The 55,693-nt window shown below is 38.5% G+C and carries 44 protein-coding genes and 4 pseudogenes (1 of these 48 only partly in view); 32 read left to right on the top strand and 16 right to left on the bottom strand.

Annotated features, from left to right (window positions below; translation table 11 throughout):
- From AC3WU2_RS23300 to AC3WU2_RS23275, 6 genes and pseudogenes are all read left to right on the top strand, one after another.
- Positions 1–1,051 (top strand): S-layer homology domain-containing protein (locus tag AC3WU2_RS23300; protein WP_492457385.1); only part of this gene is annotated, 1,051 nt, incomplete at its 5' end.
- 702 nt (positions 1,052–1,753) lie between these two features.
- Positions 1,754–2,149 (top strand): annotated as a pseudogene (locus AC3WU2_RS23295) (transposase); the annotation flags it as partial.
- A gap of 892 nt (positions 2,150–3,041) precedes the next feature.
- Entirely contained in the window at positions 3,042–3,650 is a 609-nt protein-coding gene (locus AC3WU2_RS23290; RefSeq protein WP_492457384.1) for a hypothetical protein, read from the top strand.
- 73 nt (positions 3,651–3,723) lie between these two features.
- On the top strand, positions 3,724–4,863 hold the full coding sequence (locus tag AC3WU2_RS23285; RefSeq protein ID WP_492457383.1) for a copper amine oxidase N-terminal domain-containing protein: 1,140 nt from the start codon (positions 3,724–3,726) through the stop codon (positions 4,861–4,863).
- A gap of 892 nt (positions 4,864–5,755) precedes the next feature.
- Positions 5,756–6,283, top strand: coding sequence for a P-loop nucleotide/nucleoside kinase family protein (locus AC3WU2_RS23280; RefSeq protein ID WP_492457382.1), 528 nt, complete (start codon positions 5,756–5,758; stop codon positions 6,281–6,283).
- 140 nt (positions 6,284–6,423) lie between these two features.
- Positions 6,424–8,055, top strand: a complete 1,632-nt coding sequence (locus AC3WU2_RS23275; protein ID WP_492457381.1) for a copper amine oxidase N-terminal domain-containing protein — start codon at positions 6,424–6,426, stop codon at positions 8,053–8,055.
- 397 nt (positions 8,056–8,452) lie between these two features.
- Here the strand turns inward: AC3WU2_RS23275 and AC3WU2_RS23270 are convergent, their stop codons facing one another.
- Positions 8,453–9,670 (bottom strand): IS110 family RNA-guided transposase, encoded by a 1,218-nt coding sequence (locus tag AC3WU2_RS23270; protein WP_492457380.1) that lies wholly within the window; start codon positions 9,668–9,670, stop codon positions 8,453–8,455.
- A 502-nt stretch (positions 9,671–10,172) separates the two neighbouring features.
- Here AC3WU2_RS23270 and AC3WU2_RS23265 point away from each other — a divergent pair.
- The 6 genes from AC3WU2_RS23265 (at position 10,173) to AC3WU2_RS23240 (ending at position 14,486) form a co-directional block, all read left to right on the top strand.
- The gene (locus AC3WU2_RS23265; RefSeq protein ID WP_492457379.1) at positions 10,173–11,030 is read left to right on the top strand and encodes a copper amine oxidase N-terminal domain-containing protein; all 858 of its coding nucleotides are present in this window, start codon (positions 10,173–10,175) and stop codon (positions 11,028–11,030) included.
- A 295-nt stretch (positions 11,031–11,325) separates the two neighbouring features.
- Positions 11,326–11,871 carry a hypothetical protein gene (locus tag AC3WU2_RS23260; protein WP_492457378.1) on the top strand — a complete coding sequence of 182 codons (546 nt, stop codon included), beginning with the start codon at positions 11,326–11,328 and terminating at the stop codon, positions 11,869–11,871.
- 533 nt (positions 11,872–12,404) lie between these two features.
- Positions 12,405–13,007, top strand: coding sequence for a sigma-70 family RNA polymerase sigma factor (locus tag AC3WU2_RS23255; RefSeq protein WP_492457377.1), 603 nt, complete (start codon positions 12,405–12,407; stop codon positions 13,005–13,007).
- A 6-nt stretch (positions 13,008–13,013) separates the two neighbouring features.
- Complete coding sequence (locus AC3WU2_RS23250; RefSeq protein WP_492457376.1) at positions 13,014–13,169, top strand: YvrJ family protein; 156 nt, start codon at positions 13,014–13,016, stop codon at positions 13,167–13,169.
- A gap of 8 nt (positions 13,170–13,177) precedes the next feature.
- Complete coding sequence (locus tag AC3WU2_RS23245; protein ID WP_492457375.1) at positions 13,178–13,420, top strand: helix-turn-helix domain-containing protein; 243 nt, start codon at positions 13,178–13,180, stop codon at positions 13,418–13,420.
- Positions 13,421–13,703: 283 nt separating this feature from the next.
- Positions 13,704–14,486 (top strand): hypothetical protein, encoded by a 783-nt coding sequence (locus tag AC3WU2_RS23240; protein ID WP_492457374.1) that lies wholly within the window; start codon positions 13,704–13,706, stop codon positions 14,484–14,486.
- 61 nt (positions 14,487–14,547) lie between these two features.
- Here AC3WU2_RS23240 and AC3WU2_RS23235 read toward each other — a convergent pair whose 3' ends face one another.
- Positions 14,548–15,444: a copper amine oxidase N-terminal domain-containing protein gene (locus AC3WU2_RS23235; RefSeq protein ID WP_492457373.1), complete on the bottom strand. Its 897-nt coding sequence runs from the start codon at positions 15,442–15,444 to the stop codon at positions 14,548–14,550.
- A 431-nt stretch (positions 15,445–15,875) separates the two neighbouring features.
- Between AC3WU2_RS23235 and AC3WU2_RS23230 the strand changes: the two genes are divergently transcribed.
- The 5 genes and pseudogenes from AC3WU2_RS23230 to AC3WU2_RS23210 all read left to right on the top strand — a co-directional run bounded on the left by AC3WU2_RS23230 (position 15,876) and on the right by AC3WU2_RS23210 (position 19,958).
- Positions 15,876–16,460 carry a hypothetical protein gene (locus tag AC3WU2_RS23230; RefSeq protein ID WP_492457372.1) on the top strand — a complete coding sequence of 195 codons (585 nt, stop codon included), beginning with the start codon at positions 15,876–15,878 and terminating at the stop codon, positions 16,458–16,460.
- 466 nt (positions 16,461–16,926) lie between these two features.
- Positions 16,927–17,169 (top strand): GNAT family N-acetyltransferase, encoded by a 243-nt coding sequence (locus AC3WU2_RS23225; protein WP_492457371.1) that lies wholly within the window; start codon positions 16,927–16,929, stop codon positions 17,167–17,169.
- 68 nt (positions 17,170–17,237) lie between these two features.
- Positions 17,238–17,468 (top strand): annotated as a pseudogene (locus tag AC3WU2_RS23220) (GNAT family N-acetyltransferase); the annotation flags it as partial.
- A 755-nt stretch (positions 17,469–18,223) separates the two neighbouring features.
- Entirely contained in the window at positions 18,224–19,123 is a 900-nt protein-coding gene (locus tag AC3WU2_RS23215) for a copper amine oxidase N-terminal domain-containing protein (protein ID WP_492457370.1), read from the top strand.
- Positions 19,124–19,328: 205 nt separating this feature from the next.
- Positions 19,329–19,958, top strand: a complete 630-nt coding sequence (locus tag AC3WU2_RS23210; RefSeq protein ID WP_492457369.1) for a stalk domain-containing protein — start codon at positions 19,329–19,331, stop codon at positions 19,956–19,958.
- A 918-nt stretch (positions 19,959–20,876) separates the two neighbouring features.
- On the opposite strand, the gene AC3WU2_RS23205 is transcribed toward AC3WU2_RS23210, so the two are convergent.
- Entirely contained in the window at positions 20,877–22,148 is a 1,272-nt protein-coding gene (locus AC3WU2_RS23205; RefSeq protein ID WP_492457368.1) for an IS110 family RNA-guided transposase, read from the bottom strand.
- A 281-nt stretch (positions 22,149–22,429) separates the two neighbouring features.
- Between AC3WU2_RS23205 and AC3WU2_RS23200 the strand changes: the two genes are divergently transcribed.
- The 3 genes from AC3WU2_RS23200 to AC3WU2_RS23190 all read left to right on the top strand — a co-directional run bounded on the left by AC3WU2_RS23200 (position 22,430) and on the right by AC3WU2_RS23190 (position 28,041).
- Positions 22,430–23,044 (top strand): hypothetical protein, encoded by a 615-nt coding sequence (locus AC3WU2_RS23200; RefSeq protein ID WP_492457367.1) that lies wholly within the window; start codon positions 22,430–22,432, stop codon positions 23,042–23,044.
- A 288-nt stretch (positions 23,045–23,332) separates the two neighbouring features.
- Complete coding sequence (locus AC3WU2_RS23195; RefSeq protein ID WP_492457366.1) at positions 23,333–24,022, top strand: ABC transporter ATP-binding protein; 690 nt, start codon at positions 23,333–23,335, stop codon at positions 24,020–24,022.
- A 128-nt stretch (positions 24,023–24,150) separates the two neighbouring features.
- Positions 24,151–28,041, top strand: coding sequence for an FtsX-like permease family protein (locus AC3WU2_RS23190; RefSeq protein ID WP_492457365.1), 3,891 nt, complete (start codon positions 24,151–24,153; stop codon positions 28,039–28,041).
- A 562-nt stretch (positions 28,042–28,603) separates the two neighbouring features.
- Here AC3WU2_RS23190 and AC3WU2_RS23185 read toward each other — a convergent pair.
- Complete coding sequence (locus tag AC3WU2_RS23185; protein WP_492457364.1) at positions 28,604–28,747, bottom strand: hypothetical protein; 144 nt, start codon at positions 28,745–28,747, stop codon at positions 28,604–28,606.
- A gap of 445 nt (positions 28,748–29,192) precedes the next feature.
- Between AC3WU2_RS23185 and AC3WU2_RS23180 the strand changes: the two genes are divergently transcribed.
- The 8 genes and pseudogenes from AC3WU2_RS23180 to AC3WU2_RS23145 all read left to right on the top strand — a co-directional run bounded on the left by AC3WU2_RS23180 (position 29,193) and on the right by AC3WU2_RS23145 (position 36,969).
- Complete coding sequence (locus AC3WU2_RS23180) at positions 29,193–29,927, top strand: stalk domain-containing protein (protein WP_492457363.1); 735 nt, start codon at positions 29,193–29,195, stop codon at positions 29,925–29,927.
- Positions 29,928–30,300: 373 nt separating this feature from the next.
- Complete coding sequence (locus tag AC3WU2_RS23175; protein WP_492457362.1) at positions 30,301–30,891, top strand: hypothetical protein; 591 nt, start codon at positions 30,301–30,303, stop codon at positions 30,889–30,891.
- A gap of 258 nt (positions 30,892–31,149) precedes the next feature.
- Positions 31,150–31,986, top strand: a complete 837-nt coding sequence (locus tag AC3WU2_RS23170) for a copper amine oxidase N-terminal domain-containing protein (protein ID WP_492457361.1) — start codon at positions 31,150–31,152, stop codon at positions 31,984–31,986.
- Between the two features lie 322 nt (positions 31,987–32,308).
- Positions 32,309–33,616 carry an S-layer homology domain-containing protein gene (locus AC3WU2_RS23165; RefSeq protein WP_492457360.1) on the top strand — a complete coding sequence of 436 codons (1,308 nt, stop codon included), beginning with the start codon at positions 32,309–32,311 and terminating at the stop codon, positions 33,614–33,616.
- Between the two features lie 521 nt (positions 33,617–34,137).
- Positions 34,138–34,377, top strand: a pseudogene (locus tag AC3WU2_RS23160) (IS110 family transposase); the annotation flags it as partial.
- A gap of 158 nt (positions 34,378–34,535) precedes the next feature.
- Positions 34,536–35,489: an MBL fold metallo-hydrolase gene (locus AC3WU2_RS23155; RefSeq protein ID WP_492457359.1), complete on the top strand. Its 954-nt coding sequence runs from the start codon at positions 34,536–34,538 to the stop codon at positions 35,487–35,489.
- Positions 35,490–36,378: 889 nt separating this feature from the next.
- Complete coding sequence (locus tag AC3WU2_RS23150; protein WP_492457358.1) at positions 36,379–36,618, top strand: hypothetical protein; 240 nt, start codon at positions 36,379–36,381, stop codon at positions 36,616–36,618.
- A gap of 141 nt (positions 36,619–36,759) precedes the next feature.
- Positions 36,760–36,969 carry a hypothetical protein gene (locus AC3WU2_RS23145; protein WP_492457357.1) on the top strand — a complete coding sequence of 70 codons (210 nt, stop codon included), beginning with the start codon at positions 36,760–36,762 and terminating at the stop codon, positions 36,967–36,969.
- 158 nt (positions 36,970–37,127) lie between these two features.
- On the opposite strand, the gene AC3WU2_RS23140 is transcribed toward AC3WU2_RS23145, so the two are convergent.
- Positions 37,128–37,781, bottom strand: a complete 654-nt coding sequence (locus AC3WU2_RS23140) for a polymorphic toxin type 44 domain-containing protein (protein WP_492457356.1) — start codon at positions 37,779–37,781, stop codon at positions 37,128–37,130.
- Positions 37,782–38,490: 709 nt separating this feature from the next.
- Between AC3WU2_RS23140 and tnpA the strand changes: the two genes are divergently transcribed.
- The 3 genes from tnpA (at position 38,491) to AC3WU2_RS23125 (ending at position 39,811) form a co-directional block, all read left to right on the top strand.
- A complete protein-coding gene (gene tnpA, locus AC3WU2_RS23135; protein WP_492457355.1) occupies positions 38,491–38,964 on the top strand; it encodes an IS200/IS605 family transposase in 474 nt (157 codons plus the stop codon).
- A gap of 130 nt (positions 38,965–39,094) precedes the next feature.
- Positions 39,095–39,484 carry a hypothetical protein gene (locus AC3WU2_RS23130; RefSeq protein ID WP_492457354.1) on the top strand — a complete coding sequence of 130 codons (390 nt, stop codon included), beginning with the start codon at positions 39,095–39,097 and terminating at the stop codon, positions 39,482–39,484.
- Between the two features lie 186 nt (positions 39,485–39,670).
- Positions 39,671–39,811, top strand: a complete 141-nt coding sequence (locus AC3WU2_RS23125; RefSeq protein WP_492457353.1) for a hypothetical protein — start codon at positions 39,671–39,673, stop codon at positions 39,809–39,811.
- A 246-nt stretch (positions 39,812–40,057) separates the two neighbouring features.
- Here the strand turns inward: AC3WU2_RS23125 and AC3WU2_RS23120 are convergent, their stop codons facing one another.
- Complete coding sequence (locus AC3WU2_RS23120) at positions 40,058–40,816, bottom strand: stalk domain-containing protein (protein ID WP_492457352.1); 759 nt, start codon at positions 40,814–40,816, stop codon at positions 40,058–40,060.
- 184 nt (positions 40,817–41,000) lie between these two features.
- Between AC3WU2_RS23120 and AC3WU2_RS23115 the strand changes: the two genes are divergently transcribed.
- Positions 41,001–42,293 carry a S1 family peptidase gene (locus AC3WU2_RS23115; RefSeq protein WP_492457351.1) on the top strand — a complete coding sequence of 431 codons (1,293 nt, stop codon included), beginning with the start codon at positions 41,001–41,003 and terminating at the stop codon, positions 42,291–42,293.
- A gap of 595 nt (positions 42,294–42,888) precedes the next feature.
- Here AC3WU2_RS23115 and AC3WU2_RS23110 read toward each other — a convergent pair.
- From AC3WU2_RS23110 to AC3WU2_RS23065, 10 genes and pseudogenes are all read right to left on the bottom strand, one after another.
- Positions 42,889–43,128: a helix-turn-helix domain-containing protein gene (locus AC3WU2_RS23110; protein WP_492457350.1), complete on the bottom strand. Its 240-nt coding sequence runs from the start codon at positions 43,126–43,128 to the stop codon at positions 42,889–42,891.
- Between the two features lie 255 nt (positions 43,129–43,383).
- Complete coding sequence (locus AC3WU2_RS23105) at positions 43,384–43,911, bottom strand: alpha/beta hydrolase family protein (RefSeq protein ID WP_492457349.1); 528 nt, start codon at positions 43,909–43,911, stop codon at positions 43,384–43,386.
- A gap of 439 nt (positions 43,912–44,350) precedes the next feature.
- Positions 44,351–44,782 (bottom strand): hypothetical protein, encoded by a 432-nt coding sequence (locus tag AC3WU2_RS23100; RefSeq protein WP_492457348.1) that lies wholly within the window; start codon positions 44,780–44,782, stop codon positions 44,351–44,353.
- Positions 44,783–44,804: 22 nt separating this feature from the next.
- Positions 44,805–49,397, bottom strand: coding sequence for an RHS repeat domain-containing protein (locus AC3WU2_RS23095; protein ID WP_492457347.1), 4,593 nt, complete (start codon positions 49,395–49,397; stop codon positions 44,805–44,807).
- Between the two features lie 2,307 nt (positions 49,398–51,704).
- On the bottom strand, positions 51,705–51,950 hold the full coding sequence (locus AC3WU2_RS23090; RefSeq protein WP_492457346.1) for a hypothetical protein: 246 nt from the start codon (positions 51,948–51,950) through the stop codon (positions 51,705–51,707).
- A gap of 113 nt (positions 51,951–52,063) precedes the next feature.
- Entirely contained in the window at positions 52,064–52,621 is a 558-nt protein-coding gene (locus tag AC3WU2_RS23085) for a protein kinase domain-containing protein (protein ID WP_492457388.1), read from the bottom strand.
- Positions 52,561–52,908 carry a hypothetical protein gene (locus AC3WU2_RS23080; protein ID WP_492457345.1) on the bottom strand — a complete coding sequence of 116 codons (348 nt, stop codon included), beginning with the start codon at positions 52,906–52,908 and terminating at the stop codon, positions 52,561–52,563. The genes AC3WU2_RS23085 and AC3WU2_RS23080 overlap by 61 nt, the downstream gene beginning before the upstream one ends.
- A gap of 625 nt (positions 52,909–53,533) precedes the next feature.
- Positions 53,534–53,752, bottom strand: a pseudogene (locus tag AC3WU2_RS23075) (YolD-like family protein); the annotation flags it as partial.
- A gap of 106 nt (positions 53,753–53,858) precedes the next feature.
- Positions 53,859–55,118, bottom strand: a complete 1,260-nt coding sequence (locus AC3WU2_RS23070; protein ID WP_492457344.1) for a DNA polymerase IV — start codon at positions 55,116–55,118, stop codon at positions 53,859–53,861.
- Between the two features lie 438 nt (positions 55,119–55,556).
- Positions 55,557–55,693: the 3' end of a hypothetical protein gene (locus AC3WU2_RS23065; RefSeq protein WP_492457343.1), read on the bottom strand. Its footprint extends 781 nt past the window's final position; only the last 137 of its 918 coding nucleotides appear in the window; its start codon lies off the right edge, out of view — the gene reads right to left on this strand; the stop codon is at positions 55,557–55,559.

Below are 55,693 nucleotides of genomic sequence, written 5' to 3'. Positions count from 1 at the left end.
AGATGGTGGATATCATCCAAAAGACAATGTTACTCGTGCTGAATTTGCAACTATGCTTTATCGTGCAACAAGTCAAGACAAGAAAACGAACTCATCAATTTATTTTCCGGATATGTCATCTAATTGGGCAATGAATGAGGTCAACACGCTTGTTGATCTGGGATTTATTAATCCAGCAGATTATAAGAAAGGATTTGAACCTAATACTCAAATGACTAGGGCGGAAATGGTTAAGTGGATGACAAGTGGTCTTACTCACGCAAATACTGATTTTTCCACCGCCTTGAAAGATACTGCAAATACAGTCATTCCAGTCACGGAATTTTACAAAGGCGGAATACCTGCTGACCAAATTCCATACGTAGCAGTCGCATATGGAACTGGTCTCATGACTGGTATGCCGGATGGTTCTTTTAAACCAGCCGACAAAACGACTCGCGCCGAAGTAGCAACACTTCTTATTCGATATATTAATGTGGAGAAATCGAATCCTGCTGAATACTCAGATTTGACTGAAATGAGAGAGGTCGGAGCAAGAGGAACAAATATTTTCTCGATTGCGAACTACTCAGAGGATCCCAAAAGACCTTTTAACCATATTATTGACCAACCTATCACGATGAAAAATAATAGTGGTACAATTACAATACACAAAATGATTGTAGTTAAAGTGAAAGATATCAATCACATGTCGCTTTATGGGAGAATGTTTTTTGATAAAGATCAGAGAGTTCTAAACAATTATTACTACATATTCACTGATTTCACAATTGCATCTAGAAAAGAAAAAATTGATATATTGCAGTTTAAAGGCAGCACTATGATACCTAATCTTTTATACTCTAAACCAGTAGATTCTAAAATTATTAAGAAGTACGGAGTAAAAAGCTGGACACCACAAGAAAAATATCCTAAAGAATGGGTTAATCCAAAAGGAGAACGTCTGGTTGGCTATTTCACAATGCAAGTAGGTTCGGACAATGATTTCTACAAGATTGTTGATTTCCAAATCGATGGTCGTCTAGCTGCTATCTTTAGAAACAAGGGGTGAGAAGCCAATTATGAAGAAGTTCAGACCTTATTTCTCAGCCTTTTTAGTTGTAACAATACTTTTCTTAAGGACGGCCACACGTATGTGCCGCTGCGGTTATCGTTGAAAGCATACGTTACATATAATGTTGCGGACAAGCGTGTGATTATCCGACGTCTGCTGGCCAGAAAGCGTACAAAAAGCTAATGAGTGGCGATCTGACAGAGGCGCGTACAATTGCGATCAGTCTATCCCTGTAAAAGATAATGGAATGGGAAAGCACCCTACGATTAGCTAATTGTGGGGTGCTATTTGTTATGGTCCAGCCATTTCAGTTGTTAAAAGTAACGTAGAACGGGCAATTCGTTGGAGTCATTATGCTAATTTGTAGTAGTGAATTACTATGAAGTAACTTAAATCAAGATGGAGGAGGGTGACTAGGGAAAAGAACCTTCAATATTTTTTAAAAAAACAATGGCTAGTTAAAGTTCTAAACAATTAGAACTTCAACTAGCCAATTACTTTATGGCGTTACAAGCTCATGGTGATGCCCCTTTAGCTCGATTCTATAATGACCAAACGTTTTTTTTCTTTCATCAGAGTTTAGATCGCCAGAGCGTTGATAGCCAAATGTAAAGATGCCGTTATCATTAATTTGCCAATCATAGACCTTACCTAATGTGTCAAAGCCATAATAAAATCCAGGCTTACCTAAATAATCAGAAAACTATAAAAGGTCTCGGGAAGATTTTTACCGCAGCTATATTAGCTGGAACAGGGGATTTAAGGCAGTATGCGCATGGACGTCAGGTACTGCGGAAAGCTGGCTTGAATTTGGCAGAAAGTACGTCCGGAAAGTGAAAAGGGCGCATTGTTCTTTCGAAACGAGGGGACTCTTCCTTGCGAAATTATCTCTATCTTGCAACCGTTCAGCTCGTTTGGAATAATCCAGTTTTCCGCCAATTGCATGAGCACAATTTGCAAGAAAAGAAGATGAAGAAGCAGCAATCCATATTTAAGCTATTAGGAAAACTAGCACGAATTCTAGTTGGTATTGTTCAACGCGGAGAAATGTTCACGCCAGAGAAAACCGTTCTGACCTGGGCGGAAGCAGCTTAAGTTAATAGCATCACGTATATTGACTCGTTCGTAGGATTTCACAAAGAAAGCACGGAGGACCGAGTTCGTGTCCCAAAAGGGCTCAGACCCATCCGATAAACGCTATCGGTCTCCACGCCTTGGGCAGGTATAACGAAGGAATGTAAGGGCATTGACCCGTTGAGTTGTGGGAGGGTGAACCTCCAGGGATCTTGTTGAGTATGCGTGCAGTAGAAACAGCCTGGGGAATATTTGCTTGATAGTTCCTCTGTTCCCGCATGTCCAGCCCATCACCTCAACCGGCATCCTCTACGTTTCTTCCTGAGATTGATCCGATCTAAGGTTATGAAATCCTGCGAATGAGTGAGTATATGTGAGATAAACCCTTAAAACCGAGGGACGGGACACGATAGTCCGATGCTCCTTCTCTCTTCTCCGAACTGTTTGTGAACTGAAGTTAAATATGGTATATTTTGAGAAATAAATTGTGTTAAGTTAGTGGAGTGCAGATAATCGCATTGAGGTCATCGCGAATTGGAGGCTCTATTATGAAAAGAATAATAATTGGCGGAATGCTAATGTTTTCAGGTACCTCTATATCTTTTGCAATACAGGTCTCAAATCCTTTCGGAGCAAAAGTTGTACAAGGTGTATTTATCGATTCCCCATTCATCGTAGGTATTCTATTATGTTTAATCGGTTTAGTTGTTTGGTTTCCGAGCTCCTGAAAAATGATTACGCTAACGGGACACGTCCATGACAACAGGCTGCCGAGAATATCGGCAGCTTGTTGAGCTAAAGGGCAGATTAGTGCAACTTTCCATTATTTGGTGTCGTTTAAGAAGTGAAACAGACGGGACAACGGCTATAGAGTGAAGAGTGAGAAAACTTTTAGGAGTGAACAAATGTGAGGATGTATTCTAAAGGCATTAGAATATTGATTGGTGTGGTTTTTATCGTTTGTGTAGTGGGAGGTGTAATGGTATTCCAAAGCACATATGCTAAAAGTACGACTAATCAAAGCCACACAAATTCTCCTAACTATCCTGAAAATGAACATGGACAGACATATGGTTCTGCTGAAGAAGCCACCTCCGTTGAAATGCTACCTGATTTAATCCATGCAGGAAGTGTGAATGGCATTAAAGGGTATTTGCTGAAAAAAGATTATCTCGGTGAACCTGGCGATGTCCCACTGTATGATGTTGATGGGAAAACCATAGTTGGTTCTTTTCATATTGGCGCTAAGAATATGAACTATCCTAAAAATATAAACGGACAGACATACGGTTCTAGCGCAGATACTACTTCTCCAGAAACGGAACCTGAATTAATCAGTGCTATAGGTGTGGATGGCACTGCAGGATATGTGCTGAAAAAAGACTTAGACGGTGAGCTACCAAAATCACCCGAGGAAGCCATTGCGATACAGAAAAGGAGATCACCAGGTGGTCGTGATATTCCGCTGTATGACGTCGATGGTGAAACCATAATTGGTGTGTTTCATGTTGGAGGAAAGTAATAAAAAAGTATATTAAGTGTTCCGCTAACGGAAAACTATAGTTCAACCATCAGGTCTGCCTATCGAAGGGGCTGTGGTTAGCTCTGTCAAAACGCATCCAAGGGGAACATGGGACTATGCCGATGTCCAAGGAAGTAACGCCACGCTTACCCTTGGTAGCAGCGGCAAATCCAACAGCGTATCGATCCTTGATGAGCCAGCCATTTTCCCAGGCACATTGCCCAATTTAGCAGCTTACCGCGGTATCTACAAGTTCAACCTGACCATTCAAAACACTTCGGGAAGCACACAGACCGTGAATCTTTCAGCATTTTTGCTGACTATTTCTTTTTATTCTTTATTAACGGAGGTATTTATGAAAAAGTTAATACCACTAGTAATTTCTATGCTTTTCATAGTTCTTTCATTCAAGCCAATGGAAGCAAATGCCGGGATATACGAAACTGGTAATATACTATTGAAATTTAATAATTCTTACTTGCTTTACTCTAACCAAGAAATGCCAGTCATTAAGAATGACAAAGTATTCATACCTATTCGAATGATTGGTGATTTAATGGGTAAGAAGGTACAATGGAATAGTAATGAGAAGTCAATCACAATTCAGGAGAGTGGTAAATCAATTAGATTAAAATTAGATAGTACAGAAGTCATTATTAATGAGAACCAAAAAACTAGTATTGAAACGCCACCGCTATTAGTAAATAAGACAGTTCTTGTTCCACTTCGATTTATTTCCGAGTTCCTTAAGATCTCAATTAGTTATGATAAACTTAATAATCTAGTAGAGCTAAAGAACGATACTATGCTTCAGGATGAAAGCCTATCTTTACTCGATGAAATGGAAAATTATGATAATATATTTGATGGAAAAATAATTCCAAAATCACTGAAGTATATTGAAAATAACAAAAAAAAGGGTAATTTTCGAAATATAATAGAACTCGAACTATTAAATGATTCAACTGCAACAATTAAAGAAAATCAGTTGGATAGAAACATTGTTTATTATATCAAGCCTAAGTTCTCAACTTTTGAAGTCTCAAGGAATTATATCCCTGGATATGGGCCCCCGGGAATTAATCGAGTAGATATTAAACCTGGTGAAGTTTTTAAACATAAAATAGTACTACTAGATAGGATTTCTGGCGACGAATATGGAGAATATAAATATATTCTATTCAATTATTTCAAAACAACAAATGGTGGTTAATTTCTTTCTTAATTGAGCCCTTCCTAGATTCGTCGATATAATCATAATAAGCGCACTTTACGGGCCATCCGCAATGTGCGCTTATATTTATTGTTTCTTTATCAGTTCGATCGATTAGGTGAACCTAGGTGGAAGGGATCTGAACTTACTGACTAAGCTATTCCAGCTAATAGCTTGGTCAATATTTAATTATTAATGCCAGATTCCAGGAGTGGATACTTTAAAAAAGTAGATCATGATTAAATCTAAAGATCTTCCCGTGAGGTACTCCACGGTCTAAAAAAGCTTGTGCATGGATCTCTCCCTTGGAGACATCCAAACCAATGACTGGATTCATTACATCACTCCTGTAGTATTTTCACCGGCAACCCCTAACTTTCTTGTCTTCTACACTATCGCATGTGATACGGGATCAACGTCCCAACCAGCCTAACCATGGTTGAACAAGTAGGGGGGATGAACAGAATAGATCTCGGGATCCAAGTCACACGGGCAGAAACGTTCGATCCCCGGCTACCGCTATCATCTTACGACCACACAAAAATGAGGTCCACCAGAAAGATCTGGTGACCTTGCTAGATGGAACAGGCTTTCTATGGCTGGTCGAACGATATCGGCATTGAAGTCGAAGTCGATGGCGTGAAAAAAAGGTACGGCAAAGAGTAGCTAGTGGTGTGGGGAATCGAAGCGGAGGAGATCCTCGGACCCGGTTGGATGACTCGAGCGCGGAGCTGAAGCGGTTCAATGTCGATCCATCAGATTGAAGGAGCAGTTAGCCGCGGCAGCTGCTCCTTATTTCATTAAGCTAAAGGGCAGTTTAGATCAATGATTCCCCCTTAATTATGTGGTAAGATTATCCATAAAGAAATGTGCGTTAGAAAGGGGGATTAGAATGCAATCGGTTTATATATTGTCAGGACCAGCAGGAGTTGGGAAGTCAACAACATCAAAGGCATTGGTTCGCACCTTAAAAAACAGTGCATATATTTCAGGGGATTATGTAAGCCATATGCATGTTAACGGTCGCCAGAAACCTTGGGAGAGTGAACAGGAGTTATCCCTTATTTGGAATAATATCTTGAGTTTAACCCAAAATTTCATTTCCAATGGAATCGACGTAGTAATAGACTACGTTACTTTCCCAAGTGAAGCTTATTGGTTGAAAGATAGGCTAAAGGAGTTATCCGTAAATGTTGTTTATACTGTATTGTGGGTAGACCCTGAAACCCTATTAAGAAGAGACCAACTTAGAAAACCAGAGCATCAAATGGGAGAACGGTGTCTTATTTTAATTGATGAGTTCAAGGAATCAGGATTAGATGCTAAACATCTTCTAGATACAAGACACAATAGTGTTGATGCCATTGAACTAGTTGTTAAAAATATAATGAACAATAAACAATACAGGTTAGTGGATTAAGCTAACGGGACACGATAGACCTTGAAGATCGGAAAGTAGAAATTATATTAGTTAATGTTGACCAACTGGATGATATCGAAAAACGAATGAATGCATTAATTTAATTTTTTTTTAAACCACCTTAAAGGAGAAATGTACAGATGATTAAAAACCTAAAAACCAAGTTTTCCTGCGAGATGCGCTTCAAATTACGATGGTCTTCATTTCTGCCGGCAACGCTTCTGGCCACGGCTGCAGCATTTGTCATCGCGCTACCCGTAAGCGCGGACAAATCCGAAGCCCCCGCTACATCTGTAAAAAACGACATTAACATCACGATTAACGGAAAAGCGGCAAAGACGAAAACGCCTCCTTTCCTAGACCAAGGTGCGGTTTATCTGCCTGTCCGGGATATCGGGGAACTGCTTGGAACCTTGGTGTCCTGGAACACACAGGCCAAAACGTTGACGATGAGGTATCCAGAACTCACGGTTAAAATTCCCTTCGGCTCGACCAGCGCAGCCGTAAATGGGCAGCCAGTCGCTCTGTCCACGCCCCTCCGAATGGTTGATGGGCGTGTGTATGTACCGCTGCGCTTTTTCTCGGAGGCTGTTGGAGCGGAAGTTAAATGGGAGGCGGCCACACATAATGTACGCATGACGAAGCCGAACGATTACCTCAAGCTGAACCCGTTGGCGATATGGTTGAATCGTACGACCCATGACCTGTATATGGCCAAAGACGAACAGTCCGATGTACTTTCCATGGGCAAGCTGGATGCGCAGCTGGAGGGTACGGTTTTTGTTCAGGGCCCTAGCAGGCAAGGTAAGAATACGGTGCTGACATTAGTGGACAGATATGCAAGTCCCCATCCCCATTATGAAGTCTACACTCTTCTGATCCGCGATAACCGGATTGTCGAGCATAAGTATGCGTCTTATGACCAGCGGTATGAGCCAAATACGTCGTATTATCAGGTCTATGATCCAAACGGCTGGATTGAATATACGGTGCTGACGGACGGCAAGATCGTGTTGGTATATAACGATGAAGGGAAAGTCGTCTCAACTTATGATCTGCCGGAGCTGACCCAGCAGGACGACGTGTTCGGCGTCCAGGCTGTAGGTACCGATTTTCTGGTAGTCCGACCCAACCGTAGCGGCCTGCTGACACTTATCGACCTGAAAGACAACTCTACTGTAGTCCTGGCCGATAAGCTCCTGACCGGAAAAGATTTGGCATATGCCCATGACAACCAGACGCCATATCCTGGGGATTCGTTGAGCTTTGGCGAGGACGTGGGGCACGGCATTTTGGATTTCGCTTATCTCAGTCCGTTCCAAAACAACAACGGCCAATCAGAACGACTGTCCTACGAACGACCGTCTTATGAAGAAGAACGAAAGGCGCTTCCCAAGGAGCGCAGCTTTCAGGAGTTGGCATCCTCATGCTCTACCGATACGGTCGTGTCTGTAGATATTCAGGATGGGGATCTCATGTATAAACCGCTGATCGGAACAAATAAGCAGGATCAGGAAGGGATCCGCACGGTTTGCCGCATCCTCAAGAAAATCACCGCAGAAGGCGTTGAAGTTACGCTGCCCCGGACATTTCCGGAAACGTTCTTCCATGGAATGTCAGTAAATTTTTCTACCGGCGATTCGGTCAGCATTTACAGAGCATCCGGGGATAAGCTGGCCATGGGTTCCGAGCTTGGAGGAAAAAACATATTTCTTGACGATGCCCAAACCATCAAGGAGTTTGAGCGCCTGAAAGTGCTGCCTAAGCAATGAATGATCTGGAAATATGTTGGAGCCCTACAGTACTCCGAATAAACGATCGCCTAAACAAGCCGAGATTTGTCCGGCTTGTTTTTTTGTGGTCGATTTAGAGGAAATTATTGCAAAACCTGCATCTAAAAATAGGACATCCGAGTAATTCGGATTATGATATTGCCATTCCTGCTCATCGATAACGGACTTCTCTAGGTGGCTTAGGCCAAATTGTGGTGTGCCAGGATGGCAGGCGGCTACAAGAACCGTGGCTTCTTGTGATCGGCTGCTTTTTCTAAACTCCCATGAAAATTAAATCTGCAGTTGCAGAAAAGGGCAGCAGTAAAGAAGACGCAGCACATTCATTTTTTAAAATAAGTACGCGCTTTAATTTATGTGGTATTCGAAAGTAGATGAATTAAGAAACTTCAGAGATTGCTACTGAATAACCTAAGCTTTCGAGCCGTCGCACTGCATATCGAACAATAGATTGTTGCTTCTGTTTATCAAAATAATCTTCGCCTAAATCCACATACATTTCTTTACGCGTTAATAGATAGTAGGCTATTCTCAACATCGCATGGGCAACCGAGATCGCTGCTCTTTTTCTACCTTTTCGTGCTGCCGTTCGTCTGTACATAGCTCCAAGATAGTTTTTTGAAGCGGCAACAGAGTGAGCAGCTTCAACTAAGGCCGACTTCACATATTTGTTTCCATTCTTAGCTTTGGTTGATTTCCTTTTTCCAGCACTCTCGTTGTGGCCGGGTACAAGTCCTGCCCAAGAACATAAATGAGCTGCACTTGGAAACTGTTTTTTCACATCTAGCCCAATCTCTGCTAGGATTTGTTCCGCCATTCGTGTAGCTACACCTGGAATTGAATCTAACCGTTTAATATCGTCATCGAAAGGGGTTACTCTTTGAATTACTTCATGATCCAGCAGCCCGAGTTGTTCATTTAAAAAATCAATGTGGGTTAATATGGTCTTTATCATAAGACGTTGATGAGGATTTACATAGCCATGGAGAGCGAGTTCAAGATCATCTTTTTTTCGTTTCATCGTACGTCTAGCGAAGTTCGCTAGTTTTTCAGGATCATCTTCACCATCTGCGATGGCATTAAGCATATCACGAGCTGAAACCCCCATAATATCCGAGACAACAGAGCCGAGTTTTATGTTTGCTCCTTCTAAAACCTTTTGAATACGATTGTGTTGTCTAGCCCGTTCTTCAATGATACTGCGACGATACCGAACAAGTTCACGCAGTTCCCTTTGATTACGATCTGGAACGAAACTTGGTTTGAGTAATCCGTGACGAAGAAGTTTCGCAATCCATTCGGCATCCTTGACATCCGTTTTACGACCAGGGACTGCTTTCATGTGTTGAGCATTTACTACTAAGAATTCAATGCCTTCAGCTTCTAATAAATTAACAATGGGTTTCCAGAATACGCCTGTGCTTTCCATGGCAACATGTGTGCACTCATTCTGCTTAATCCAATCGATTAATTGTAATAGAAACATCGTTTTCGTAGAAAATGTTTGAATCTCCTTTCCCTTAGATGTTAGGATACAAGCGGTAATATTATCTTTATGAACATCCATACCGCAGGCCCGTTCAATAACCACTTCCATAGAAAAACACCCTTTCTACGGCGTTAATTCAAAAGAGAGGCTGGTGCAGCAACCAGAGTAGGATTAATCTCCCATGAGTGCTTCCCGAAAGGGAGCGACAATCTGTGATGCACCGTGGTCGTTGGAGTCAGACTAACGGATGGGCTCATAGGCACCATAGTTCATCGACCTTCCTCTCCAGCCGTAGTAGCAGTATTGACGGATCCTACCATTTCATCATCTGTGGTGCGGCGCGTGCGCTGCATGTGTGGCTAACGGGCAGGTTAGCGCAACAAAATCATCAATATTTGCGTATTAGTAGTCGATGTGGAAAAATGTGGAATGAGATTTTTTTGGGATTTTATGCGCGGAGTATAGAGAAATGGAGCAGTTAGGAAGCTTATCATTTTATCATTATGGACAGTTGTCTTGATGAGTGGTCTCGTAATTAACGGCAAGGAAGTATCAGCATGCGATTTTAATCGCACGTTGCAAAACTTTATATACGAGGAGAATTCACACAATGAAAAAAATTATTCTTAGCACTGCACTTGCTCTAAGCCTCATTGCTGCATCGGTGCCTGTTCATGCGGCAGAGAGTCATCCGATTATTATGGATGGCGTTGCGATCACATCCGATGTACAGCCTGAGATGAAGAACGGTCGTACAATGGTGCCTTTGCGTGTGATCAGCGAAAATCTGGGGGCTGTGGTCGATTGGTCGGGCTCGGAAGTGACGATTACGAGAGATGGCATGAAAATAACTTTGAAAATGAACAGCAGTACCGCAGTGAAAGACGGTAAGACGTTGCAGTTGGATGCGCAGCCGTACATCCAAAATAATCGTACCCTCGTTCCGCTTCGCTTTCTAGCAGAAGCGTTCGGCTGTACGGTCAATTACAGCAACGGTAGGGTTATGGTCGATACCGCGCCCTTGATCATCAATGGCGTGAAAGTGACAACTCTGCAGTATGAATACCACATGATAATAGGCGGCTACAGGCAGCAGTTCAGTGGCAAGCGTTATAACGAAGAGATTTATGCGCTCTTTGAGTCGAATAAAGGTGCTAAGGTGGATGCTCCGACGAATTATGGGTGGTATGACAATTGGAATACTCTGGGGTGGTATGCGAAGACCGGGCAATATGATTTTCTGGATGCGGCGGGAAATAGTGTCCAACGATTTGATACTTATGTTTTGAATGATCCATCTGGGCTCAACGGATTCAAGGAAGAACAATTGGCAGGTTATCCGAAAGTGCTGGTTTTTGACGCTGTGGAGGGGCAATGGTACATGTTCAGCAAGACTGCGCTGGAATCCATTGCTAAATTGATGAATACAGCTGAACAAAACGGTTTGATGAAGGTTACGGAAGTGTAACTGGTACGGACTGGGGAAGCTTGCATTCGCTCCGGTCATTGAACTAACGGGCAGTTTAGTTGAATGAGAAATTTCAAAAAGGAAATAAAAAAGAATATTTAATGTAGATATAGGAGGGAATTTCCATTATAATGCCGAATAAATAATTAGTGTTGAAGTGTGGATAGATCGTATAAACAGGTCGTTCGCTTAACCCTGATTTCTATGCATTATTATTCAATAACATTCACTTGACGGTTAGATATTGTGACATCACAGTATGTAGATGTGCCAGACTGATAGCACAGGGTTTGAAATGAAAAAAAATAAAAACCTGTTCGCATTAATCCTGACGGCTGTTTTTTCATTATTTATTGTTAATAGTGTATCTGCCGAGGGTACAAATTCTCTAAAAGTGTATGATGATGCCGAGAATAAAGGCGTTTATGATATCAATTCAACGTTAGTTAACAACACTACAAATACATTAAAAGTGTATGTTGATACTGAGCACAATGGAATTGTTGATTTTGATGCAACGTTAGTTAACAACACTGCTTATATGAATGTTACTGATTTAATGAATACGTTGGATGTTGATCTTTATAGTATGACCATAGAGACAAATTATACAAAAACAAAAGTAACATTCGATAACTTGACGAGTTATTCTTTTGAGGAAGGTACGAAGAATTTTGGTATTGGGGATGTTATAAAAACAATGAATAAACCGTCAATTGCATCACATTTAGGGTTACAAATTCCTGTGCGTGATGTGTTCAAAAGTCTGGGATATAGCGTAACTTACGAACCACTACAGAATTACGTAAGAGTTAAAAACAGTGATACAAACAAATCTTGATAGTTAAATCAGCAGGTGTAGTTTAAAGGGAAAAACCATAATAGAGGCTTAGCAATTGCTAAGCCTCTATTATTTGTCACTGGGCTGCAAAAGATTGAGTCATTGAACTTTGCTCAACTAACGGGCAGGTTACTTGAAAGGATTTGTTAACTCTTTCGCGAATAAAGCAAGTATAATGCTTTACAGTTAACGAATTCAATAGATAACTGAATACTTAGATAGATAATTTAAATCTGACAGACTTAACAAGACCGCCCATAGCAAAAACTATGGGCGGTCTTGTTAATGTAGCTAGTATTGGTGGATTTATATTTATCCTTTGCAATCACAAAAATAGTATCGAAAAACGTCGGTAAATTTTCTAAATTCATGGTATAATTAAACAAATAGCGAACGTATGGTCTCTTTGGGCGAAAACGAGAGATCATTTTTTATCTCTATATATACGAATATTTGTTCTTATTAGGTTGTTTATATGTTTATTTTTTACACTTTAAAAAGTATGGGATTACTTTATTTTAGGAGTGAGGATAATGGGTTTAACTGCAGCACAAAATGAATGTTTTTGTAGATATAAAGCAAGTCATAAAACATTGTTTTTAGATCGAGTGATTATAGATTTTTTTCAAGAGGAAGAGAACGTACTTTTATTGCTCAAAGCCATTGATGGAGATATTGATGCGCAATTGTTGATTGATGATAGATTCAGAAGACATTTTTTTAGAATTCGTTTTGTTAAATATCTTTCTACAACCATTAAGTTTTGTTCCATAGATCAATTTCGTAATCATAGAAAATATGAGCAAAGGAATCTACTCGTTTTTGATCAACCGGCTTACGATGAGTCCGATAACACGAATTATGGAGAATTACTTCAATATAAACACACACAACTACCCGATGAAAAAAACTTCACTAGCCCGCTGCAGTTTCAGGATTCCATCTCTAATGAACGTCTGGCCAAAGCTTTCGCCACATTAACTGCTAAACAACAGTTTGTAACAACTTTAGTCTACGCCATGAGATATCATGACAACGAAATATCAAAAATATGCGGAGTATCTCCTCAAGCGATTCGAAAGATTCGGGTAACTGCACTAGATAAACTTCGCAAAGGTATGACGGAGAGGAGGTGATGAGTTATGAGTATGGAAAGTGCACAACAACCGATATCGGGTTTAATTACAGCAATTACATGGTATCTATTAACAAGATTCGAAAAGAAACTTGTTCAACTAACCGAATGTATCTCGCATTTGACCGAAGTGATTATTAATTATCATAAAGAGAATAAATGAGGGAGTCTATGATTAATGATTTATTCGATTTAGTACAACTCGCACAAAACGGTGATCAAGAGTCATTAAAGGTGATCATTCAATCTTTTGCACCGGCTATTCGAAGTCAACGTCGGAATATCAACGCTGATTGTCAGGATGATCTAGAACAAATACTTGTGGAAATCATTATCAATAAGATTCTTACATATGACTTATCTGAAAGTCCAGATTTTACAACCTTCTGTAAGGGGATTTCTAAAGAAACATAACTACACAATTCGAATAGACAAAGGGAACACAGCTTTATTTATTGGGTTGTGCTCTCTTTTTTTTGTTTTTATACTCTTTTGTCTTCACGACATATTTTTATTTGTATTTTTTAAAATAACAGGTTGTTTTTTGAACTACATCTACCACTTTTATAGTATACGAAACAGGAGTTGAAAAAGTTCGATAGAGGTAGGGGAAACTCAATCGAACCACCCCGCAGATTCTGAATTGTATACAAAATATATATAGCGTGCAATGGCCGCCAAAAAGGAGATTAATATTATGAGTCAAACTGAATATGCTAAATTACTACGATGGTATACCCCAAAAGGAATTAATGGTGTAAGAACAAATGTAACGATTCCCACGAATATTGATTCTACACTTCGTACTACTATTGGTGGTGGGAAAGCTAATGGATTTGTTAACTTCTATCTCTCAGTGGATGGTATGTATCCTGACGGGACAAAAGAACATGTTGAGTGTGGAGTATCAACAAAGTGGGAACGACATGGTAACGATTGGCATTGGTTTTATACTTGGGAAAATACAGATAAAGGTGGAGATGATACTTGGTCATACACTCCAGGTCAGACCGTCCCAATTGAAGTAAGTCTCAATTCCACAAAGACTTCAATGGATTTCAAAGCAGGCGGGGTGATACGGAAATCATTTCTTGCACCAAAAGATAAGAAGTATTCTAAATTGGATAATGTACGGCTTGTTGTGGCTGCTTGTGACCAAGACTTTGTAAAGTATGCAGATTCTAGTCATACAAAAACTGTTCCAGATCTACCAGCGAGTGGCGTGTTACCACCATGGAGTACTTACCACAATCAAGTTGTCTGCAGTAACTTCCAGTATCAAGATACAAGTAACAACTGGGTGACTTGTACAAAATCTAACTCTACTCCACCTACCCCATGGAATCCAAATGATAATAACCCATCTTCGGAGGAAGTGCATTGGCCTGTAGGAAACTGGCCTCATGTGGGAACGCCAATGGGCTATGTCGTTGATGTAAGTACACCGGGTCAATTAATTGCATCTCTTAAGAAACAATAAGGACAAAAAACCAACAAGCCCATTAGGGCCTGTTGGTTTTTTGTTTTGTTTGGGAAAGGTGTTACATATTATTAGGCACTTTTTGAATAATATCGGAGTAAATCTTTATTGGACTCGTAAAGCTTCCTTTTGTAACCATATCCTCAATATAAGATGTTGTTGTTACTTGATCTACTTTATAGAAATGTACATAGTTATTTGGATAAGGTGCTAACGATGGATCGGTATTTTCTACAACGGTACCTGCTACATGAGTAGTACCGCCCTTATCATCGGTGACAAACTGTCCAACCAGAGCTGCTTTTCCGTCTTTGATTTCAACGACTGAAGTAGTATGACCATCGTTGAAAAGATAAGTTGTTGCTATTCCTTCAGGGAAGTAGTAACTATGATTTTTGTAAGTACTAAAAGGAAGTGTTTTAAAATTTGATGTCACAGGTAGCGATATTGCTGCTTTTCGTGCAACTTGAAGGTCATCTTGCTCGAGACGACTTACATCGAAGGTATAGTCGCTTGATGCTATGAAAACGATTTTCCGTATTGTTTCATATTGCACATGATAACCCAGGCATTCTGAAACGAAACGAATTGGAACGAGCACACGGCCATCTTTGTTTTTAGCAGGGGCGTCCATTTTTATAAGCTTTTCATTTTTATAAGCTGTTGAGCTGTTCACCTCAATTTTTAAGTAATCCCCGTTTTTGTTCTGTATGGTCGTAATATGGGTATTAGGATTCCAAGCATAAGATAAGCCTAAGGATGCAAGCGTCCGAATAGGTACAAATAGTCTATTATCTTCTTGTATCGGGTGAACATCCATTTGAATAAAATCTCCATTCACATTCACCTCAACCTGACTAAGATTGCTCTTAGGAGTTGGAGCTGCACCCGCTTCAGATGTCATTGGATGACTTAATAATCCCAATCCTAAGGCTAATACCGACAATACTTTCTTCATATCAAAAGATCCTCCTACAATTTTGAGTTAAATGCGGTGGTTTACATTTAATGGTTAGACGCGCGTTGTAAACATTAAGTTGCGCCGCTGCAATAACCTTTACCTATAGGTGATGCCATTGCTGGGGGAATACTTTTAGGGTATGGTATTTATAAAACCTATCAATGGTTGACTAAGCCGAAAGCAAGCCTAAGTTCTGGCATTCCAAAGCGTCTTTTGAAAGATGATGAGACCGTAGATCTCGATAAGTTTAGTCAGCGCGTAAATGGACAGGAACGTCGTGATCCTAAGTCAAAATGGAGTATTGAAAAAGATAAACTTAAGGGCAAATCCCATGGAGGTAGTAAGTAGAAATTAAAAGATCCTAAAGGAACCAGAAAAAAATCATTACAGAAACAGGGAAAATTCTTCGGGATTAAGGAGGATAAATCTTGATAGATCATTTATTGGATCATGAAACAAAAAGACTTGAGAAGATTTTCAATATTATTGAGTCCGACGATGATGATGATGATGAGACTAAGGGGAATTTAATATGGGGTGTTTTAGACCGATATTCAAGATCACTTAATGAAGAAGAGTCAATAACACTTTTATCTAATAAACATCTTAATGTTAAGGATGAGCCCAAATATATAATTTTTTTCAATGAAGTCTTAAACCTAAATAATAATCAAATTATCTTTGTAAGATTCTTTATGCTGCTAAGGGAATATAGAAATTTGGATTATTTAAGAGAAAAAGTTGATGCTTCAGAATTTAAACATCTATTAATTTTAAAAAATATGATTAAAACGAAATTTATTAAAACAAGTAACAAGCAATTATTAAATTTCTTTTTTAAACTTATGATCAGAGAAAAAATAAATTTTGATTTTTTCATCCCGGAATTCAACGCTGCAATCATAGGGAATGGAGAATTGTCCCTCCCAATTTACACTACAAGATCAGAGGATATATTTAAGTTAAACCAGATTGCAGAAGAATGCAGCTTATTTATTCGGGACATAGATTAATCGCCAAAAGATCAATCACTTGACTTGGAAATACTGGTGAGTCGGAGAGTAAAGATTATATTATTAATCAATCTTTGACTTGTGGGCATTCTCTTTGATAACTGGATTACATTTATTATCAAACCGTAGTACAGGGCAATAGGAGCGTCAAGAGACGTCGTTCCTATTGCCCCTTTTCCATGATTCGTAATAATCAGATTATTACGAATCACTATTAATTTTCTCCGCTGTCAAATATTCAGCTGGAGAGCTGTTGTCGATTAAGAAATCATATGAGAATTGTCGGGTGACAAAAACATAGTAACATTAGAAGACGCTAATTATGCGGTTTTATATTTATGATATCAAGTTCTTGTCAAAACACAATGACAAGAACTTTGTTTCATTCCCGATATGATCTCATCGACAGCAGGCAAGTTGAAAAGATGCTACTTTCGTTAAACCGGATATTTTGGGGAGGCAAAGTATGGAGCCTAGATTTCAAACAAACCGCTTAACTCTTAGATTATTTGAACCCTCGGATGCTTTATTAGTTAAAGCCTTAGCAGGAAGCGAAGACGTTGCACGGACAACCCTCTCTATTCCTCATCCATATCCTGATGGTGCGGCTGAGGCATGGATTGAACGTACTCGAAACGCATCTAAAAACGGGGATATTTATTCTTTCGCGATGGTCAAAAAGGAAGACGAGATGCTTATTGGGGCGTAAGTTTACGTGTTTCAAAAAGTGAAAACCAAGCTGAACTAGCCTACTGGGTAGGTCGTCCTTATTGGGGGCAAGGTTATGCCACAGAAGCAGCGCAAAAGATAGTTAAATTTGGTTTTGAAGGGTTGGGCTTAAATCACATTTTTGCTGCTGCCATGACGAAGAATCCAGCGTCTTACAAGGTTATGCAAAAAATTGGGATGAAGCCAGAAGACAATTTGCCTAAAGAAATCTTAAAGTCCGGAATTTACGAAGATTTAGTTCATTACGGTATGGTTAAATCAGAAATTAATAATGATTAAGCTAACTGGGAACGAGAGTTGAGGAGCTTCATGAAGACAGCTCCTTTTTGCTTTGTTGAAGTAACGGGCAGGATACTTTAATGATTCAGCGAATAAATGGAAGAAAGTATAAACAAACATTTGCCTTTGGATTTAATAGCAACTAGAAGATTTGACTAGAGTTGAGGAGCTTGCTTGGAGGCAGCTCCTTTTTTGCTTGTTAAAGTATCGGACAGGACAGTGCAACAAAAATTTCCAGTTTGCGTCTATGAGTTTAGTTGAAATTAGTTGGAGGTGTTTAAAGTTAAGCGATTATCCTCAATGTTAATAATATTACTATTGATAAACACTGGTTGTGATGAGAAGACAGATTTAGAGGTAAGCTCCAATATCGAGCTTAAGGGTAAGATTGACATTGAGGAAGAGACGATTTTAACTTCATGGTTCGTTTTGGTTATGGAGAATTCACTAAAAATGAGATTAATACCTTCCAGGATACAGTTACTAAAGATTTGATGTTGATTATTTTAATGCTCCTTCAGATAACGTTTATGTATCTACGAACCCGAGAGGCTTTTAAGGTGCATCGCGCCGGGTTCGACGGACTTAAAGATTGATTAATGCTTTTTATTGCTTATAGAAGCAGTTAACATCTTACCAGAGTGTTCAAATTTGAATATCGGTTGCATGGGTATTGTGTGACAAATACTCAAGACTGGTTCAATTCATGAAAACAATTCACGAACGGACTTTAGAAAGATGGGGGCAGTGAAGAAATGAAAAAACGGATGAAATTATTGGTAGTGACCTCTTTGTTAGGTGGCCTGTTGGCTGTAGAATCTTCGGCTTATGCGAGTACGACAGTATCGAACCAAATATTTATCAACGGAATGATGGAAGACAACGCTATTACCATACAGGGAAGGACGTATGTGCAGCTGAGAGCACTCGATGATCCGGAATGGCTTACTTATACCTATGATGCCAAGTCGCGAACGGTCTCTGCTCGGAGCAAGGATAACAACAGAATCGTGGAACTGAAAGTGGGAGAGAAAATGGCTACTGTCGACGGTAAGAAGACGGCCATTGATGCCACAGTTGTAATCAAGGACGGCCGCACGTATGTGCCGCTGCGGTTTATAAGCGAATCGTTGAAAGCATACGTTACATATAATGTTGCGGACAAGCGTGTGATTATCCGGACGCCTGCTGGCCAGAAAGCATACAAAAAGCTAATGAGTGGCGATCTGACAGAGGCGCGTACAATTGCGATCAGTCTATCCCGGGTTTACGCCAAAGATGCATTAACTCCTCAGGGAGAAGGCTTCACGACAGATTATACGTTTCCCGAAGGCCAGGCGATGCGTTTCATGGTTGATTACAAGTCATTAACTAACTATGTGGAGATTAACGAAGATGGTTTAGCGGAAGTGAAATGGCAGAAAGACACATTTAATTATCCCCAAATAACTGAGAAGGGGACGAAACCGGACGTCCTCGGCAATCAAGTATACTTCGCCGACAGTTTGATGAACGACCTGCTCATATACGGCAAGATTGACTCTAGCGGTAAGGGGATGGAGCTGGGTCGGATTGACCGCACTCAGCAATCGCAATACAAAAACGTCGTTATCATACCTATCGAAGGGGAGGTAAGAACGGACGATAAGAAGTAGGACGATCTGCATCTGCAACGGAGGATGGAGATATGAGGTCAATAGCTAGTAGCGATATACTTGATGATGAAAACCAACAATTCATTAAGTTGAAGAAAGAAGTTATTGAAAAGTATAATAAATTTTCAGAAAACATGGGAACTCTCGTACCCATGTTTTCTGATTTTTCCTTTATACAATATTAGTTGTGAAAGGGATTGGAAAAATGAAAAATAAGAGAAGTTTTATTTTAGGCTTTATGAGCGCATTAGTTTTAACTTTATCAACTGTCGCTTATGCTTCAGGCAAAATTGAAGTTGATTTATTCTCAACAAAATTCATTGTAAATGGAAAAACAGAAACTCCACGTGCTGATTATGCAGTTTTGAATTATAAAGGACGCATCTATGTACCTATCCGATTTGTTACAGAAACATTAGGAGGTACAATCCATTATGATTCTAACAAACAATCGATATTCCTTAATTCAGAAGCTTCTTCAACTCCTACAGGACCAACTGTCGAGTCTTATAATTTCAGAATTAAGAATAATATTAAAATCGGAATGAATCAACAAGAATTGACAAGTTTAATAAATGAACCTTCCCATAAAAGCGAAGAAAATAAGATATGGAGATACGACCTAATAAAAGAAGATGGATATACTTATACAGGAAATACTGGCGATCTTAAAGCATTGCAAGAAGGATATATCGACATACAACTCTTTATCTATTGGAATGATGAAGATCAAATCGATCATTATGAAGTTTGGTACGCCAAAAAGTTTTCATTAGGAAGAGAAATTTATCAATATATAGTAAACGACAAAGGCATAATGGAGAAAAAAGCTTAATTGAAGCTGGTCTTTATATGAAAAACTAATGGCTCCTTGATCGGAAGGGATGAGTAGCCGCAATTTGTCAGACGACAAGAACATATAGACATTGAAAGCCGTATTAGAGGTGTTACAACTTTTTTCCTATTCATAAGTCAAATAGGAGAGACCCAATTGTGCTCTGGACAATAAATTCGGAATTGAGGGTGTTTATGAGATTGCTACAGAGAAAATTGATCGTGCTGGCGAGAGTTTTGACAGCCGCCGCCGTTATAACAATTACTTTCATGAATATAGATTACCAGCTCGGCAGCCCAAACAACACCTTATGGTTCTCTTAACCGTTGGATTGATGAGAATGGCTACAAACATAGTATAGGTTGGGTAGTGGAGTTGATGGACGAAAGATTTAATCCGACTTCACCTGAAAGTGAGCTAGAGATTTATACGCCAATCGAAGAGAAATAGTCGACGAAAGAGGAGTGACCCTGCAAACCATCGTTTGTTGGTCTTTCTACGTTCTGGCATGAATCAATATCTTTATTTATTCAGCTCCCTCGGTACGATATATTTTTCTCACGAATTCTCGCTTATTCGCAGGATTTCACCCTTTCTTGAAGCACAGAAAGATAGGAAAAGGGACCTCGTAATAGACCTGAGCAACATGAAGGCGCAAGGAAATACAGGGTAAGATTAACCACCCAAATTATTCCATATACTGCACGCATTCTCCACGCCGCCCCTGGAGGTTTTCACTCCCATGTCTCAACGGGTCTATGCCCTCTCATTCCTTCGTTACGCCTGTCCAAGGGGTGGAGGCCGGTCTTGCTAACGGTACGGGTCGGTGCCCTTTGGTTGAATATATCCGGTACTCCGTGCTTTCTTTGAAATCCCGCGAATAAGTCAAAACTAGTGCAACGAAACGGTAGGTTTAAGTTAAGCAGCTAGTTGCATAGGCAATATTTTATGAGGGTTGTAGGCTTCACCTCGGCGAGCCATTCCAACCAGTATTCGAGCCAGCTTACCACACAGTTTCATTATGGATCTCATTTTCTTCATCTTCTTCACCTGCACGTTGTTAATATGCATGGCTTTAAATTCTGAATTGTTCGCAACCAAACTCATGGTCATCATGAAGATGAAACGTCGGAGACGGGATCGTCCACGTTTGCTGATCTTCATCTGTCCGGTCCATTTGCCTGAGCTTGCTTCTGCAAGGTTGAGGCCAGCATGCCGCAGTAAGGCATTCCCGTGAACAAAGCCACTCAAATCTCCCGCCTCGCCTAGAATACCGGCTAGTGAAATGGCACTAATCCCTTTAACAGCAAGCATGGATTTCGCAAAAGGAATGCGCTCTAAAACAGAAATGATCTCATTTTCTACCGTTTTTAGCTGCATGCAGGCAAGATCGTACTCATCGAGTAACTGCTTCAAATGAAGCTTGTAGGCATGGGTGGCTTGTTTAGAACCAACAGAGTTGCAAGCAAGAGAGATAAGAACTCGAGCTTTTCGCTCACCAGAATGCCTTTTCATAAGGGACTTCCAACCTCGAACGACGTCAATGGGCAGTAATTTTCTTAGTTCATCGGGCGTAGGAAAAAGACGAAGTGTGGCCAATGCACCGGTACACATGATGTTCTTGAATACTTGTCGCAGCTCAGGAAAAACAACGTCGACCCACCGGTGGATTTGATTCTTGGCACTAACGAGTCTCGTCACGACAGAGTCACGATTTGAGAGATAGACACGTAATTCTTCAAAGGCTTCGGGAGTGTTGCGAATGAACGAGTAGTAGCCGTTTTTGACCATGTCTGCAATAACCAGGGCATCCTTTTTATCGCTCTTAGATGGTGTATTGTCGCGGTTTTCTTTGTTTTTCTTTACGAGGTGTGGATTGACGAGAACGACTTCAAATTGGCAATCCGAGAGCCACCTGGATAGGTTAAACCAGTAGTGACCGGTAGGTTCCATTCCAACAATGGCTGCCGTTAGACCATGCGCGGCTTGCAGGGACTGGATCCAGCGAAGAAGGTTGTGAAAACCATCTTCATCATTCGAGAAGGATAGGGGATTACCGACCACGATCCCTCGAAAGTTAACAGCACGCGCGACGTGTGTTTGTTGAGCAATGTCGATTCCGACGACCAAATGCTGGGCGGTAATTTTTTCAATGAGTTGATTTTGTTTGTCCTGCGATTTAAACTTCATAGTAGAGCGTCCTCCTGGATGATGGGATTTAAAGGGCTATGACCCGTTGCGTACTCCCATCGTACCGAGGCGCTCGTTTTTTTGCAAAGCTGATAATTAACGCTCTACAGGAATGCTAACGGGACACTATAGCTTAAGAAATAACTAGAATGCGGCTGCCGGCCGTCGGCTGCCGCGTTGCGCTAACAGGCAGAATAGTTCCAATATATGGTACACTTGATGACGAAACAGAAGTTCCAATGTTGCCCTGCCCTTAGACATTATGGAAAGGAGAATTAAGTATGAATATGAAATCTAGATACGCTTTGCTTTTTGCCGTATTTGTTGCAAGTGTGTCAATTATTATTTTTCAGTATTCATCGAAACAAGAAAAACCTTTTCACAATACAGCAGTAAATGGGAAAATTGTTCAATCTAAAAGTTTCATTGTAAGTTCCGTATCTGCTAGCTTGAACACCTTTGCAAAAGGAACTGTATTTGTCAGCGGAGACAAAGGCCGTGTGAACCATGTACAGATTGTGGCTTCGATTGAAATTGACCCTAATGACTGGGGTGGTGTTGCTTTCTATATCCCTGAAAAATGGTATGTTTCCAACATCATAAGCAGTTATCCCGAAAATAAAACACATTCCAAGCCTGTAGACTATGTATCGACGTGGACTAATGTGGACACGGAAACCGATTGGAAATCGTGGATTGAAATTGGAAGAAATCGTAGTTATAGACCAACGGGAGGCGGTGTAGGAACGGTAATAATTGATTTAGTTCCTGATAGTAATGACAAACTCAAATTAGAAAAATTTGAGTTTGGTGTTGAAGTCGGTTCGGCTGTAAAGGGTGGTGTAAAGTTTATGGGCACGGATTCGATTAGGGTACCAATATCTATCGATAACTAATACAAGGAACAACAGATGCCGAACTAGCGGCACTCGTTCCCGATCCATGTTATACAACTCTTGCAGCGAAAACAGACTCTCATGTCGAATATATGGCATAGGGAGTTCACCTCGTCTCATTTGGTTTCGTTTAGTCGCTTAACCTATTCGAGATTTGGGGAGGTACTCCTTTTTCTATGCCTGAAGAACCTTGTCACTGTAAGGCTTTAGAATTATGAAATTGATTCAAAGAGGTAATTATTTCAATAAAAGTATAAAATGAGATTACGTGAATATTGGAGGGTAATTATGTTGAATGAAATCATCGAGTTAATCGATGTGAGTAAAATATACAGAAATGAAAATGTCGAAACTAAGGCGTTAAGTGAAATTCATGTGACATTTCAACCAAATCATTTCACAGCGATTACAGGAATATCGGGGTCTGGTAAATCAACATTGTTAAGTTTGATAGGTACATTGGACAAACCTACTTCGGGACAAATTCTGTTTAATCATACCGATGTGTCTAGCATCAAAGGAAATGCTCTTGCAGATTTTAGATTTAATAATATTGGGTTTATTTTTCAAAACTACAATCTCATACCGTCATTAACTGCATATGAAAATGTAATCACCCCCTTTTTTGGTCGAAAAACAGATGTGCGATATAAAAATAGAGCGAAAGATTTATTAGTAGAGTTGGGGTTAGATAAAAAGATGCAATCATTACCATTTCAACTATCAGGTGGGGAGCAACAAAGAGTTGCCATTGCTCGTGCGCTAGTTAATCAACCCAAGTGGTTATTGGCAGATGAGCCTACTGGGAATTTAGATTCAACGAATGGGGAAAATTTTTACGATATCTTATGTGAATTGAGAGATAAATTGGGAATAGGCATTATTATCGTAACGCATGACATGAATCTTGCTGAAAAAGCGCAGACGATCATCACCATCAAAGAAGGGCAGATCGTAGGGAATGGGCTGGGAGTATGATAAGATTATTGTGGTCATTTTGGTGGCATCACAAGACTCGATTGTTAAGTATGCTTATTGGCGTTATCATTGTCAGTTCAGGTTTTAGCTTTTTATTTAGTATCTCTGAATCGAATAAAGAGACTGTCATGGATACACTGCAAGACAAGTGGCAGATGTCTTATCATATCCTTGTTAGACCAGTCGGAACCCACATCACTGACGTTGAAAATAGCTTGGTAGAACCCAATTTCGCTAGTGGCATAACGGGTGGTATTACTTTAAATCAACTGGATAAGATTAAAAATATTCCTGGAATCAGTGTTGCCGCTCCACTTGCTGTTGTTGGACATAGCTTGGTCTCTATTAAACTCAATGAAAAGGCGGAATTCACACAGGATGGTATTTATAGAATAACACTTGATGTTCAATCTGATAATGGTGTGCAAAAACAGACGACAATAGGATATCAGATGTATATGACCGTTGGCTCTTGGTTTGGAGATAACATCTACAGTCAATATGGAATCTATAACTCGTACCCAAGCCAAACTATGGGTGAGCAGAGATTGAATGACTATGCACTCATTGTAGGCATCGACCCAGTGGAGGAAAATAAGCTTGTTGGATTAAAGGATGCGGTTATTCCACTTCCAGATGGAAATGATTTTTATTTTGATTCTTCAGAGAAAAGCAAATTGTTACAGCCGGATCAAGAATTTCCTAGTAGCACACAATTCATTACTCTACCCATATTAATTAGCAATCAATTTTTAGCCAATAAAACTTTTTCTATTCAATATGAACATCTTCGTCTTCCATTTAAGACATTAGAACAAGCGAATACAACTATGGAAAAGGTCAAAAACAATGGGGCTAAAAAATATCTAGATCGTGTTGGTGCTGATTTCGAGAAAACGTATGCTTATCACTCAGAATTGATTGCGCCAGAGCTTATATCTAATTTAACATACGGATTGGATCTCCCTTTAATGTTATCTCAAAAGGCGACCGCGTTATCATTTCAGACGACACTTAGCCCAATTGGTGATCACTGGCCTTATGCGTACACAGTGAATAGTTTTATACCTACACCAGCTATAAAAGATCAATTTCCAGAGTATTATCGTCCCTATGAACAACATCTGCGTGCAAATTCTCCGAATATCCCAGCATATTTTGCGCTAGTTCCTCATTATATTGGGATGTATGATCCAACCAAACTGAATGTTTCCAAGGATATTAATAGTTTATATCCTGTGGATACATATAACTCTACTACAGCAAAATCGGTTTTAGATCAAGAAGGAAGACTTATCAATCCGCAATTATCTATTTCGTCTATCCATAATCCATTAGGGTTAATTACAGATCCCCCCACCATGTTAACAACGCTTGAAGCTGCTTCAATCATTAATGGAGATCAACCGATTTCCGTGATTAGGGTAAAGGTGGATGGTGTTAAAGAATTCACCGATGATAACAAAAAGAAAGTAGAACGTATTGCAGCTATGATCCGTGAGCAAACAGGTCTGGAAACGGATATTACCTTTGCTTCTTCACCACAACCCGTCCTTATTCATGTGCCTGAGAGTGGGACACAAACCACGTTGGGTTGGATTGAGCAACAATGGATTAAGCTTGGTGCGAATTTCTCTTTAGTGCGTGAGGTGAATATTGGTTTTTCGAATACGATATTTCTGATCATCATTGTGGCTGCGATCTACGTTGTGACTATGAATTTTATTTCTTTGTTAGCCCGAATGAAACAATTCGCATTATTACTTTCGATCGGTTGGCGGGTGACGAGTGTTGTTCGATTACTGGTTGTAGAATCGTTCATCTTTGGTTGTCTATCGGCACTCATCATTTGGTCCACGGGAGCTTATATGATCTTTGTTCAACATGCGGAGATCTTTCCAAGACGGTTTGTCATATTAGGGCTATGTGGGTTTATCATTTATCTCCTGGGTGTTATTCCTTCTGTTATTCAAGTAAGAACCATAAATCCTCTTTCGATACTAAACGCAGGAGAGTATAAATCGAAGATCAAGCACAGCTTTTCCGTAGGGACCTTATTTGCCTATGCTTTTTCAAATTTCAGTGGGAAAATAAAGCGGAATATCTTATCCATCATTTCAATGACAGTGCCTACGGTATTATTGCTATTTTATGTTTTTGTAACGATTCGTCTGCGGGGGACGTTCTATACTACGTGGTTAGGGCAGTATGCAGTAGCACAAATCGGGCCCATGCATTTTGTTGCCATTGGGGTATGTTTCATCATATCTGTGCTTACGATTTATGAAACTGCGAGACAAAATGTCTATGAGCGGAGGGATGAAATCTTGTTGCTAAAAGCAATCGGTTGGAGAAATAGATCCCTTCATTCAATTCTGTTAATGGAGGGGCTCATCACAAGTACATTTGCAAGTGTCTTAGCATTTATATTAGGGGTTATCCTTATTATGATTTTATATCGTCAGTTCCCTGGAAGTGACTTGTGGTATCTATGGTTGGTGAGTATGCTACCTCTATTATCTGGGGTTCTAGGAACTTTCATTCCTTCTAGAATGGCTACGGCAACACGTCTTCACAGAGGTTTAAATGAAGCCAGAAATCATTCAAGGGCTTATAATGTTCTCTTCAAAACAGGGCTCATCATGTTTACGTTGATTATTATTGTGACAACAGGTGTTTCGTTTATGAATGTTTTTTCTTCTCAATCGCTATCGACTGTAACAACAGTTGCTAAAGTTGAAGATATGAAGGAAAATCATGCTTCGATTACTTCTGAACCTAATGGGAGTTTTGCTTCCTATGATTTATTGCTAAAAATGGATTCCAATGAAAAGTTCAAGATGCAATCCGTCATTAAAGTAACAAATCGTTCTAAAGATCAATGGGATAAAATTGTGTTTTATATGATTCCGAATGTATTTACATCGCAGGATAATCCCAAAGTCTATAGAAGTGATGCCACATTTCATATGAATGAGATTTTAATAGATGGAAAAATTGCATCTTACACGTTAGATGGAGATACACTTTCAATCCTCTTACCACAAGACCTAGCCCCATCTGGACAAGTTGAAGTGAAAATGAATTACAACTTTTCGCTTCCACAACATGGGATTCGATTCACGAAGACAGATTCAAGTTATGATCTCGCGCAATGCTACCCTATAATTGCAACATATAGGAATGGTTGGAACAAACAGCCTTACATTCCTCTAAGTGAATCCTACCATACGGATTTTAGTGATTTTTCTTTAAAATATGAACTTCCTAATGGTTATACCATCATCACATCCTCAGACCTCGATCCGGTAAAACCTGCAGCTGAAGGTGTGGTTGATGCTAATAATATCAAAGAATTAATGGTTGTAATCTCAAAGAAACTGGACTTTGTAGTAACCAAGGTAGGCGATATCGAAATACGAGTTTGGGGAAAAAAAGAAGATCAAGCTGTGATGAATCAAGCCTTGTTAGATGCAGCTGATGCACTTCAATTTTATATTAACCATATTGGAGAATATCCTCATAAGCAACTAGATGTCATTTTGGGTGATGAATTATCTATGGAGTATCCAGGTTTGATAACCATAGCTTCGGAAACTAATATAAAGCATGATATAGCTCACGAAATTGCTCATCAATGGTTTTATGGTGTTGTAAGTAATGATCCCTTTCATGATGGATGGCTAGACGAGGGAATGGCGGAATTAAGTACCTCATTATACTTAAATGACTACACATTTTCACAAATGAATTTTAATTCTAAGGGGAGGTACTCGAATCTACCTTTATCTGAACTTGATCCAGCAGATGTTGTCTCATCTTTCTATGCTCAACCTGTCATGAGATTCAAAAAATTATTCGAGGATACGGGTATTGAGGGCACTGATTTTCTTCAAGCTTATTATTTGAAATTTAGATACAGAGAAGTGAATACCGCTGAGTTTGTAGGCTTTGTAAAAGATTACTTCAAGATGTCAGATGATTCATTTTTTTCTGGATGGATTAAGATTAAGCCATGATGGATTGGGTTTGCAAAGATAATTATGTAGATGATTGTGCGCCACGAATGCACCGAGGACGGGAAGTACCGCGTCTATGTTAGGAATAAATCTTTGGATGCTGCGGATTTTGAGCTTAAGCTCAGTAAGGCGATAAAGGGGCCTATTGTGTAGATGACACGAGGCGGAAATGAAATGGTGGAGTTTTAGCTCCTATATCCAACAAGTGATTGTGCTAACGGGACACGATAGCTCAATAAAAGACATTTAAGGTAGCTGACTTCTTGAGATCGGCTGCCTTTTCTCAAACTAACTGGCAGAATTAATGGAGAAACTTACATATGTTTTTCGTAGGGTTTCATATGCTAAGTTTGAATCGAATGCAGAAGGAAGTAAGGTGAAAGATTATGAATAGTAGGTTCCTTGAAGTATTAATATCTATAGTGCTTGGCTTTTTTTCTGGGATATTACTGAGTGGTAATGGGATACATATTGAAGAAAGTGGTATTCATATTTTACTCGGATGCATCTTCTGGATAAACGTCTTCTCATATTTAAGAATTAAATAATTGAAATTGTTAACCTAACTGGTGACAATAGCCTCCCATTTGATGCCAGAAACTTGTACTTCGTTATTCTGGGTACCTGCAGCAAATGCAATACTGTTTTGACTTGAGCTAGTAAAAAGACACATAGCAACCAATCCTAGAGCGATCGCTTTTTTCATTAATACATCACCTTTTCATTAATCTATTAATTTTATAGTACCGTGTGCTGTTATCTGTGTCCATTTGGAAATGATTTATTTATTTAGGCACGATAAAGGATGATAGCCATTAGCAGCAGCCTCTTTAGCACTGCTAAATGTTTCTTGTGTTGTTACTGCGGATTTGCAGACTGAGCGATCATAATAGTACTTTTCTCCGTTCACTGTAATGCCTGTTATAGCATGCTTTTTAATAATCCGTCTCCCCCAATGCAAAGTTGTTATAATACTTCGTCCCTACCGGTATCCCTTGAACAAAAGCCAGCACCCCAACGTAATCAACGGTGTTGTTCCACTCCTCTTGATCAATGATTGTATTTGATTTATGAGAAATTTTGCATTATTTGCCTTTATTTGAAAAGTATATAATAATATTATTAAAATTAGATTAGGAGGAATATATGTTTTGAAAAAGACACTGATATTACTGTCTGTTTTGGCATTACTTGTAATTCCAACTATAGCTTCATCTAGTAATCAAATACTTACGAATATATCCCCTATAAGCGTTGAAGTTAATAACAGCTTAACTGGATTCACTTTACTGAACTACAATAACACTGCGTATGTACCTCTTAGAAAGTTTTCCGATGCGTTAGGTGCTGATGTCGTTTATGACGAATCAAAGAAAATGATCAATATTAATAAAAATGATAGCTTTGATGAGAGAAAATCTACTCTTAGTTCAAGTACGACCGATCAAAACTTTAGTTTAACTATTTATTCAAACAGTAAAACATTTAATCAAAATAATGAGAATATGAATATCTGGGCAACATTCGAATATACTGGGGACAATGAGGTTGCAATTTATCGTGGGAATCCGGTTCTAGTATTCTCTATAGAAGGAGAAGATGGAACAATACATGAAGATATTATAGAGTTAAGTTCAAAAAAGGAGTTGTTAAACAAGAGTGACCAAATACTCTCTCTGTTTCCAAAACAAACTATTATCTCATTTAATCAAATAAATGGATCATACCCTAACGAAGAAGAATTAATTAAACATAATAAAAAGCCATGGATTCTTAAACCTGGGAAATATAACATCGGTGTTCGAGCATCGTTTAATATGATAGAAGGTGGAAAAAAGATACATAAAGAGCTAAGTTCAAAGATTGGTATTATTGTGGAACAATAAAGATTCTCACTGCTTAATAATATTATATATTCATTTATTTTCGGGCAGTGTTTGAATAATATCCAAATATGCTTTCATCGTACTCTTGATAAAATCAACATAAAGCGTCAATCATTTCTCAATACAGTGAAACAAGACAGGAAAGAATGGGGTATGGCCTGAGAAATGGACGGTCAGATTGGATTTGTTTTTTCATAATTAGATCTCCCTATAAAAACCACCGGTTCTGGTGGTTTTTCCTATCTCCGGATCAAACAATTAGTGTATGAGTATTATTGCAATTTAAAAGTCAATCATATATGGTGATATATGTAAAAAAGACAGTAGGCATCCTAAATATTAATTAAGGACAGAAAAAAGGAGATGAATTATTATGAAGAAAAAAATTGTACTATGTTTTTGTTTAACGTTAGCCATCATTTCAAGTATGTATACAAATGTTTGGGCAGTTGCGGAACAGTTCATTCTAAACAAATTTAATGTACTAATTACAGTGGATGGAAAAGTGAGGACAACGAAACTCCCAATACTAAACTATCAAGGAACAACATACGTACCACTTAAAGAACTTGGTGGGCTTCTGCAAAGAGATATTCACTGGGATGATAAAAATAAGGCAATCAATATCTCTAATTTTTTCTATATAGTCACACCTGATAATTATAATGGAGTAAATGCCGAGTTATGTGATCTCATTAACAAACACGTACATGCTATCAACAAAGGTGACGACAAGGCTTATTGGAATCTTTTCACAGAAGATGGGAAATCAAAATTTCCTACTTTCCCACGATATCAAGTAATTATTGCAGACAATATGGAATTCATTCAAGATAGTAAGGATGTTTTTCAAGCAACAGTTCATTTTGGCGTAATTGAAAACAACAAACTCCTTGCATCTGATTCGACATACTATTTTAAAAAGGTAAACGATACATGGAAGATTTCTGCTTTCAGTTTTTGATAAAAAAGAAACCCTACAATGGTAAGGTGGCTTGGCCCCTCCTTTGGTTGGATTTTCACCAACTAGGTCATGCGTTTTTTGTACAGGTTGTTTTTTGGGTTACTCGAACCACTTTATTAGTATGAACATGAGATAAAGCCTAGAAGCAAGGGGACTCTCTAGGTTACAGTGAATGGAGTAAATTCTATTCATAAGTCAAATAGGGGAGACCTATTTGTGCTCTGGACAATAAATTCGGAAATGAGGGTGTCTATGAGAATGCTACAGAGAAAATTGATCGTGAGAGCTTTGACAGCCGCCGCCGTTATAGCAATTACTTTCATGAATATAGATTACCAGCACGGCAGCCCAAACAACAACGTCGCTCTCGCTGCCTCCAAAGTGAATAGAGGTATAACCGTATTATGGAATGGCAAACCGTTGAAACTTGAGTCCGCTCCCGTTTTGCGGAAAGGCATTGTATTTTTGCCAATGAGGGAACTGTTTAGTGTCATGGGTGCAGAAATAATTTTTAATAAAGGACACATTGATGTTCATCAGGCAGATCACTATCTCGGACTGGATGTTGACAGCCTTAAGGCAAATGTGGATGGATCGAACGAAACTTTGCATGCGGCGCCATTTTATTCTGGTGGCAGAACCTATATCTCTCTCGACCTGCTATCTCAATCTTTCGGCGCTAAAGAAAAGTGGGATCCAAAATCACAGCAAGCGGATATTCGCTGGAAAGGTCCAGATATCCTGTCATTCCAGCCGGGGGTCGCCATTAATTTCCCGAAAGGCTCCGATGCCGATGAAGAAGAGGTGATCCGGCTGGTGAAGAAAGCAATGCAAGCCATTGCAGGCAAAGACAAGTCGGTTCTGCGCTCGACAATGGATGAGAATGCCGATTACCTGGATTTTCTCATCGAATCAAAGATTCAATACCGCTTCACTCAGCTGGTGCACATCGAACCTTACGACGATTCGACGGGCCGGAAAAACATCACTATAGGATTTCACACCCTGAATGCAGGAATCATTAAACACGGGAACTACATCTTTACTTCGCTCAAGAACAAACAGGGAAAATGGTATATCGCAAATATTGACTGAATGTTTGCACCGTAAAATCGGTATTGCACGGAGAACCCCTCGGCAGCTGCTCCTTGTTTTATTATAAGCTATTGGGTACTCCAATCGGATCATTGTAATTGGTTTTATTAGGGCCTGTTCTCTGAATCAGGCAAGACCATACACGAAAAGTTATTTATTCCGTCCGCAGTAACAACGCAAGAAACATTTAGCAGAAAGAGGCTGCTGCTGATGGCTCTACCATCCTTTATCGTGCCTAAATAAATAAACCTTTTCCAAATGGACACAGATAACAGCACACGGTTCTATAAAATTAATAGATTAATGAAAAGGTGATAAAATAATGAAAAAAGCGATCACTCTAGGATTAGTTGCTATGTGTCTTTTTACTAGCACATTTCAATACAATAAGGTGTTTGCTTCTGGCTCACAGAAAAATGAAGTGCAAGTTTCTAATGTAACAGAGAAAAATTTAGACACGCTTGATACAGTAGAGACAACTGTGAATAATGCATACGTAAAGTTTAAGGACATTGCTGGAAGCTGGGCCGAATCTACAATTAATCAGGCGGTATCGTTGGGGTTAGTGAAGGGGTACTTAGATGGTGGATATCATCCAAAAGACAATGTTACTCGTGCTGAATTTGCAACTATGCTTTATCGTGCAACAAGTCAAGACAAGAAAACGAACTCATCAATTTATTTTCCGGATATGTCATCTAATTGGGCAATGAATGAGGTCAACACGCTTGTTGATCTGGGATTTATTAATCCAGCAGATTATAAGAAAGGATTTGAACCTAATACTCAAATGACTAGGGCGGAAATGGTTAAGTGGATGACAAGTGGTCTTACTCACGCAAATACTGATTTTTCCACCGCCTTGAAAGATACTGCAAATACAGTCATTCCAGTCACGGAATTTTACAAAGGCGGAATACCTGCTGCACAAATTCCATACGTAGCAGTCGCATATGGAACTGGTCTCATGACTGGTATGCCGGATGGTTCTTTTAAACCAGCCGACAAAACGACTCGCGCCGAAGTAGCAACACTTCTTATTCGATATATTAATGTGGAGAAATCGAATCCTGCTGAATACTCAGATTTGACTGAAATGAGAGAGGTCGGAGCAAGAGGAACAAATATTTTCTCGATTGCGAACTACTCAGAGGATCCCAAAAGACCTTTTAACCGTATTATTGACCAACCTATCACGATGAAAAATAATAGTGGTACAATTACAATACACAAAATGATTGTAGTTAAAGTGAAAGATATCAATCACATGTCGCTTTATGGGAGAATGTTTTTTGATAAAAATCAGAAAGTACTGAACAATTATTACTACATATTTACTGACTTCACAATTGCATCTAGTAAAGATAAAATTGAAATTTTGCAATTCAAAGGCAGCACTATGATACCAAATCTTTTATACTCTGATCCGGTTGAGTCGAAAATTATCGATAAATACGGGTTAAAAACTTGGACTCCTCAAGTGAAATATCCAAAAGAATGGGTTAATCCAAAAGGAGAACGTCTGGTTGGCTATTTCACAATGCAAGTAGATTCGGACAATGATTTCTACAAGATTGTTGAATTCCAAATCGATGGTCGTCTAGCTGCTATCTTTAGAAACAAGGGGTGAGAAGCCTATTATGAAGAAGTTCAGACCTTATTTCTCAGCCTTTTTAGTTGTAACAATACTTTTCTTATCTGTGCCAAACGTATATGCCCAATAGTACCAGATATGGAAATTACTTTCATGAATATAGATTACCAGCACGGCAGCCCAAACAACAACGTCGCTCTCGCTGCCGCCAAAGTGAATAAAGGTATAACCGTATTATGGAATGGCAAACCGTTGAAACTTGAGTCCGCTCCCTTTTTGCGGAAAGGCATTGTATTTCTGCCAATAAGGGGTTTAGTGTCATGGGTGCAGAAATAATTTTTAATAAAGGACACATTGATGTTCATCAGGCAGATCACTATCTCGGACTGGATGTTGACAGCCTTAAATTTGTTAAAGTACCACAGATTCCCAGATTATTCAATTATGCCCGTTAACTTAATCCCCGCCTGTATGCTCTATTTTAATGACAAAGTGGTTCTGACTCATGATGGCTCTGCTACATCGAAATAATCATGAGATAAATAAAATTCCGCGCATTGTTAGAGGAGATTCCCATGGCCGTCCAGCTCCGTTCCATTAAAGGCCTTGGTCCGATCTTTGTCGCGGCCATCTTAGCAGGTGCAGGTGACCTTAGACAGTATGAACATGGACGTCAGTTACTGCGCAAAGCCGGTCTAAATCTCGCAGAAAGTACATCGGGGAAAAGGAAAGGACAGATCATCATCTCCAAACGAGGAGACTCCAGCCTAAGGAAATATCTATACTTAGCGACCATTCAACGGAGCCGACCAAAATGTTCGGCTGTCGTCGTTGTGCTAACGGGCAGGTTAGCGTGGTCGCTTGTCGAATATATTGTTATGGAGAACGATAGTGGAGGAGCTTGCAGTGTTGCAGTGAAGCACGGTCAGACTAGTGTATAGGAAGGGGGAGAGAAATGAATTTTGAAAAAGTGGTTCACAATACTAAGCACTTTGATGTGCTGCAGATTACTCCAGGGGTATACGCTGCAATAGCAAACGAAGGTTCTGGCGCAGTGGCAAATGCTGGCTTTATAGACTTAGGAGAATCAATTCTTGTTTTTGACTCGTTTAACACTCAACAGGCTGCATTGGAGCTTCGAAACGTCATCGGGGAACTAATTGGGAAGCCTGTATCTCATCTAATAAACAGTCACTGGCACGGAGATCATATTCGTGGCAACCAAGTGTTTCAAGATGTATCCATTGTGGCAACAGAGCTGACAAAAATCATAATGCATGAGAAGCATCCTGCAAGAATTACGGAACAGCGTTCTGGACTTGAGGGATTAGGTAACTACATCCAAAAACTTAAAGAACAAAGCGAGTCAACTGTTGATGAAGAGCAGAAGTTACAGCTGGCAGTACAAATATCCTTTCTAAAAGAAATTCAAATATCTCTACCTACTCTGGAATTAATTTTACCCAATGAAATATTTGAATCGGAATGGCATATGAAAGGAACAAGTCGAAAAGTGGAATGTCATACTCTTGGAGGCGGCCATTCCGCTTCTGATTCCTTTTTGTATGTTCCTGATGCGAGAGTTTGTTATATAGGGGACTTGGTTGCCATCAATAATCATATGTTGATTGTTGACGGAGACATACGGAAGTGGATATCCATTCTTGATAAACTAAATAGTTGGGAAATTGAATACGTCGTACCTGGTCATGGACTAGTGGGCGGAAAGGAATGGATTGCAAAATCCTTAAATTACTTGGGCCATTTACTAGAGACAGCCGAAACACTTAGAGCAAAATCATTTACGATAGACCAAATTGGTGAAGTTGATGTACCTGATAGGTATATAAATTGGTCTGCTCGTGAGGTTTACGTGAGAAATTTAAAACATTTGGTCAGTCGAGGATAATGTATTGGAAACCTCATGTCCTTGACTGAATTAAACTAACGGGACACTATAGCTTAATTAATACGTGGCTGCCGGCATGGATTGGCAGCCGCGTTGCGCTTCGCCGATCAACACCAACACTTGGTCAATCCGCTCAGAAAGCAAATTAATAAAATTAATAACAATAAATAAATCATCCATTCTTGAGCTTAAAATAGCAATGTCATAGCTGCTATTTATAGCGAAGACACCAATGTCACAGACTCGCTTTCTTGAACAGAACGATTGTATTTGCTGGTAAGGCAGGCTCCAGGGAACCTCCTATGTAATACGATTTCCTCCGCATCAAAATGTATGTTCCTTGTTGATAAAAGGTTTTAATGTTTCAACCAATAACGCAATATAATACTCGCCCTTTCCCCCGAATTGATATTCTTCATTGAAATAAACATGGAGCTGCTATCACGTGGTGTTCAATACGAAGTGCGGTAAATAGCATAGTAGATAGTATAATCGTTACTCATTTAACATCTCGTTGGAGAAGTAGCTTCATTCATCTGATTTAATCGTAACAACGGCTATTTTTAACAAGAACACCAGTTTATTTTGGCTTGACCAAAGAAGTCACTAAGTTTGTTGTTGACGACAGAGTAAAGGGTAGACTGCAAGGTTGATTCATGCAGAGAGTGCGATAACCAACTGTATGAATTGATTGGCCGCTACTACAAGGTTGTATGTTAAATCTGTTCACAAATCGGGTCACAGTTCATTCATCTAGAGAAGGTCATTTTATTTGGTGTGCGAAAATTTATGGCCCAGGTAAAGCCAAAATTCATCTCTCGTGCTCTAATTATGTAAGAGGGAAGTACTGGGTGTTATTCTTCTTATTAGTGGAGCAATGATAATCAATATGGGAAACGAACAAAATAAACAACCCAATATAGCCAAAATTAGAGATGTAACGCAAGAAGAGCTTGAATATCACAAAAAGAGAGTAGAAGTAATCGGGACTAAATACGGGAATTTTAGATATACTGCTAATGAAAATAATTTACCAACTGAAGGTATTGTTTATGATATAGACCACGTTGATAAAAATACAAAGATGATTATTCTTGATAATAAGAAATTCATCAAGGAAGTAAAGTGACCTTCTAAGCGTTAATTCCAAGATACGGACTATATTATACTAATCGTAATAGAATAAAATACTAAACTCTGGAAGCACCAGACACCTGATTAGCAGGCGTTGGTGCTTTTTTGCGTTCAGCCAATACGAGGAGGAAAAATCATGATGTTTAGAAAAACCAAAAAATTCATTGAGACCATCCAGCCAGTATTCGAATTTTCCATCAACCGTGCAAACGAACTAAAACGCCTTATTGATTGCGAGAATCAGCTGATGGTGTCCGGTGCTTTATTTGGAAGTAAAGGAGATCACTTTTGCGGTTTTTACAGACTCATATCGGACGCTAAATTTCGGTGGGTATACTCTAGCTAGGGTTTGGGGAAAGTACCGGATCTTTAAGGATGAGAATGAGATTGCTACGACTCTGACTTCAAAGGACACTTTAGCAACGGCTAAGAAATACGTTTTAATGCTAGCAGGATAGCTTCTAAGCATAATAAAAGCCAGCTTTTTAGCTGGCTTTATACGTTCTATTTTATTTCGCCGTTTTTAATTTTATCAGAGACTTTCTTTGCTTGGTCTCTAATTTCTGCTTTTTCACCTTCGCTAAGAGAATCAATTAGAGATTGAACTTCTGGAGTAACCTTAAACGTATTTGGATTCGGCAAATTTTTGTTAGTCCAATAATCTAAACCTCTTTGAATTGCTGCTTGATCTTTTGGATCATCAAAGAAAGAAGCGTACCATTTGATTGAAGATGTACCAGCGTAAATCTGAACTGCTCCAGCTGCGGATTTTAATAATAATTCACCAAAACCAGCTGCTCTACCAACATATGCATAGTGGACATTACCAAAATCTTCACCTGTAGTCACAATCCCATGAAAATAATACTTTGCAGAGTATCCATACGTTTTCTTATAATCCCAAACGCCACCTGGTTTCACGCGTTCAGCAAATTCAAATCCTGTACCAATTGGATATGTACCTTGTTGTGAATCGTTATACGCATAATAAGCCATCCAAGCTGCATTATCTCTAGTTAAACGCGAAAACTCAGTCGTCATATTGTCAATAGGCTCACTCATTGGTGTGATTTTCTCTGTAGCAAATGCCTGTGAGGAGAAAGTTAACAGCAGGAGCAGAGTCACCATTACAGAGTAAAATTTCTTTTTTTTCATCATTATAGTATTACCTCCTAGAATTTGGTACGAAAAGAATATAACATGCAATTGGATAAATTGCCATATATTTAGATAAAATGTTAATATAAAGATTACATAAAGGAGGTATTTGATGAATAGATATCAATATATTTCGACAACGTTTTGGTTATTCAGTCTGATTTTTTTCGGTTTAACTATTAATCAGCCGCCCTCTTTTGACAGACTTGAAGAGTTAATAAATATTAATGTAGTATATGTGTCTATGTTAATCTCAATCATTTCATTTATTCTTTGCATATTCGAGTTTTCTGAATGTAAAAGCAAACTAGTTGTTATTAAGGTAATAGTAGAAATGGTAGTAAATATAATCTTGATTCTTACTCTTATGTATGTTGCTTTTATAGGGGCATTGCTTGTCTAAATTAGCTACTTTAGTACGTTATGCAGGTTACATTTGCGCTGCATTTCCCTTTATCTTTGCTGGAATGTCGTTTTACGCTTGTTTCTCGCGAATGTTAAATCTGATAGATCCAAAATTCCATTTGGGAGCATATCGTACATTCCGGAAGCTAGAGTACGATTTGATTTAGGCTTTAGCCAGTTGAGCTCACGAAGCGTGCGAAACAAAAAACCACCTGCTATGCGGGTGGAGGGATCAAGGGTTTGACCAACAAGACCATTCCGATAATATTGAGATGTTCAGGCTCAATGAAAGGAATGGTCTTAGATGGCAAACAAGAACTATAGTTTAGCGCACACAAAGTGGATGTGTAAATACCACATTGTGTTCACCCCGAAGTATAGACGTAAGGAAATATATAAATCAAGTGAGAAAAGACTGATCGAAATTTTCAAACGTTTATGTAAGTATAAGGGAGTGGAAATCATAGAAGGTCATATGATGCCAGATCATGTACACATGCTGGAAGCGATACCACCCAAAATTTCAGTATCAACATTTATGGGCTATCTTAAGGGAAAAAGTGCGCTAATGATCTTTGAGAAACATGCGAATTTAAAGTATAAATATGGGAACAGGAAATTTTGGGCAGAAGGATACTATGTGAGTACGGTGGGCTTAAATGAAGCAACGGTAGCTAAGTACATTCGAGAACAAGAAGCACATGACCAAGCAATAGATAAACTGAGTGTAAAAGAGTATGAAGATCCATTCAGCGACAACAGAAATAAAAAGAAGTAACCCAGTTTAACTGGTAAGTGAAAGTGACAAATAACACTGAGCCTGAACAGAATTGAGGTCAGGCTAGCGTCTTTAGGCGCAGTTTGGCAACAGGGGGTTATACCCCAAGTGCAAACCACCCGTTGGACGGGTGGTTCTGATTTTACCTTATCTGAATGCGGAGCAGTTTTCATTTGCTAATCTCCATGAACGAATGATACTTACTTATGGTGCTAAAACATCTGAAGAGCTTCGGGATATCAAAGAGGTAATTAGAGAATCGCAAGGAGATTTACTACAAGAAGTATCGAAATTAAACGAGCGTTTAGCTGAATCAGATGAAAGGCTGGCCGAGGCAGATACAGAGCTTAAAAAGACGTACAGCATTATTGAAAAATTTGTGCATCAAGTAAAGTTTACAGAGGATGGCTATAACAATGCGATAGATATTCTGTTTAGGCTAAGATCTCTACACGCTCATTACTCATCAATTGCATTGTTTAAAAATGACTCAGATTTAGAGTTTGCGCAAAGAGAGTGATCGAGAAGGTGGAGATAATTCGGATGCACAAAATTCACAACATTAAACAAAATGTCCGTTTTGTAGAAAGATTGAATGGGAACAAATGTTTTGATATAATAGGTTTACTAAACGAAAATTTAGTCCCCGCTTAATATCGGATCGATAACAACAACTATGTAGAATCAGGAGTTGATTACTTTTCTTATGAAGAAAATCTTACTTTCTAATAAGGAATTCCCACAGCAATATGGTGAAATAAAAAATCTGAGTGGAAAACCTCTCCACTATGCCCACAGCCAGTGGCAGACAGGCCAGCGCCCGGAGGAGGAAGCCGGGTTTTTCTAAATGATCGGCAGAGAAGGAGTGAGTGACGTTAGAGCCTTGCATGGAGAAATTGAAGAAATTGAGTAATATGCAAGACGGGCTGGCGCCTGTACGATGACACAGGAAGGACGCACTGAGATTTTGAGGCCATTCAATAGAAAAAGCTGGCACAACTACTCTCACCAGCTGTTTGTTATTTCTTAATGTGTTCAAATCTTCCGGTTAATTATTGCCTCTTGTTTAGAAAGTATAAACAATTAATGATAACTATTTAATAGTTATTTTAATTTCCGATGATAGAATGGGGTCATTAATTGGACCGTTTTTAGAATCAACACTGAATTGACTCGATACTCTTATTTTATATGTGCCTTTTGGTAGCATTGAAGGTCTTGGTGTATTATCTAAATAATAATATGGATCTTCTACTTTATTTTTATTCATTAAATAAAGTTCTGAGAGTTTAGATGGATAAAGATACAAAAAATCACTATTAGGTCTTAACGTTCCTACAACTTTTTTTAATGTTACTATCTCCGATTCTGTATATGCTTCTTCATCAGTAATAGAATATGCCAACTCTTGACCACCAGATATAATGTCGATATCTTTATCTCCCCTGTAAATCAAAGTACTCCATACTTTTAATGGCTCACCATATGAATATGTGGTTTTTTCTGTTGATAAACGAAGTTCAAAATCTTGTTGTACTGTGGATGTATTTTCTTCAGATTTGGAATAATAACTAAGATTATTATCAATATAAAGATTCTTTGATTTAGGATCGTAACTTGCATTAGCGTTCATGTAGTTTCCAATAAACCTCAATGGGACATATACACGATTATTATAATTTAGTATAGAGGGAATACCTTGCTCAGAAGAAATAAGCTTGTTGTTTATAACAATATTAGATTTAAAAAGGACAGCTCTAATTAAAGAATCCATTGCTTGAATATTATTAGAATTAAATGAAATAACAGATATAACAAAAATAACTAAAAAAATATAAAATTTCCTTTTCAATCTAGCAACTCCTTTTTTTCTATAAATTGTATCTCAATTTAATATAAAACACAATCATTTATCTCTAAAATATTCTTTAAAATCCAAATATTTACTTTATTTGATTTTATATGATACTATCAATAATGTAAATATTTACCTGATAAAGGTATTTATACATTATTTTAGAATGGAGATGAAATAAGTGTTATCAAAAAAGAAGTTTTTAACATTGTCACTTATTTGTTCACTGGCTTTATCCTCATTTAGTATTGTAGCAAGTGCTGAATCAACAGAATCAAGTAACTCATCTTATTCTGTTTATGACATGAAAAAAGAGGAGGATTTTAGAAAAGCATATGGTTTCCCATTAAGCACTGAAAAAAAATTACTTAACTCGAATAATGAAAGCTATCAAAAATTTGGTGTTCGTTTAACTGACGAAGAGTTTGAAACATTGAAGGAGAGAGATAAAACAATTCTTGATGCAAGGAAGAAACAAAAAGAAATAATGGAATTGTATGGAGCTTCTATTGGTGGAATCTATTATGATCACTTGAAAGATAATGGCGTTCTACGAATTGGTATTGTAAACAATACTGATTTTGAAAATACGAAAAACGGTATAGTTAACATTTTATCTCCTGAGGATACGATTGAATTCTATCCAGTTGAGCGTTCGAAATTTGCTTTAGAGCAACTTCAGCTTGAAATTTCTAATTATTTAATTTCTTCTCCACTTAACTACGAATTTTCGTCTAGTGATTTATCTTTACCAGGAAACAAAGTAATAATCACTTTGAAGAATATTACACCAAAGCAATCTGACGATATTAACCAAAAATATGGTCAGTATATTACACTTGAGGAAACAGAATCTGGATTAACTGCAGCTGAGACTGAGGGAGGAGCTGGAATCACTAATAACAGCGACTACGGAGGTTGTTCAAATGGGTTTTCTGCTTATTCAGGATCATCATATTACCTTATTACTGCTGGTCACTGTGGAGATGTCGGTGACACTTTCAACGAAGGTAATACATACCTAGGCCAAGTTACACAAAACCTTTTCGTCGCAGGCCCGACTGCTACAGATGCACTGAAAATTTCAACATCCGATTCCAAAATCTCATATAATATTCAAGGAGTTAATGCAACTATTACGGGATATGAAACTTCTGATCTTGAAGTGATTGGGGAAACAATTTGTAAAAAAGGTACTGTCACTGGTTTAACTTGCGGACAACTACAATCAACAACAAAACTGTATAGTTTATTAGATTATCCCGATATTCTAATGACAGGCGGAAGACAATTTAATGGTTACTCAAAAGCCGGTGATAGTGGCGGAACTATTTTCAGTTATTGGGATCAAGGTCTTGGAAGGGCTCTTGTCAGTGGTATCCTATCAGGAAGAGATCAAGCGGGTACGTATATAATTTATGCACCGGCTTCGAAAATATTATCAAATCTTGGAGTTCAGTTATATGAATGGTGATATATGCTAATTTTAAAACAATACCTATTTTTGTAATTAACCACCGTATGTGAGACAGGGATCAAAACACCTTGGAAGTATGATGCCAGTCGTCGAAACTCAATCGGCGACTGGTTATTTTGTTTTGACTAGGTCAGTAACATAGATTAGGTAGAAATCATCCATATTTGCATCCGAAACGTTGGTAGCACTGACAACCTGTGGGCTATGAAGCCATCGCATCAAGAAAAGAATGAGCTTTTTGGAATGATCCAACGGCTAAGTGGGCTATGAATGATACAATAGCTTAGGATTGTAGATTAAGTTATTAAAATCAAAATATTACGATTTCATTAAAATCAAAGTTATTAAATCTATTAAGAGAAGAAACAATGTGATTGTGACACAACAAGCCACCATACGAATATAGATATATCAATAGATAAGACTGATTTAGTGACATATGTACAAAATAACAGTTGTAAATATGAAATTACATCATCGTTAAGCTATGGCACCAATGACTAGAAGTAGAGCGTTAACTGATGGAACACCTTCAGATTTAAGTCCCGAATATATTATATGGACAACGTGCTTTTTTTTTCGCTAGGTAGGTCTAATTAATAGATAAGACTGATTTAGTGACATATGTACAAAATACAACTTTTGTGCAGTAGTACGTTAAAGTGATAAATATAAAGCCTTGCATCCACTTCTTAATAATTCGATCTTTGTCATGAATGTTAAGCTGTTTTGTAATTTTAGGATAGCTCCAACCTTCTTCAAGACGTAACCTTAATGCCTCTAGTTTTAATGACTCCGGATAATATTTAAACTTCTGTCCTTTTACTGCCATAAAAATGCACCCCCTAGAATTTCATCGGATAAACCAGGGGTTTATTCCAATGTCTATTCTAAGGGGTGCACTTCACATGATAACATAAGGTCTTTTTTGAGTGTCTACTTAGGGGATAATACAATCTTGACCAATTATTCACACGTGGTCTTTTTTTGAAATTTATTTTCCAGTAAATGGTTCACCTCTCGCCAACAATGTAAGTTCATCGTACAAATGTGTTCTTTGTCAACTAGAACTATGAGGCCCTTTTATTCATTTTACATGTAGTTTCAACAATAAAAACTTGCAGATGATACTTAGAGAATTAATCAACACATCGTTAGAAAACTCATGACCTTCATTTTCTATTCTATAATAGATATGCTTCTTTCTATTAAGCCGTAACCATTCCACAAGCTGATCCGATTCTTCAACTGATACTCGAGTGTCTTGAACTCCGTGAAAAAGCTGTATTGCACAATCAATATTATGTATATGCGAAATAGGAGACCTCTCTTTTAAAAATTCTAAGTCTTCAATAGGATCACCCAGCCAATGTTTAATAATTGGCTTCCAGTGAAATGGAACATTCCTTGCGAATTTAATTAAGTCACTTGGTGCATTAATTACTGACGCGCATGCCCATTTAATAGGTAACCTTGTAATAGCACTTAGAGCGACAAAGCCACCGTAACTATGCCCAAATACCCCTATATTGATATTTTTATTACCTAAGGTAATGGTTTTTACAAGCAAATCAATATCTGCAATGTCCTTTCCTCCCCAGTCTCGATAAATCAAGCTTTGAACGCCAAAGGGGAAATGGCTTCGAAATGAACAATTTGGGGTTTTTGTCCTAACTAAATTCCAAACATCAACTGAACATAACATTTCAATCAAGTTTATAGAATCAGATCGTTGACTTCGAGCCAACTGGACGTGGCGGACGTTCTACTTACAAGTTTTATCCAAAATTCTGTTCACCGAACAATGAGTCCTACCAGCCGAAACAGTGGATGTCAGTTTGGATCTACTCATTTCCACAACCAAATTGATGTAAATCCCATCAGGATTATATGTCGCCATGTATTCTTTCTATTTGCTTTTCTGCTTAGTTGCGTCCCGTATCCAACAGCGCCCTCTTTATCGATCGATACATGTTCTTGTCCCTCTACTGACATAAAATGAGACCAACCAAGTTTAAAGTTTTGGTTGGTCTCAAATAATAATTTGTAATAACTCAAGGATGCTCTCTTGTTTCTGAATATTGATCAACAATTAAATCGGCTTTATCTTCAGCTTCTTCTTCAAGAAATGGTTTATCATTAATCCACTGTTGGTAGTGGATCAATTCATGTGCAAAAGAAACAAGATAAGAAGCTAAAGCGTTGTCTCTACCACGTTGTGAATCTAATTCTTCAAAATCTCCAGTCGCAATTCGAATATAAGGCTCATCACTTTTATTAAATGGTGCAAAAAATGATGCTGAAACTTTTTCTTTTGATTTAGTTATTATATAGCAATTATTTTTCAAATAAACTACAACTCTAATAGGAAACTCCATATTACCCCTAATCCAACTTGCAAACTCTAAGCATGCTCTTCTTACTTCTGGATTTACACCTGGCAGACTTCGTACCCTTAAACCAGTTCTATTTTTCTTATTATCCACGACGATCGTAACCCCCTATGACTTAATATTTACTATGTCCTTTTCTTGAAGGAGTGTGTTTCTTCATCGGTCTATTCGTGTTTTTATTAGGATTAGACTTCCAATTTTTGCTACTCTTTTTCCCTTCGTTGACCTCCCTGCCCTGTTTTTTTCTATTCGCTCTACCGATTGGTTCATTATCAGAACTTTGATTGTTTTTAACGTATTGATAAGCAGCTTTAATTCCGTATCCAACAGCTATACCAGCAGCTACTGCTGCTGTAACACCAAGAGCTACTTCACCTACCCCAGGTATAAAAAAGACAGCTGCAGCCCATGCAAAATTTCCATCTGGATCCACATTATTTACAGGGTCATTATTTCCATAAACATATAAGTTCGCATTTAATGGTTCAACTGCATCTTGGCTGAGAAACCGTCCATCTACGGGATCATAATAGCGGTTAATCAGATAGTACAAACCAACTTCATTATCGAAATAATAACCACTATAAGTAAATGGATTATAAAGCGTACCTGTTTTGCTTATTAAGTTACCCCACGGATCATATGAATAGGTAGCCACAATGCTACCGCTTGAATCCGTAAGACCTACTACATTCCCGTGTGCATCATAATTATAATAATAAGTATTTCCATTTTGGGACTGACTAACACGTCTTCCTAATGAGTCATAAGAATAAGTGATGGTCGAATTTGTCAAAACATTAGTTTCAGCAATAAGTGCACCTATTGTGTCATCATATTGATATTGATACTGACTTTGAATAGCCCCTGCATTATTTTGAGCAATTTTTTGTATTCTTTGTCCTTTCGCATTATAGAAGAAGCTAACTGTACTACCATCCAAATTTGTTATTTTTGTAACCTTTCCATCAGTATTCCATTCATAATGAGTGCTACCATTATCGGTTAGCTCTCCTTTTGTATTATAAACGTAATTTTCGCTTCCGTCGGATCCACTTCGACTTGTTAACTGATTCAAATTATTATAGATATAGCTTGTAGATCCGCTTGGGGATGTTTTTGTTAGCCGATTTCCTACAGCATCATACGTATAACTGGTGGTTCCCGTACTATCTGTATATTCTTTCAACCTCTCTGCTTCGTCATATGAATAACTAACTGTCACATTATTCTTATCCGTAACAGATGTTATTCGCCCATTATCATCTAAACTATAAGAATAATCGAATATTGTAGTAGAACCTTTTGTAACTTGAAGGCCTGTTAATCGATTTGCCTTATCATAGGACATTGATTGTAGAATACCATCTGCTCCGGTTCGTTGAATAGAAGTTATTCTTCCATTCAAATCATAACCATAATCCTCAATCACATTCGATGTTGCACTATCTTTTACTTGTTTTAATTGATTCGATGCATCATACGTAAATTGAAGACCTCTTCCCCACTGAACTTGTGGAGACCATGCCGTGAGGTTTTGATTATTATCGTATTGATAGTTTATTTGTTGCGCTGATTGCACTGTTTGTGACTGAATATCATTTGTTGCTGTATGGTTGTAATCAGTATTATTTGTAACTCCATCAACAGTATCTATTACGTTTTGAATATTACCATTGGCATCATAAGAAGGAGTGTACACAAGCTCAGGAGTAGCAGTTGGCGAGACTTTCTCATCCATATTCTTCATTTCATCAACCCAATTATACTGATAATCGGTCACGTGGCCATTTGGTTCAGTTACTTTTGTTAAGTTATCTGCCGAGTCATATTCCATAATAGTTGAATGATTTGCGTCGTCGACCAAAGAGACTTGGTTAATTCCATTTGTATCATACCCATAATATGTTTTGTGGTTATTCGCATCTGTCGTAGAAGTGCGGTTTCCATAAGCATCATAGGTATACGTTGTTTTCTGCAATGATGGATTTGTTATTGTCAACAAATCGCCCACATTATTATAGTCATAAGTAGTTAGATGATTTAAGGCGTCTGTATAACTTGTAATATTGCTAAAGTCATCATAGGTAGACATTTCTTTATGGTTTTCAGCATCTGTTGTACTTGTCACATTTCCATTACTATCATACGTATTCACTGTAGTATTGTTTGATGGGTCTATAATTTGCAATGGATTATAATTTCCATCCATAGTAAATGTTGTCGATCTCAATAGAGGATCGGTTATTTTGGTTACAACATAATTGGAATTGGAACTATAGGTTGTTTTATTCCCATTGCGATCTGTTGCAGTCGAAAGATAGTTAGTTAAATCATAATTATAAGTTGTACCAGGTCTTGTGGAAAGGTCGGCATTTACACCATCACCAGAAGGTTCCTGAACTTTTTGTAATACATCCGCATTGTAAGTGAAATCGGTTTTTCGACCTTTAGGGTCGATTATAGTAACCAAATGATGATTAGTGTCGTAAATAAATTGAGTTCGACGATAATTATTAGCATCTACATAGACATCCACAGTAGATAAGTTTCCAGATGCATCATACCCATAATTAATTATTCGACCAGCGAAATCCATAATTTGCGAGATACGTCCAGAGCTGTAATACGTTAAGGTTGCCTGACGCCCAGTCGGATCTGTAATACTTACTAATTGATTTGAAGTATTATATCCATAGGTAATTTGATTACCGTGACGATCCACTTCATTCTGGAGATTACCAATATAAACGTCACTTTTATCATTGTATATTTTATTGAAATGCAGCCTTAATCCGTTTTTATAAGTAAGATCATAACCTGTTATATATCCGTTGCCATCAACGGTACGAATTAATTTAAGGTACGTACCAGGGGGAGCAGTATATGTTCCTGTCGACGAATTGAAAGTAAATTCATGCGTCGTACCATCGCTATCGGTGTACAACGCTTTACTTCGATCTATTCTTTCTACTATAGTTTGAGCCCCTGTGTAGGACCATCCATACCCCATTGGAGAATCATTTACGGACTTTGAATTGTAGAAACGAGTAAAATCGATCCCCATTCCTCCGCGTCCTTTTAAATCCATATCTGTATACCGGACAATATTATTTCCGGTAGTCATGTTGGTATAACTCTGACCACCCACTAAATTATGTGTGTCATATGTCCAAAAGTTCTCTAGTCCAAGCCTACTTCCAGGGTAATAGGTGACTGCTAACATTGGTAGATATGCAGTATCAACTGAATTATCACTTGAAATGAACTTTTTATAGGTATTTGTCGTTTCTGAGTTACTTTTTAACAATACGCCATTATTACCTGATGAGATCCACTTATTGATCAAATTAGTCAGATCCCATTTGTAATTTACACCAAGGTCAGTAAGGTAGCTGATGTCTGGGTAAGTGTCAGTTGGTGTAGAAACATAATCCCCACCTTTATTTGTCCACGCTGTTGTTGAATCAGCATTATTCCAAGTTGCATTGGTTTCGGACCAAGGCTTGTTTACTTCATGTGCTTCAATACCAATTTCGGTATTATTAGATACGCTGGCTAGCCACAAATTAAGTTTTGCACTTAAAATATTTGCTCCAGCAGGAATCGCAGATAAATTGAATTTTAGCAGAGAACGAATGACGTTAGTCTGGTTAATATCTTTATACAATCCAACTCCAATCGTTGATTCAGTTCCAGCAGTTTGTGTAGGGAAGTAACTGCGAATATTTGTGTCATTTCCAGCAGTTGCGTCAGGCTTAATCATAATAATTGTAGGATCTATGGTAACTGGGTATTTCCGTTGTGGATCATCCAGCCATGTACGATCCGGAAGTATGTCTACATAATAATTCGAACCTCGTTTGACCAAGTTCATTTTAACGTCATATGAGCGAGAACCCTCTGGGACATCATCAATATCCGAATTTTTAGAATATCCATCGGGAACTTTTGAATCATACATGTATGGTTTTTCTATATAAAATTCAGATTTATTAGTCTTGGTATTTATTATGTCAATTCGGTCATCTTGACCTTTTACCAATTTAAGTCCTTTAACGTTAAATTTAAAAGAATATTTTACAGGGGATGAGTTTAGAGGCTTTTGTTGAAGAATAATATCTTCTTTTACTTTTCGATCTCCAACGGTATAACGTAAATCTGTTTTGTCATAGATTCCATTGTAGGACAGCTTGTTTTTTGAATAATTTGCATTGACGGCTAGTTGATTCGTTACAAAATCATTTGGAACGACATTTGAGATGTTTACTGGATCCATCGATATAGACATACCTTTTATATCTACTTTTACGAGATTACTTGACTTACTATTCTTTTGGAATTGTACCTTGAAATCATTAGCCTTGTTTTCAAGAACATTGTCAGTAGAGTTGTTAATCAAGTTATCATCAATAGGCATCCATTGATTTGAGCTTTTATAATGAATTGGGTCTTGATAAATCTCAGTTGTAAACGTTCCATCAGAATTTAAAAATGTTTTGGAGTTTTCTGTTCTTTGGTTCTCTAATTCTGTTTTATTTTTATTTTTTGTAAATTTTGCTCCCTCACTTAAATTCTCGGACTGCTTTGCATCAACAACTGAATTATTGAAATGTGACGGCAAAAAAGTACAAACGATTGCAACGATGATTGTTAATATTAATGATTTTCTTAAAAGACTATATCGTTGACCCAATATGAAATTCACTTTCATTCCTCCGTAAACTCAATCTAAAATTTGTGCAAGTAAAATCGTATAAGAAAAAAGGCAACCTAAGTAAATTCTATTGTTATCTCACACTCACCTCACCGTATAATAGTATTCAAGACCAGCCATAACCCAATAATTGTAATAGAAGGATCTAAAAGTCTTTAATGAGTATAAATCTTAATCAGAAAATAGTTAAGATTATAAATTTTCCCAATAATACTAGGGATTGACGGTCGTCCAACGAAGCAGGCCGCGGAAACTTTGTCTACATCCGAACCATGACCTCTGCAGTTTAAGTTTTATTCTTGTAAATATGCTCGTATGGAGCAGAATAGAAAGAACACTTGACATTTGGAAAAGCCACAAATAAATAGAAGGTACATTTTATAGGATTTTACTTCAAAATTACAGGTTGTTTCCCAAAAAATACACCACAAAACCTAAGTTTCGTTATTTGTCACTTAGCGAATGTGCCGATGCTTCCATCTTGCGTACCCTATAGATCTATTTTACTTATTCCTTACTGATATGGACCCGCTGTCATAGGACACTTCACATGATTACAGTTAAACTAAGTTCGTATGCACAATTCTGTTTTCTAGAGTTATAAGAAGAGGCTTGCCTTTTCACGGAATAAGCAAGGAATCAGAGACAATATTTACAGGAGAGTATGCTTTTGGGACGTTTCATTATTCAGGCTTCTCCCTTCTCTACAAGTCATACAACCCCCATTTGCTCGAAAACGGACAATTTCCACTATTGAACTCCCATTTTTTTATTTAGGTTCATTTGCAACTTAACAACGTGACAATGTAGGTAACTTTGTGTAAATAACAATAATGTAGGGACTTTTGTGCATTTATCTTTGACACAAATGTTTCTACAAAAAAAAAAAGAAAAGCCCGATTAACAAGCTTTTCTCGAATAAGTTATTTAGGCCCATTTGTGTCATTAGACATATAATGTTACACGTTATATTTAGCAAATAAGTTGACTATAAAATGATGTACTTCACATTGCTGACTGACTATAGTCTACAAATCGCTTAAGCTTATACCCATCTTCAATAAGCTTAATTGAAGTGTACCCTTCCTTCATCGATTATGATTGAATTAGGTGCATTATTTGTGTCTAATGAAGAATCAACAGGACAACTTTAATCTCCGAAAATGAAGAACTTTTTCGTTGCCCGATATGTTCGCAACCCATGGGAATGGTTCATTTATAGAATTGCTAACACTTGAAAGTTCAGTGCATGAGGTTCATCGTAGCAGATCTGCGCTAAACAATAATAAAAAAGGGTTGCAATTCGGAAGTTCCGTTTGTAAACCCTAAGTGATGCAGCAGCAGTAGCTGCTGGTATAGCTGTTGGATACGGAATTCCGCGCTAGGGTATTCGCCGAGCTGCTGGACGGTGTTTCTACGAAGAATTTTATCAGACCTACTCCTCGACAGCAAAACAAGGTAATGTTCGCTGCCGGGATCAAGCGCTGACTAACTTGTGTGTTCTTTCTTTGCCTGACGATATACAAATGCAAACTGCATAGCCAGATGCCGATTCATCGGCTCGCCGTGGAAGCGATCGTAAACAGGGTCATCCTGCAGGTCGCCAAATACCTTCTTCAGAGCAATGAATATGGCATCAATGTCTACAGTTCGAAGGAAGAAGACGGAAAAAAACAATGGGTACTGATTTTACTGAAGTGCCTTTATCATTAAATATTGGTGAACCATTCAGCACCCATAAATCCAATTGAAGAAGCAGCATAAACAGTGTAACTATTACCACCGGAAACATTCCATGAGATTTTATCGCTCGCTTCTGTGTGACTCTGAGGTTGGTCAGCTGCAAATGCTTGGTTTCCAAACAGTATTGCAGAAAGCGACTGGGCCAATACTGCTGCAACGTGATTGTGCCAATGGAAAATTATCAGAGAGTCAAATTACACTCTGATAGTAAAACGAGCCTCTAGAGGGATTCTAGTGGCTCGTTTTATAAAATAATTCAGAAGTCTGAAGATTAGAAATACTTACTCTTTCTGCAGAACACCTAGGACGCTAGCCGGGTTCCGTACAGTTCAAACACTTCCAAGGAAGCTTGCTGAAGATCGCTCCGCGCCGCCGGTCCGCATCCAGGAGTGCAGACATAGGAATGTTTGCAATTGGATCATCTGCTTCCAATTTCGAAGCAACCCCTTCATTTTCGTCTAATCCTTTAACCTCTTTGCATCATTGAGGTGTGAATTGAGAATACGATCGCAGATTTGCTTTTAGCGGTTTTTTCGGTGTTAGAGCAAGAATTATCTAGCCGTGCTGATCAATGAATGTATCAACACTATTCATACCAGAACCATCGAGGTAACCCACGAGCTCCATATATAGATCTAAATAGTCGTTTTTCCTTTTCATCCGCCTTATATAACCGTCCATTTCCTTCATAGCGCCATACTGGTTTCCATCATACGACCACTCATATGCAGCAAGAAACAACTTTCTGCGAAGTTGCATTCCACTTGCTTTATCGAACAATTCAAGCAAACGTTCTGTCACCGTAGTGCATTTCTTGAAGTCCCAATATGGTTGTTGCCGAAAGGATGCGAACAAGTCCATGTAGATGTCATAAAATAGCCCAAGAGATTGATCGTCTTGGTGAGGAATGTGTTCTATAACACTAGCTGTTCCACTATGTAAAACTTCAAAAACCCTAGGAGACTTCCGTTGGCTAAAGTTGCGACCAGCTCAGTCATGCCGATCTGAGAGCCATTGTACTTTGTGATGGAATCTTCTATTGATAACTTGGAAGAAATCAGGCTTAAGCGCATTCGATTGAAGATCTCCATGTTAAGTGCTTCAACCTGGGACTGCAGCTCGGTCAAAAGGACAAGCCCTCGATACCGCAGGCCATCAAAATTGGTGATCGTCCCGACTGGCGGATGTTCTTTCTTCTCCATAAAGTAGATCACACGGCCAAGTGCAAAGATATCATAGTGAAATGTAGGCTCCTCCTTCCCCTCCTTATGCAGATCGCACATATACCGCATAGAACCCATCAATTCCTGACTATATGCACTTGTTTTGATGAAGTTATTCACCAGTGGCTTACATACACCTAGATCCGATATCTTCGGCACACCGCTAACCATAAGCACATTCGCCGGTTTTAGATCCCGATGAATGATCTGATTCTCATGTTCATGCAAGCACGCGAGGCCCGAAGCAATTCCATCGATAATTCGGTCAACTTCTTCATCTGAAAGCTCATTTTTAGAACGTATTCCTCCAAATCACAGTCAGCTTTCTCCATGATGTATGAAGCTCCCTCGATTTCATATACCCGAATAATATTTGGATGACTAATGCTCTTAAGAATCTCGTACTCCCTCTGGAACCGCGCCAAGTTCTTCTCGGTGAACTGCTCCTCCTTTAGTTCTTTCTTCACGCAATCGATTCCTTGATGTTGAATTGGTGTAACATTTGAATACGTACCATTCTTTGTCCAATTTCTCACGATGTATCCGCCTCTCTTTGTTGCGACTGGTTTAAGACCGATTTCTGCACAAATTAACAGTGGCCATGTTATGCCAATTTCTGATTGTTTATCTTCATCATCGGCCCTACGAATAAAAAACGTTAATAGCTCTTGCCAATGCTCTACCATATCCATGCCTACTAATTTGCATCGGATTTTTTGATCGGAATAAGCATCTAACAGAACATCTAGCATCAGGAATGACCGCACCTAAATAAAAAACCGCCTTCTAAAGGCGGTGACATTTGGGTCCCTGGCTGTCTTGCTATTGATATTGTGCTCCCAGTTACACCAACCCTCCAGAAGCAACCAGGGACATGATAATAACGATTATGCACATTGGCACCAACCCTTTCGTAATGACAAGCGGAAGCAGTATAGCGATAACGGTGCTCTGTAAACCTGATAGAAGGTTATTTAGCACGACATTCTCACTTAGCTGAATCGAGATTTTGGAGAGTACAGGGCTCGAACCCATTCCTTTAACAATCATGATTAGAAAATATATTTTATATGGAAGTTAATTCCTTGTCAATATCAAGTGTCGTACGTCCTTATCCCTTCTTAACCTTACGATCTTGGGATTCGAGTGAAGTGATCCATTTTAACTAACCCCCAAAATGTCTTTGAAAAAAATATCTTTGAATCCATTGGTTATCTTAAGTCGAATCATCTTCTGGTGCTGATCCATTTGTATTACAATCCCAGAAATATCCGTATTCTTATGTGGGTTGAATATAATCAAATTGATTTCGGTTTCGTAGGTGTAGGAGTCACCTATCGCGGCTACGATCTGTTCTACCTCCTGCTGATCTAAATCCTCTCTCTCATGTTTCTAACGCTCTTCTGCACGTTCTCTAATAGCCTCACGGTGTTGTGGTAGTGTTAACCTGTTTGATTCCCAAAACCATTATTAGTAAGTTTCTTGCTCACTTATAATGACCTCCTATTCGTTTTGATCGATCTAACGCTTGACCTGCATTTGTAAGTGAAGATGCACGCACTATTGCCGTACTCCCAAATCGATCTTTAATTTGATCTGTAACTTTATCAATGGCCCGAGCTTTCGGCTGATCCTCAAACAATGTTAATTGATACGTCTGATCATCTGTAAGGGCGCTCAGCATTACTCCGGCACGGCGAACAGGCATCTTATCCCAGTATTTATAAAATATCGTTTTAACTGCATCAAATACTTTATTCGTATTGTTTGTGGGATCTGACATCTTCATTTGCCGAGAGAATCCAGTCGGTGATTCATAAGGGCTGCACATGCAGCTGACAGTTACAACTGATCCCATATAACCTTTTTTTCGACAATCACGACATACTTCCTCCGTAAGCTCCCTTAAAATAACGTTCACTTCTGTTGAGTCAGAATAGTCTCTGGGTAAAGTCATCATATGCCCCACCGACTTCGGAGCAGCGTTGAAAGTACCTGGTGTTACCTGACTATTATCTAACCCATTAGCTGTACGCCACATAACCTCTGCATGAATGTCAGATTGCTTTCCAAAGCGGGCTCGAAACTTATCTTTGAGTACAGGGAGTGGCGTACGTGCAACGTCACCTATCGTTGTCATACCTAGCTTTGCAAAGTGTGCAGTCATCCTGGAACCTACACCAAACATTTTATCAACTGGTTGTGGCCAAAGTACTCGTTCAACATCTTCTTGATTAAGTACAAATATTCCGGTTTTATTTTTCTTGGCCCAGATATCCGTAGCTATTTTCGAGAGCATCTTATTTGAAGAAATTCCAATCCGAACACGTACTCCTGTTTGTTCCATTACCTTCCGTTGTATTGCTTGAGCGATATAGATAGGGTCTCCGCCGAACAGTTTTAGAGATCCAGACAAATCTAAAAATTGTTCATCTACACTAAAGGGTTCTACAAGGTCAGTAAATCTTTCGTATATGTCAGTAATTTCTAGTGAAACATCGATATAACGTTGCATCCTTGGGCGCATGATAACAAGATTCGGACATTTCCGTAACGCTTCCCCTAGACGTTCTGCAGTAGATACACCATAACTTTTGGCAATTGGGCAAGCCGCTAGTATAATTCCAGACCTACGTTCTGGATTACCCGCAACTGCAAGAGGTTTATTTTTATATTGGGGATGGTCCGCTTTTTCAACACTTGCGTAAAAGCTTTCGCAGTCAGCAAGAAATATGACTTTATTCATAATAATTAACACAACCCTTCATAAACTAATGGGGTAAAAAGCAATGCAATATTTAGACAATCGTATCAACTGGAACATTTGTTCTTATATTATAGGACAAATGGAAACAGTTATGCAAAGTATTTTTAAAGCAGTTTCGATATGCTGCCCCATTACCCCGCACGAAACAGGAATCAGCTCCGTCCAGTTATTAACGAAGCAGCTCTGCATAAACTAGTCGCGCTGTACAGACGGGCACAAAACGTTCAGTACCCGACACTTTGTTAAAAAAATACATCAAACAAAAAAAAAATCATATAATAATCTTGAAAATGTGCTGAAGAGGGGTCTTTTTCGTAACTCTGAAATGGGACCACCTGACCATCTTTTCAATTTATTACTATACTTCTAAATATAAAAAAATCCCCTTCTTTAAGAGGAGATTTCATTATTTCATAACTAATTTATATACTCTTCTATTGCTTGATTAATAGCTTCATCAAAGCTATCGATCTGATTTTTTTTTGCAAATTCTAGAATAAGATCTATGCATTTTGAAGAAAGATTAACATTCATTTTTTGATACTTTGTACGAA

This window comes from Paenibacillus sp. EB106-05-06-XG162 (assembly GCF_058791655.1).
Note: the sequence above shows the minus strand (reverse complement) of the source record. Positions and strands in the feature narration are given on the sequence as shown.

What these genes read in the sequence shown, in the direction of transcription:
- AC3WU2_RS23290 (WP_492457384.1), top strand. Translation starts at nt 3,042, where the DNA reads ATGTATTCTAAAGGCATTAGAATATTGATTGGTGTGGTTTTTATCGTT.
- AC3WU2_RS23280 (WP_492457382.1), top strand. Translation starts at nt 5,756, where the DNA reads ATGCAATCGGTTTATATATTGTCAGGACCAGCAGGAGTTGGGAAGTCA.
- AC3WU2_RS23275 (WP_492457381.1), top strand. Translation starts at nt 6,424, where the DNA reads ATGATTAAAAACCTAAAAACCAAGTTTTCCTGCGAGATGCGCTTCAAA.
- AC3WU2_RS23270 (WP_492457380.1), bottom strand. Translation starts at nt 9,670, where the DNA reads ATGGAAGTGGTTATTGAACGGGCCTGCGGTATGGATGTTCATAAAGAT.
- AC3WU2_RS23265 (WP_492457379.1), top strand. Translation starts at nt 10,173, where the DNA reads ATGAAAAAAATTATTCTTAGCACTGCACTTGCTCTAAGCCTCATTGCT.
- AC3WU2_RS23260 (WP_492457378.1), top strand. Translation starts at nt 11,326, where the DNA reads ATGAAAAAAAATAAAAACCTGTTCGCATTAATCCTGACGGCTGTTTTT.
- AC3WU2_RS23255 (WP_492457377.1), top strand. Translation starts at nt 12,405, where the DNA reads ATGGGTTTAACTGCAGCACAAAATGAATGTTTTTGTAGATATAAAGCA.
- AC3WU2_RS23250 (WP_492457376.1), top strand. Translation starts at nt 13,014, where the DNA reads ATGAGTATGGAAAGTGCACAACAACCGATATCGGGTTTAATTACAGCA.
- AC3WU2_RS23245 (WP_492457375.1), top strand. Translation starts at nt 13,178, where the DNA reads ATGATTAATGATTTATTCGATTTAGTACAACTCGCACAAAACGGTGAT.
- AC3WU2_RS23240 (WP_492457374.1), top strand. Translation starts at nt 13,704, where the DNA reads ATGAGTCAAACTGAATATGCTAAATTACTACGATGGTATACCCCAAAA.
- AC3WU2_RS23235 (WP_492457373.1), bottom strand. Translation starts at nt 15,444, where the DNA reads ATGAAGAAAGTATTGTCGGTATTAGCCTTAGGATTGGGATTATTAAGT.
- AC3WU2_RS23225 (WP_492457371.1), top strand. Translation starts at nt 16,927, where the DNA reads ATGGAGCCTAGATTTCAAACAAACCGCTTAACTCTTAGATTATTTGAA.
- AC3WU2_RS23215 (WP_492457370.1), top strand. Translation starts at nt 18,224, where the DNA reads ATGAAAAAACGGATGAAATTATTGGTAGTGACCTCTTTGTTAGGTGGC.
- AC3WU2_RS23210 (WP_492457369.1), top strand. Translation starts at nt 19,329, where the DNA reads ATGAAAAATAAGAGAAGTTTTATTTTAGGCTTTATGAGCGCATTAGTT.
- AC3WU2_RS23205 (WP_492457368.1), bottom strand. Translation starts at nt 22,148, where the DNA reads ATGAAGTTTAAATCGCAGGACAAACAAAATCAACTCATTGAAAAAATT.
- AC3WU2_RS23200 (WP_492457367.1), top strand. Translation starts at nt 22,430, where the DNA reads ATGAATATGAAATCTAGATACGCTTTGCTTTTTGCCGTATTTGTTGCA.
- AC3WU2_RS23195 (WP_492457366.1), top strand. Translation starts at nt 23,333, where the DNA reads ATGTTGAATGAAATCATCGAGTTAATCGATGTGAGTAAAATATACAGA.
- AC3WU2_RS23190 (WP_492457365.1), top strand. Translation starts at nt 24,151, where the DNA reads ATGGATACACTGCAAGACAAGTGGCAGATGTCTTATCATATCCTTGTT.
- AC3WU2_RS23185 (WP_492457364.1), bottom strand. Translation starts at nt 28,747, where the DNA reads ATGAAAAAAGCGATCGCTCTAGGATTGGTTGCTATGTGTCTTTTTACT.
- AC3WU2_RS23175 (WP_492457362.1), top strand. Translation starts at nt 30,301, where the DNA reads ATGAAGAAAAAAATTGTACTATGTTTTTGTTTAACGTTAGCCATCATT.
- AC3WU2_RS23170 (WP_492457361.1), top strand. Translation starts at nt 31,150, where the DNA reads ATGCTACAGAGAAAATTGATCGTGAGAGCTTTGACAGCCGCCGCCGTT.
- AC3WU2_RS23165 (WP_492457360.1), top strand. Translation starts at nt 32,309, where the DNA reads ATGAAAAAAGCGATCACTCTAGGATTAGTTGCTATGTGTCTTTTTACT.
- AC3WU2_RS23155 (WP_492457359.1), top strand. Translation starts at nt 34,536, where the DNA reads ATGAATTTTGAAAAAGTGGTTCACAATACTAAGCACTTTGATGTGCTG.
- AC3WU2_RS23150 (WP_492457358.1), top strand. Translation starts at nt 36,379, where the DNA reads ATGGGAAACGAACAAAATAAACAACCCAATATAGCCAAAATTAGAGAT.
- AC3WU2_RS23145 (WP_492457357.1), top strand. Translation starts at nt 36,760, where the DNA reads ATGATGTTTAGAAAAACCAAAAAATTCATTGAGACCATCCAGCCAGTA.
- AC3WU2_RS23140 (WP_492457356.1), bottom strand. Translation starts at nt 37,781, where the DNA reads ATGATGAAAAAAAAGAAATTTTACTCTGTAATGGTGACTCTGCTCCTG.
- tnpA (WP_492457355.1), top strand. Translation starts at nt 38,491, where the DNA reads ATGGCAAACAAGAACTATAGTTTAGCGCACACAAAGTGGATGTGTAAA.
- AC3WU2_RS23125 (WP_492457353.1), top strand. Translation starts at nt 39,671, where the DNA reads ATGAAGAAAATCTTACTTTCTAATAAGGAATTCCCACAGCAATATGGT.
- AC3WU2_RS23110 (WP_492457350.1), bottom strand. Translation starts at nt 43,128, where the DNA reads ATGGCAGTAAAAGGACAGAAGTTTAAATATTATCCGGAGTCATTAAAA.
- AC3WU2_RS23070 (WP_492457344.1), bottom strand. Translation starts at nt 55,118, where the DNA reads ATGAATAAAGTCATATTTCTTGCTGACTGCGAAAGCTTTTACGCAAGT.